Origin of the sequence: Pollutimonas bauzanensis (genome assembly GCF_040393045.1) — a bacterium.
GTDB lineage: Bacteria > Pseudomonadota > Gammaproteobacteria > Burkholderiales > Burkholderiaceae_B > Pollutimonas > Pollutimonas bauzanensis_A.
This window is the reverse complement of record NZ_JBEBUX010000002.1, coordinates 1-57,671: the sequence shown is the minus strand read 5'-3', so window position 1 is coordinate 57,671 and position 57,671 is coordinate 1. Positions and strand designations below refer to the sequence as shown.

The following is a 57,671-nucleotide window of genomic DNA, read 5'->3' as shown; positions in this document are numbered from 1 at the left end:
CACTGCCTATGTCGATCGCAGCGATTAAAGTCCAGGACCTTCTGCACAAGACAATAGATGATCTCGTCGCGTGTGGTGCCTGGCCGTGCTCGGTTCCTGCGCACGCCTAACTTAAGACCGCCCCGTACTCCCAAACCCGCCATCGCCCCTCGAGCTATCTTCGAACTCATCCACAATCTCGAACTCGATCTGCTGAACCGGCACCACAACCAGCTGGGCCAAACGTTCCATAGGCTGCAACACAAAATCTTCCTGGCTGCGATTCCAGGCCGAAATCATCAACGGGCCTTGATAGTCCGAATCGATAAGCCCGACCAGATTGCCCAAGACGATTCCGTGTTTATGTCCCAGTCCAGATCGAGGCAGGATAACCGCCGCATAGGCAGGGTCTGCGATATGTATGGACAGACCCGTCGGTATTAATTCTGTCGACCCCGCGGTCAGCGTCACAGGCTTATCTATGCATGCTCGCAGGTCGAGCCCGGCAGATCCGCCTGTGGCGTAAGCGGGAAGATAGTCGTTCATGCGGGGGTCAAGGATTTTAAGAGCGATTTTTCTCATGATTTTTTGTCGTATTTGAAGATAGAGGGGAGGGCCGGGTAGCCTGAAAGTGTGTACTGATCCGTTCCGGACGCGCTTCAACCAGGCATACGTTGTGCAATTGCCTTGATCAACTGCCGTGCAGCATTTATTTTTGGCTGGGCAGGCAGGGTCTTGTGCCCGGTCTCGTCGAATAACACCAGTTCAGTCGATTCGGCGTTCATCGCTTGTTGAGCCAGGTTCCCGACCAGCAAAGGCACTCCCTTGCGCTTGCGCTTGGCTTCGGCATATTCCAGCAGATTTTCTGTTTCGGCGGCAAAGCCCACGCACCATGGGCCCGAGGGCAGTTTGGCAACGTCGGCCAGAATGTCCGGGTTCTGCGCGAACTCAAGCTCAGGGGCCTGTCCGGAAGCTGTTTTCTTCAGTTTGTTGTTACTGACATTGACTACGCGCCAGTCGGCGACAGCGGCCACGGAGATGAAAATGTCGGCACCAGATGCTTCGGCCATGACGGCGGCATGCATATCCAAGGCGCTCTCTGCATTCAAGCGAAGCACGCCATACGGTGCCGGTAAGGCCGTGGCGCCGGAAATCAGGGTGACTTGCGCGCCGGCTTCGCGGGCGGCCTGGGCAATGGCATAACCCATTTTTCCGGATGACCGGTTGGTAATCACACGAACTGGATCGATTTTTTCTGACGTCGGACCCGCGGTGATAAGCACGCGCTTGCCTGCCAGCACTTTGGGCTGGAAAAAAGCAACGAGCTCGGCAAGCAGTTCGTTAGGTTCAAGCATGCGACCGCTACCGACCTCGCCGCAGGCTTGATCGCCTTCGGCAGGCCCAAGAATGGCAACGCCATCGGCCTTAATTTGGGCGACATTGCGTTGGGTTGCCGGGTGCAGCCACATTTCCCGATTCATGGCGGGAGCCACCAGCAGTGGGCAGTTGCCTTTGGCCACGCACAGGGTAGAGAGCAGGTCGTCAGCAAGACCATGAGCCAGTTTTGCGATGAAGTCAGTGCTGGCTGGCGCAATGAAAATGGCGTCGGCGCCTCGGGTCAGGTTGATATGCGCCATATTGTTGGGCACGCGGTTATCCCAGGCATCAAGGAATACCGGGCGTCCCGACAATGCCTGCATCGTCACCGGAGTAATGAAGTGGGTAGCCGCCTCGGTCATGACCACGTCGATCACGGCGCCCAAGTCTTGGGCACGGCGAACGAATTCGGCTATTTTGTAGCAGGCAATGCCCCCGGTCAGGCCCAGGACAATGCGTTTCTGTGCGAGTTCTAGCATGAGGGCGTTCGCCTTATGTTATGAGGTCAGGCTGGTTCTTCGGGTTTGCGCTTGTGGCGACGCATGCGCAACAATTCGTCCAGTACGAGCAGAATTGCGCCGCAAGTGATGGCAATGTCGGCCACATTAAAAGCCGGAAAATACCAGTTGTTCCAGTAGAACAATAGAAAATCAATCACATGGCCGTGCTGCACGCGGTCAATGACATTCCCTACGGCCCCGCCCAGAATGCACATGAGCGATGCGCAGAACAAGGTTTGTGTGGGGCTGCGCCGCAGCAAGTAAACAATAAGGCCAGTGGCTCCGAGCGCGATGGCGGTGAAAAACCAGCGTTGCCATCCTTGGCTATCGGCCAGAAAGCTGAAGGCGGCGCCCGGGTTATAGAGCAAGGTGAAGTCGAAGAAAGGCAGTACATGCCAGCGCTCGCCGTACTGCAAATTCCCTTCGAAATAGATTTTGGTGATCTGGTCGAGCACGATGATCAGGAATGCACCCGCTATCCAGCTCCAAAAGCGTACTGCTTTTGGAGACTGGGTAAGCGTGCCGGTTTGGGGCTTAGGCATAGTGACGCAGTTCACCCAGGCCAAACAGGTTGGTGGTGCAACGCCCACAAATAGCGGGGTGTTCCGGATCGGCGCCGACATCGTCGCGATGATGCCAGCAGCGTTCACACTTCTGATGTGTGGTTGGGCTGACTGTGATGCGCAAGGCGCCTTCGCCAGCATGCAGGCTGGCGCGCGATACGATCAGGACGAAGCGCAAGTCGTCTCCCAGACTTGCAAGCAATGTGTGGTCGTCGCCCGTGGCGTAGATATCCAGTTCGGCGGCAAGCGACGAACCGATATCGCCCGCCGTGCGGACTTCTTCGATCTTGCGCATCACATCGGCGCGAATTTCACGCAGACGATCCCATTTGTTACGCAGCAATTGCGCATCGACTTGATCGGGCAAGGCGTGGAAGAGCTCGGTAAAGATACTGGGCATGTCGCGGCCCGTATGCAAGTCATTCCAGGCCTCTTCTGCCGTAAACGACACGATTGGCGCCAGCAGCTTGATCAGGGCGTGCGTGATGTGATGTATTGCCGTTTGGGCGGAACGGCGCGCCACGCTGTCTTTGCCCGCGGTGTACAGACGGTCTTTCAGGACGTCCAGGTAGAACGCGCCAAGGTCTTCGGAGCAGAAAATTTGCAGGCGAGACACAATTGGGTGGAACTCGTAGCGCTTGTAATTGGCCAAGGTGTCGGCTTGCATCGCCGCCGTCATGGCCAAAGCATAGCGGTCTATCTCGAACATATGTTCAAGTTCGACTGCGTCGCTGGCTACATTGAAGTCTTGCAGGTTGCCCAACAGGAACTTGAGTGTGTTGCGGATGCGTCGATAGCCCTCGACCACACGTTTAAGAATTTCGTCCGAAATGGACAGTTCACCTGAATAATCGGTGGAAGCGGTCCATAGGCGCAGAATTTCGGCGCCTAGCGAATCGGAAATCTTTTGAGGCCCAATGACGTTGCCTACCGATTTGCTCATTTTCCGGCCTTGACCATCGACCACGAAGCCGTGTGTCAGCAAGGCTTTGTAGGGCGGACGGCCATACAGCATGCAACTGGTCAACAGCGACGAGTGGAACCAGCCCCGGTGCTGGTCTGAGCCTTCCAGATACAGGTCGGCCGGCCATGACAGCACATCGGCGTGGGAGCCTTTTACGCTGTGGTCCTGGCCGCCCAGCACCGTGGCGTGCGTGGTGCCCGAGTCGAACCATACATCAAGGGTATCGCGGTTCTTTTCGTACTGGCTTGCTTCGTCGCCTAGCAGCTCGGCGGGATCCAGCGACTGCCACGCTTCGATACCGTGTTGTTCGATGCGCTGGGCAATTTGCTCCATCAGCTCGACAGTGCGTGGATGAACTTCGCCTGTTTCCTTGTGCACGAAGAAGGCCATGGGTACACCCCACTGGCGTTGCCGGGACAAGGTCCAGTCTGGACGATTGGCTATCATGGCATGCAGGCGGGCTCGGCCCCATGCGGGGAAGAACTCGGTATTATCGATGCCTTCCAGCGCCGTTTCGCGCAAGGTTTTGCCTGCGACAGGCTTGCGATCCATGCCGGCAAACCATTGGCTGGTAGCGCGATAAATGATAGGTGTCTTGTGGCGCCAACAGTGCATGTAGCTGTGCACATATTGTTCGGTATGCAACAGGCTGCCAGCATCTTGCAGCGCTTGGACAATAAGAGGATTGGCCTTCCAGATCATTAGCCCGCCAAATAGCGGCAGGCTTTGAACGTAGTGGCCGTCACCCATGACTGGGCTGATGATTTGGTCGTCGGCAAGGCCGTGTGTCTTGCATGACACAAAGTCTTCAATACCGTAAGCGGGGGCGGAGTGCACAACGCCTGTACCGGAGTCCAGCGTGACATAGTCGCCCAGATAGACGGGCGACATGCGCTGATAGCCTTCATGCGCGTCGTAGAGCGGGTGCTTGAACTCGAGGTTCGTCAGCGCATCGCCCTTGGCTGTAGCGATTACCTTGCCGCTGAGCTTCCATTCTTCCAGGCAGGACGCAACCAGGTCTTTTGCCAGCAGCAGCAACGAACCGGTACTGCGTGGCTGGTCAAGCTGAACCAGGGCATAGTCGATATCAGGATGGACATTCAGCGCCTGGTTGGCGGGCAGCGTCCAGGGCGTGGTGGTCCAGATGACGATTGCGCCATCGTCGACTTGTGTCAGCCCGAAAGCATGTGCCAGTTTGGTTTTGTCGCCGAACTTGAATGCGACGTGAACCGACGGGTCTTTGCGGTCGGCGTATTCAACTTCGGCTTCGGCCAATGCCGAACCACAATCAAAACACCAGTTGACCGGTTTCAGGCCCCGGAACACATAGCCTTTCTCAAAGATGCGGGCCAGCGAACGCAGCTCATCGGCTTCGTTGCTGAAGTTCATGGTCAGATAGGGGCGTTCCCAATCAGCCAGTACGCCCAGGCGTTTGAAGTCTTTGCGTTGACGATCGATTTGTTCATAAGCATAGGCACGTGCTTTGGACTGTACCTCGGCCACCGGCAAATGCTTGCCGTATTTTTTTTCGATCTGGATCTCGATAGGCATGCCATGGCAATCCCAGCCGGGCACATACACGGCATCGTAGCCCGCCATGGCGCGGCTCTTGACGATAATGTCTTTCAGCACTTTGTTGACTGCATGACCGATATGGATGTCGCCGTTGGCGTACGGCGGGCCATCGTGCAAGATGAATTTTGGTCGACCTTTGCTGGCATCGCGTATGGCGGCGTAAACCTTTTTCTCTTCCCATTGGGCAATCCAGCCGGGTTCGCGTTTAGCAAGGTCTCCCCGCATGGGGAAGGGGGTTTCGGGCAAGTTTAAGGTGTTTCTATAGTCCATGGAAGGCAAAATAGTCGCGAGCGCTTTGTACATCTTGGTCGATGGCAGCGATCATTGTGGGAAGGTCGGGAAATTTTTCTTCGTCCCGCAGGTACTGTAGGAATTCAATACCTGCGAGTTTACCGTATGCGTCCACCTGGCAGTCCAGCAGATGCGCTTCGAGCATCAGGCGGCCTCCGTGCGAGATGGTTGGCCGCACCCCCAGGCTGGCAACACCGTTGATGGGATGGGCCGCCAGGCCGTGCGCCCGCACCACATACACGCCCGAGCGGGCGGCGCATTGCAGCGGTACTTTTACATTCAGCGTGGGGTAGCCTATCGTGCGCCCGAGTTTTTGGCCATGGATGACATGGCCGGTGATCCGGTAGCTGCGGCCAAGCAGGTGTTCAGCCCGTTCCAGGTTGCCAACGGCCAACGCAGTGCGGACTTCAGAACTGGATATACGATGGCCGTGCTCGTCCGCGATATCCGCTATGGTTTCGACGTCGAATCCGTATTGCTTGCCTGCGCGGCGCAACAAGTCTATGTCGCCGCTACGCTTGTGGCCATACCGGAAGTCTTCGCCCACCAGTAGCCAGCGCGTATTCAGGCCGCGCACCAGCAACTGTTCTATAAAGTCTTCTGCCGACATATCAGCCAGCGCCTGGTTAAAGCGTTCCAGCACTAGCTGGTTGACCTGATGCGCCTGTAAGGCTTGGACCTTGTCGCGCAGACTGCTGATCTGGGTTGGAATCAGTTCGGGCCGTTGACCACGTCGTGCAAAATAGGCGCGTGGATGGGGCTCGAAAGTCATCACGGTAGAGGCCAGGCCTCGCTCTTGCGCTGATTCGTGCACGCGCGCAAGGATAGCCTGGTGCCCGCGATGGACGCCGTCGAAGTTGCCGATAGTTACCGCGCTGGGTTGCTGGGTATCGTAGCGGGGAAGGGTGCGATAAATTCTGGAAGATGCTTTCACACCCGAGAGTTTACAATTTTGCGTCAACTTACTCAGGAATTATTGTGTTGGGTGCATCTTCTACCACTGGTTGCCGTCTCGTCGTGCTGATTTCCGGCCGCGGCACCAATATGCAGGCTATCGTCAACGCAGTGCGTAATCAGGCGCTGCCGGCTGCCATTTGCGCTGTTATCTCCAACAAGGCTGATGCCGGCGGTATCGCCTGGGCGCGCGAGCAAGGCATCGTGACTGCTGTGGTGCCCCATCGGGACTATTCATCTCGGGATGAGTTCGATACCGCGCTGGCGGATGCGATTGATGCTTATCGACCTGATTATGTGTTGCTGGCTGGCTTCATGCGGGTACTGACGCCGGCATTCGTCGAGCGCTACAATGGCAAGTTGATTAATATCCATCCTTCGTTGCTGCCAGCTTTTCCGGGGTTGCATACGCATCAGCAGGCGCTGGCCATGGGCGTGCAGTGGCACGGCAGTACCGTGCATTTTGTGACGCCGGTATTGGATCACGGGCCTATTATCGCCCAGGGCGTCGTACCGGTATTGTCCGGCGATACTCCCGATAACCTGGCCGGTCGTGTGCTGCAAATCGAACACCATTTATATGCGAACGTGGTACGCTGGCTGGCCGAAGGGCTCATTTCGCTCGATGCCATGCAGCGCGTTCAAGTGCGCGGCGTCGCCAGCCGCTCCTTCGTCCTGACGCCACAAGGCGTCGAGCCATCACAAAGGTAAACATGAATAGTACAGACAAGCCTCGGCGCGCGCAGGGCAAAAAAGCTGCGCCTGGCAGGCAAGAGCATGAAAGGGGCGGCGCCCGCTCCGGCCATCAGCGTGACCGTTACACCCCAGTCAGGGACGCCGCAGCGCCCACTCGGCAAGGCGAGGGCGGCACCTATGTGCCCCGGCCTTATGTCATGGCTGCTGTCCGCATCGATCAGGTACGGTCGGTGCTGGGTGAAATACTCCAGTGGAAATTCCCCGCTGATGCGGTGCTGTCCCGGTGGTTGCGGGCCAATCCTAAATTGGGTGCACGTGATCGTGGCGAAGTAGCTGAAGCGGTGTTCGATGTGCTGCGCCACCTGCGCCGCTATCGTCAATTTGCGGAAAGTGGCAGTGGCCCAGCGGCACGCCGCTTGGCCGTGTTGGGCCTTGCGTCGGTATTCGACAAGGCAGTCCTGGATCTTGGCTTGTCCGAGACCGAGCAGCAATGGCTCGAACATGTCCAGCGTATTGACGTCAATAGCTTGTCGCGCGCTGTGCGCGATAGCTTGCCAGACTGGCTGGATGAGCGTTTGTCAACGCTGGACGATGCGGATTCCCTAATACAGGCGCTGAACAAATCTGCGCCTTTGGATCTGCGTATCAATCCGCTCAAGGCGGATCGCGATGAAATGCTCGCGTTGTTGCGCAGTGGCGCTGGCTTGCGCTTTGATCCCGTGCCGACGCCTTATTCTCCGTGGGGCATACGCATGCAGGGAAGGCCGCCTATCAACAGGTGGCCGATGTTCGAAAAAGGCGAAATCGAAGTCCAGGACGAAGGCAGCCAGATCCTGGCAGCGCTGGTGGCCCCCAAGCGGGGCGAAATGATTATTGACTATTGCGCGGGGGCGGGCGGGAAAACGCTGTTATTGGGCGCGCTGATGCGATCCACTGGCCGCTTGTACGCCTTTGATGTGTCCGCCGCGCGGTTGGCCAAGGCCAAGCCGCGCTTTGCCCGTAGCGGTTTGTCCAATATTGTTCCGGTGGTCATCAATCCAGATAACGATCAACGTGTGAAACGATTGCGTGGCAAGGCACACCGGGTTCTGGTGGATGCGCCTTGCAGCGGCTTGGGTACCCTAAGGCGCAATCCCGATCTTAAATGGCGCATGCATCCCGAGTCCCTGCAAGAACTGTGTGCCATGCAGGCCAGTATTCTGCGTCAGGCTTCTCGTTGCGTGGCGCCGGGCGGGCGGTTGGTATATGCCACGTGCAGCATCTTGCCGGAAGAGAATCAAGACCAAATTGAGGGGTTTTTAGCCGAAAATCCTGAATTTACGCTTCTTGATGCCAGCAATATCGTGACGGATCGTTGCAAAAATCTGACACTTCAAGGGCCGTTTTTAGTCATGCGGCCGGATATTCACGGCACCGATGGCTTCTTTGCCGCTGTGCTCGAACGAAGCAAGCCTGTTGTTGCTGAAAAAGTCTTACAGCAAGCTGTCGAGACTCCAATTCAGGAATTAGAGGCTTCCATTAGCGTTCAGGATGACGCAGAAGGCGATTTAGGCCTCGGCGAGCTCAATGAGCCTGAAAGCAAGTAGTGCGTTCTGACGGGTTTTTTACCCGCCAGACGTAACCCGGATCAGGTGTTGTTAGCGAACTTGATCAGGCTTGAAAAACCCTCACAGTAGTGGGGTAAGCTATTGTTTATATTTGATTTGCCTCAAAACTAAATTGAAATTTAGCTGTCATACGGCTTACAAGTGGGCTACACTTTTCAATGTCTTCACATGAGGCCTTAACTGGTTTATGGACTATATACTTAATTTTTTATCGGGCGGTTTGCTACAGTTTTCCTGGTGGCAGGTCGTGCTGGTTACCCTGGTGCTTACGCACATTACTATTGTCGGAGTTACGGTATTTCTGCACCGTAGCCAAGCCCATCGAGGGTTGGACTTGCATCCGGCAGTCATGCACTTCTTCCGTTTCTGGATGTGGTTGACTACAGGTATGGTCACCAAAGAATGGGTGGCTATTCACCGCAAGCACCATGCTAAGGTCGAACGCGAAGGCGATCCCCACTCCCCGGTTGTATTTGGGCTGGGCAAGGTGTTTTTCCGTGGCGCCGAACTCTATCGTCAGGAAGCCAACAACGAAGAAACGCTGAAGCGTTTTGGACACGGCACGCCCGACGACTGGATTGAACGCAATCTCTATACCCGCCATAGCTTGATGGGCATATTGATCATGCTCGGTATCGACTTGGCGCTGTTTGGCGTGCTTGGCCTAACCGTGTGGGCTATTCAAATGGCCTGGATCCCTTTTTGGGCAGCCGGTGTCGTCAATGGCATTGGCCATGCATGGGGCTATCGCAATTACGCCAGCCCGGATACCAGCACTAATGTTTCGCCATGGGGCATTATTATTGGCGGCGAAGAGCTGCACAATAATCACCACGCTTATGGCACATCGGCCAAGTTTTCGACCAAGTGGTACGAGTTCGATCTTGGCTGGGCTTATATTCAAATCTTGCGGTTTTTCGGCTTGGCGCAAGTCAAGAAGCTTGCTCCCAAGCTCAAACTTGAACCGGCAAAGGCCTTGGTCGATGCCAGTACATTGCAAGGGGTCATTACCCACCGCTACGAAATTCTGGCGCGCTACACCGATTTGGTGAAAAAGGCCGCTAGCGACGAGCTGGCCAAGCTTAAACCTTCCCGCAAGGAAGGCAGCCCCGATTGCCGCTGGGCTTTGCTTAGCCGTAGTAAAGATTGGCTTGCCCGTAGCGACGATTCCCTGGAACCGGCCCAGCGCGCGGAACTGCAAACTGTCCTGGCTGATAATCAATCTTTGTCTACCTTGGTGCAAATGCGTAGTGAACTGACCCGCCTCTGGGAAAGCTCCAGCGCCAGCAGCGAACAATTGCTCGCCGATTTGCAGGCTTGGTGCCAACGCGCCCAGCAAAGTGGTATCGAAAGCCTGGAACAGTTTGCCAACCGGTTGCGCCGCTACGCGGCATGATCTCCAGTCTTAATCCGGAACAGCAAGCCGCAGTAACTCTCCCTCCCCGACACGCGCTGGTTCTGGCCGGCGCGGGGAGCGGCAAAACCCGAGTCCTGACGACACGCATGGCCTGGCTGATTCAAACCAGTCAGGCCAGTCCGTTTGGGCTTGTGGCGGTTACGTTCACCAATAAATCGGCGCGCGAAATGCTGACGCGCTTGTCCGCTTTGCTGCCCATTAACACGCGTGGCATGTGGGTAGGCACCTTTCACGGGCTGTGCAATCGTCTTTTGCGCGCCCATCATCGCGATGCCGGTCTGATTCAAACCTTCCAGATTCTGGACAGCGCCGATCAGCTGGCCGCGATCAAGCGGATGATCAAGGGCGCCGGCATAGACGACGAAAAATTTCCCCCCAGGGATGTTCAGCGTTTTATCAATGGCGCCAAGGAAGACGGGCAGCGGCCCCACGATGTGGTAGTCAACGACCCGCATCGTCGTCGCCTGGTCGAAATCTATCAGCTATATCAAGACCAGTGCGAACGCGAAGGTGTTGTCGATTTCGCCGAATTACTATTGCGTGCATACGAACTATTGCAGCGCAATGCGCCGATACGTGAGCACTACCAACGCCGTTTCCAGCACATTTTGGTTGATGAGTTCCAGGATACCAATACCCTGCAGTACCGCTGGTTGACCTTGCTGGCAGGCGGCGGTGCGTCCATCTTCGCTGTAGGCGACGACGATCAATCGATTTACGCTTTCCGTGGCGCCAATGTTGGCAATATGGCTGATTTCGAGCGCGATTACGCCCATGGGAATGTGATTCGGCTAGAGCAGAACTACCGCTCTTACGGGCATATTCTGGATTCGGCCAACGCCCTGATTGCGCACAATACGGGCAGACTCGGCAAGAATCTGTGGACTGAGCAAGGCGTAGGTGAGCCTGTTCGTGTCGTAGAGCAGGCATCCGATTTGCTTGAGGCGCGCTGGATCATTGATGAAATCAAGGCCTTGATCGATGATGGCCGTTTACGCCGGGAAATTGCCATTCTGTATCGCAGCAATGCCCAATCGCGAATTATTGAGCATGCCCTGTTTTCGTCGGCGATTCCCTACAAGGTCTACGGCGGGCTGCGCTTTTTCGAACGTCAGGAAGTCAAGCACGCCTTGGCTTACTTGCGTCTTATGGATAATCCCCACGACGATACGTCGTGGCTGCGAGTGGTCAATTTTCCGACGCGCGGCATAGGGGCGCGGACACTCGAGCAATTGTCCGATATGGCTCGTGAAAACAATACCAGTCTGTTTCGCGCTGTACCGTATATGTCGGGTAAAGGCGGCACCAATCTTGCCCGGTTTGCGGAGCTCATTCAGCAAATGGCGCACGAGGCACAAATCCTCTCGCTGCCCGAACTTGTCGAGCACGTGGTCCATCATAGTGGGTTGCTGGCGCATTATCAGAACGATAGGGAAGGCGCCGATCGCCTGGAAAACCTCCAGGAATTGGTGAACGCGGCTGCGGCTTTCGTTGCCGAAGAAAATTTTGACAGCCTGCCTGCAGGACGAGTCGCTGACGACCGCGAACCCACTACGGCTGATGGGCTGGATGTCGCCGCGACGATGTCGCCGCTGGCCGCATTTCTTACTCATGCGTCGCTGGAAGCAGGTGAGAACCAGGCCGAGGCCGGGCAGGATGCCGTACAACTCATGACGGTGCATGCCGCCAAAGGGCTGGAATTCGATTCCGTATTTATTACCGGGGTCGAAGAGGGCTTGTTTCCCCACGAGAACAGTTTGCTGGAAGCCGCTGGCGTGGAAGAAGAGCGGCGTCTGATGTATGTTGCCATCACGCGGGCGCGGGAGCGTCTGTACCTGACTCTGGCGCAAAGCCGCATGTTGCACGGCCAAACCCGCTATGCGATGCGCTCGCGCTTTCTGGAAGAAATACCCGAGGAACACTTGAAGTGGCTTACGCCGAAAGAAGGCCGGGCACCTGTACGCGAAGACACTTGGAGCGGGGCTTTCAGGCGCGGTGAATCCTTTAATCGCAAGGATGGCGGTATGGTGGCGCCCCGTGTGGCCCGTAGTCTGACGACGGGTGTCACGGTTGGCGATCAGCATTTCCGTATCGGTTCTGGTGTGCGCCACGGCAAGTTCGGCGAAGGCACGGTAATAGGTTTGAGCGGCCTGGGCCAGGACGCTCAGGCGCAAATTCAGTTTCGCGAGGCTGGAACCAAAACGCTGGCGCTGGGTGTGGCCAAGCTGGAAATTATTGCTGGTTGAACGGGGGTACGCCGTGGAAAATTCGACAACCGCCTATGTTATTGCGCATATAACGGTGAAAGACCCCGTTAAATGGGCAGAGTATTGCAGCAAGGTGCCAGCCACGGTCGCCCCGTGGGGCGCAGAGGTGGTATTCAGAGGGCACGGCGCCAAGGTTCTGGCCGGCGCGCATGGCTTTACCGACACCGTAGTCATTCGGTTTCCGAATCGTGCCGCCATAGACGGGTGGCACGATTCAGCTGCCTACCAGGCTGTCGTCCCTCTGCGTTTGCAGGCAGCCGATGTCGTGATTATCAGCTACGACGAGCAGTCGTAGCCAGGCCTTCGATTATTGCCGGTCAGTCAGCAGCAATGGCTTCCAGTTCTTCATGGAGTTCCAGCCATTCTTCTTCCAGCTGTCCATGCCTTTTGCTGAGTTCCCCGTGTTCTTCAAGCACTTTTAAACGCTCTTGACGACGAGCGTCTGAATAGAAGTCGGGGTCGGCGATCAGGGCATCCAGGACCAAAAGGCGTTCACTGGCTTTTTCCATTTCGTTTTCGACTTTTTTCAGCTTGCTATCCAGCGGTTTGCGCAAGATAGCCAGGCGTTGCCGCTCTTCGGCTTCCTGTCGGCGTTGGGCCTTGCGGTCAATGCCCGCGGCTTCAGTATTGCCGCCTTGGGTGTCGTTACGCGCATCTGCTCTTGCGGAAGCTGCACGGGCGGTCAACCAGTCCCGATAATCCTCCAGATCGCCATCGAATTCGTGCACCTGACCGTCGGCGACAATCCAAAAGTTATCGACCGTGGTTCGCAGCAGGTGGCGGTCGTGCGATACCAGCAAGACGCTGCCAGCGAATTCGGCCAGCGCGGTTGCAAGGGCCTCCCGGGTATCAACGTCAAGGTGGTTGCTGGGCTCATCCAGCAATAACAAATTGGGCTTTTGCCAGACGATCAACGATAGTGCTAGTCTGGCTTTTTCGCCGCCTGACATGGGAGAGACTTTGCTATTGACAGTGTCGCCGCTGAAACCGAATCCGCCCAGGTAGTTGCGTAGCTCTTGCTCGCGTGTTTGCGGGGCAAGACGCATCAGATGTTGTAGCGGCGTGGATTCCAGATCCAGCATGTCCAGTTGGTGTTGGGCGAAATACCCAATTTCCAGTCCCTTGGAAGCACGGCGTTCGCCGGCCAGCGTCGGCAGCTCTTCAGCCAGGGTTTTGATCAGGGTGCTTTTACCCGCGCCGTTTACGCCGAGCACGCCGATGCGGTCGCCACCGCGCACCATCAGTTGCACATTGCTTAGGACTGTCCTGGCATTGCCTTCGGCATCTTTGTAGCCGGTGGATACTTTGTCCAGTACCAGCAGTGGGTCGGGCATGCTGGTAGGGGTAGGAATACGTATGTCGATTCCAGATTCCGCCTGCAAAGGGGCCAGCACTTCCATGCGAGCCAGCGCTTTGACACGGCTTTGAGCTTGCTTGGCTTTCGTGGCTTTGGCCTTGAAACGATCTATGAAGCTTTGCAGCCTGGCCGTTTCGCGGTTTTGGCGGTCCAGGGCGATATGGCTTAGTCGCATGCGTTCCGCCCGCTGCGTCAGGAAGTCTTCGTAGCCGCCGCGGTACCGTACGAGTTTGCCTTGGTCGAAATGCAAAATGGTTTTCGCGACGGCATCCAGGAATTCAGTGTCGTGCGAAATCAGCAGGACGGTGCCTTCGTAGGCGCCGAGCCAGCGTTCCAGCCACAACATGGCGTCCAGGTCCAGATGGTTCGTGGGCTCGTCCAGCAACAGTAGTTCGGACGGAGCCATCAGGGCGCGCGCCAGCGCGAGACGCATTTGCCAGCCGCCTGAAAAGCTGTTGACGGGACTGAGCCATTGGCTGGGAGAAAAACCTAGCCCCGCAAGCAATTGCTCGGCGCGCGACGGCGCGCTCCATGCGTCGGCCTCGACCAGTGCGGCTTCGAGTTCGGCAATGCGGTGGCCATTGCTGTCGGGGGTAGCAGCGCGCTCGGTTTGTATGGCGCGTAGATGCGTATCGCCATCGATGACGAATTCGCGGGCTGGCTGATCGTTGTGGCTGATTTCCTGCTCGACGCTGGCAATGCGCCAGCCAGTGGGAAGAAATACAGTGCCGGCGTCTGCATCAAGCCGCCCTTGCAGCAAGGCAAAGAGGGTTGATTTGCCAGCGCCGTTTTTGCCGACCATGCCGACCCGTTCTCCCGGGTTGACGACAAAATCGGTATTTTCCAGCAGTACCTTGGGTCCGCGGCGTAACGTTAAACCTGTAGCGCGGATCACGAGGCCAGTTGCTCCCGTGTCAGCAGTAGTATCTGGTCTTCCGTGTTTTCAGTGCTTAACCACACTGGTTCGAGGTCAGGAAACGCCGAAATGAAATTTTCGTACTCGTTGCCGATTTCAAGCACCAGCACGCCTTCGGGCGCCATGAAGTCTGGTGCGGCGGTCAGCAGGCGTCGTATCAGATCCATGCCGTCCTCGCCGCCAGCCAGGGCCATAGTGGGTTCGTGCCGGTATTCTGCTGGCAAGGCCTCCATGGAATGGTTGTTGACGTACGGTGGGTTGCAAATGATGAGCTGGTATTCGCACTGCGGAAGCTGGTCGAACAAGTCGCTGCGATGCGTGGTGATACGCCCATCCAGTCCTGAAAGTTCGATGTTTTCGTCAGCCACTTCCAATGCGTGTTCAGAAAGGTCAACAGCATCGACCTGGGCATTTTCAAAAGCCAACGCCGCCAAAACGGCCAGACAGCCGGAACCTGTGCACAGGTCAAGGACAAAATCTACGTCTGCAGGGTCCGCGACCCAAGGGCTTAGCCCTTCGGACAGCAATTCGGCAATTGGCGAACGGGGCACAATGACGCGCTGGTCCACTACAAAGCGATGGCCTTGCAACCATGCCTCGCCCGTCAGGTAGGCGGCCGGTACGCGCTCTTCCAGACGGCGCTCTACCAAGGCGAGGAAGCGTTCGCGCTCTTGGGGCAGCACCCTGGCATCGAGAAAGGGTTCCAGTGTGTCTAACGGAAGATGGAGGGTATGCAGCAGCAGGTAGGCGGCTTCGTCCCAGGCGTTGTCGCTGCCATGGCCAAATGACAGTTTGGATGCATTGAACTGGCTTACTGCATAGCGCAAAAGATCGCGCAGGGTAAAGAGTTCTTGGTGGGCAGTATTGTGCATGCTGGCTCCAGTCAGGCCGTATTAAGCAAAAGGTGCTCGAGAGTGCGGCGATAAATGTTTTTCAGGGGCTCGAGCGTGTCTAGCCGGATATGTTCGTTGATTTGGTGGATAGTGGCATTGATGGGGCCAAACTCTATGACTTGCGGACAGATCGCTGCAATAAAGCGGCCATCCGATGTACCGCCGGTGGTAGAGAGTTCGGTGGCAATGCCGGCTTCATCCTGGATGGCTTGAGCCAGCGCTGTGCTGAGTTCGCCTTTTGGGGTAAGAAACGGCTTGCCGCCCAACGTCCAGTCCAGATCATAGTCCAGCTTGTGTGCGTCCAGTATCAAGCCTACTCGTTCCTTAAGTGAATCGGGCGTGCTCGCGGTCGAAAAGCGGAAATTGAAATCCAGAATGGCGGTACCGGGCACGACATTTGTGGCCCCTGTGCCGGAGTGCAGGTTAGATACCTGGAAAGTAGTGGCAGGGAAATATTCGTTGCCGTCGTCCCACTGTTGGGCGACCAGGTCTGCCAACGCGGGCGCCAGCAAATGTATGGGGTTGCGTGCCAGATGTGGGTAGGCGACATGGCCTTGCTTACCCTTGACGACAAGTTTGCCCGATAAGGATCCGCGACGTCCATTCTTTACCGTGTCGCCCAGCGCGTCCACAGAGGTCGGTTCGCCGACTATGCAATAGTCGAGCTGCTCGCCGCGGCGGGCCAGTTCATTGCACACCATGACTGTCCCATTTACGGATGGGCCTTCCTCGTCGGCGGTGATCAATAAACCAATGGAGCCTTGATGGTCCGGGTTACGAGAGACGAACTCTTCCACCGCCACGACAAAGGCCGCAATTGAGCTTTTCATGTCAGCCGTGCCGCGGCCATATAGCTTCCCATCACGCTCGGTCGGGGTAAAGGGAGCGCTGTTCCATTGGTCTAGCGGACCGGTTGGTACGACATCAGTGTGGCCGGCAAACACCAGCAACGGTTGCGCCGTGCCACGCCGTGCCCATAGGTTGGCGACGTCTCCGAAAACCAGGCTTTCGCAATGGAAGCCAACCGCTTGCAGGCGTTGAGTGAGGACTTGCTGGCAGCCAGCATCCTCGGGTGTTACCGACGGCCTGGAAATCAGGTCCTTGGTCAGTTGGAGAACGGCGGATTCTGACATCAGGCTCTCAATAATTCGTTGATGCTGGTCTTGGATCGTGTCTGGGCGTCGACCCGCTTGACGATGACTGCGCATGCCAGGCTATGCGAACCGTCGGCGCTGGGCAAGGAACCAGGGACGACGACAGATCCCGAAGGAACGCGTCCGTACATGATCTCGCCGGTGGCCCGGTCGTAGATTTTGGTGCTTTGGGAAAGGAAAACGCCCATTGCCAGTACCGAGTTCTCTTCGACGATAACGCCTTCGACGACTTCAGAGCGCGCACCGATAAAGCAATTGTCTTCGATGATGGTGGGGTTGCCCTGTAAGGGTTCCAGCACGCCGCCTATGCCAACGCCGCCCGACAAATGGACGTTCTTTCCAATTTGCGCACAAGATCCTACGGTGGCCCAGGTGTCCACCATGGTGCCTTCGTCGATATAGGCGCCGATGTTGACGTATGAAGGCATCAGCACGACATTCTTGCCTATGAAGGCGCCTTTGCGGGCCATGGCGGGTGGTACTACCCGGAAGCCGCCTTCGGCGAAGGTCTGGGCGTTGTAGTTTTCGAACTTGCTTTGTACTTTATCGTAGAACTGCAGGGCGCCTTGCCCCATTGTCACGTTATCTTCAAGCCTGAAGGAAAGTAGCACTGCCTTTTTGATCCACTGATGCACCACCCAGTCATTGTCGATTTTCTCGGCAACACGTAGTCCGCCGGTGTCCAGAGCCGCGAGTGTGGCATGTACTGCCTCACGCACGTCAGGATGTCCCGAGGAGGGTGAAAGTTCGGCGCGGTTTTCCCAGGCCAGTTCTATGGTGCGTTGCAGATCTATAGTCATAGGCGTTTTACTTCTTTGTAAGATAAAAGGCGGGTTGAAAAATGGGTGACAGCTATGAGTTGCCGCGTACAAAGTCGGCGATACGTTCGGCGGCTTCAGTGCATTGTTGTATAGGGGCGACCAACGCAAGACGTATGCGCCCGGTCCCAGGGTTGGTGCCGTGCGCTTCGCGCGCGAGGTAACTGCCGGGTAGGGCGGTCACGCCGGTTGCGCCGTAAAGGTCGCGTACGAAGTCGGTATCAGCATAAGGCGTTACCGCCCATAAATAAAATGCAGCATCTGGCCAATCAGTTTGTAGCACGGAGCCGAGTATAGGCAATACGGCTTCAAATTTTTCCCGATAGAGCCGGCGGTTTTCCACGACATGGGCTTCGTCATTCCAGGCTGCGATACTGGCCTGCGATACGACGGGACTGATGGCGCTGCCGTGATAAGTTCGATAAAGCAGGAACTGGCTGATTAGCTGCGCATCGCCGGCGACAAAGCCCGAACGAAGGCCTGGTACGTTGGAGCGCTTGGACAGGCTGGAAAAACAAACCAAATTGCGATAGTCGTGACGAGCCAGCAAACAAGCCGCTTGCATGCTGCCAAGCGGCTTGTTGTCTTCGTCGAAATAGATCTCGGAATAGCATTCGTCGGCGGCAATGACAAAGCCATACTCATCGGATAGGGAAAACAGCGTTTTCCATTCGTCCAGCGACATGACGTTCCCGGCGGGATTGCCGGGCGAGCAAACAAACACCAATTGAGTCTTGCGCCAAACGTCAGCGGGTACTGAGCTCCAGTCGTATCCGAAATTCAGGCTGGCCTGGGCGTTGATGTAATAGGGTTGAGCGCCTGCCAATAAGGCGGCGCCTTCGTAAATCTGGTAGAACGGATTCGGACAGATAACCAGTGCACCGGCATCTGGATCGACTATGGTTTGAGCGAAAGCGAATAAAGCTTCACGCGAGCCTAGGGCCGGCAGCACCTGGGTGTCTGGATCTGGCCGGTTAATGTCATAGCGGCGGGCTATCCAGTCGGCGATAGCCGTCCGTAAACCCACATCGCCCTTAGTGGGCGGATACACAGACAGGCCACCCATCGCGGATTGCATGGCTTGCACGATAAGTGGCGGCGTGGCGTGCTTGGGTTCGCCGATAGACAGATTGATGGGAGTCAGATTGGCAGGAGGCGTGTCGGCCTGGGCCAGCAAGCGGCGAAGCTTTTCGAAAGGGTATGGATGAAGCGCGCTTAATCGGGGATTCATGGCAGCTGCTGCTTAAGGGGTAAGCTGGCGATTTTAACAGGCCGTTTTGCCGAGCGCTTGATGTTTTCTTGTATTTGCACCACCCAGTTTGCGAGGATGTAAACGCACGTTCGAATCCTTAGCCGCCGGGTATAACTAGCCGTTGTACCGCCTTGTCCATGTCCTGAGTCCAGAAAGCCGCGTCGGCCGCCTTGATGCGCGTGGCCGCACTTTCCATATGATGCAGGGCCGCCGCGCGCGCCGCGGCAGGATCCTTGCGCGAGATCGCATCCATGATGGCGGCATGTTCGTTGTGGACCTGACGGCTGAAATCTTCGCGCTGCGCCTCGTTAGTTCGTGTCACGTGAATTGCTGTGCGCAGATACTGGCTCAGGAAAGACAGCAGCGAGGTGAACAGCGGGTTTCCACAGGCTTGCGAGATCGCGGTATGAAATGCAACGTCTTCATCGACCCCGTCCTGACCGGCACGTTCGGCCTTCTTGATATTGTTGAAAGCCTTTTTTATGCGCGCATGCTGCGCTTCGGTACGCCGTTCGGCGGCCAGAGCGGCCATTTCGGCCTCGACCCCGCGACGCAGCTCGATAACTCGGAGCACCGCCTGGACGGAATCCTGGAGGTTTATATCCAGCCGGAATGGGGTGGCAATATTGGGCTCGAGCACGCTGGTGCCGCTGCCTTGGCGCGTTCCGACAAGCCCTTCGGACTTCAGGCGCGACACTGCTTCGCGGATGACGGTACGGCTTACACCGAAGCGCCGCGCCATCTCGGCTTCAGAGGGCAGACGCGAGTGCACAGGAAATTTGTTCCCCTTGATTTCGTGCAGCAATACGTCAGTGACCTGGTCCGCAAGCGTGCCGGATGCGCGCCGCTTTTGAATCCCGGTTTGGGTGACATTACCCATAATGTGCCTTTTTGTCTCGTTTTGGAAGAAGGGCTAAAAGGCAGTTTTCATGTAGGCCAAATTGGCGATTTCCCACACGAATATTCGGCCTTTTATCATGTTGACATGATACAGATTAATCCATAAACTGATAAGCAATTTGTATGACAACCTTTAGGGAACAAGCAGATGCATATCGCCATCACGGGCGCAGCGGGTTTTTTGGGCAGCAAGCTGGCCCGACACTTACTGGACGCCGGCAGCCTTATCGGGCGCAGCGGCCAGCCTGAAGAAATCACCCGCATCACCCTGGTGGATGTCGTAGCGCCAGTGGGTTTTTCGGATCCCCGCGTCGACATTATCGTAGGGGACATTTCCGACGCGAAAACCATCGAAGCAATGATCGTCCCCACGACGGACAGCATCTTCCACCTCGCCGCCGTGGTCAGTGGCCATGCCGAAGTCGATTTCGACCTGGGGATGAAAATCAATTTCGATGCAACGCGTCATATCCTTGAAAGGGCGCGAGCCCTGGGCACCCAGCCGCGCGTGGTATTCACGAGCTCCGTTGCCGTGTTTGGCGGCGATTTGCCGGCCAAAGTGCCCGACACCATGGGGCTGATGCCGCAAAGCTCTTATGGCGCTCAAAAAGCCATGGGAGAGCTGCTCGTCAACGACTACAGCCGCAAGGGTTTCATTGACGGCCGCGTTCTGCGCATGCCCACGATTTCCGTGCGTCCGGGCGTTCCCAACAAGGCGGCATCCAGTTTTGCCAGCGGCATTCTGCGCGAACCGCTGAACGGCCAGGCCGCCATTTGTCCAGTCAGCGGCGATACCCGCATGTGGTTGATGTCGCCGCGCCAGGCCGTCCAAAACCTCGTCTATGGACACAACCTGGATGCGGCGCAATTCACGTTCACGCGCATCGTAAGCCTGCCGGGTTTGTCAGTGACCGTACGTGAAATGGTTGATGCGCTTGAAAGCGTGGCGGGCGCCGAAGTCGCGCAGCGCATTCAGTGGCAGGAAGACGACGTGGTCAAGCGTATCGTCAATTCCTGGCCGGGCGATTTCGAGGCCGCACGCGCCAAAGCCATGGGTTTCACAGCCGACGCGGATTTCGCCAGCGTCATTCGTGCCCACATTCAGGACGAGCTTGCACCATGAGCGTGATGCTCGGATGCATTGCCGACGATTTTACCGGCGCGACAGATTTGGCCGGCATGCTGGTGCAAGCCGGCATGCGCACCGTTCAAATGATTGGTGTGCCTGCGCATCCCTTGCCCAACGATGTGGATGCGGTGGTCATTGCGCTCAAGTCCCGCACAAATCCGGCCGACGAGGCTGTTGCCGACTCGCTGGCTGCGCTGCAATGGCTGCGCGACGCAGGTTGCCGGCAAATCTACTTCAAATACTGCTCCACGTTCGACTCGACCGACCAGGGCAATATCGGCCCGGTGACCGACGCACTCATGAGCGCGCTGGACACGTCATTTACCATCGCTTGCCCCGCATTTCCTGAAAACAAACGCACCGTATTCAAGGGGCATTTGTTCGTCGGCGACACGCTGTTATCGGAAAGCGGGATGCGTGATCATCCGCTGACCCCGATGACAGACTCGAACCTGGTGCAGGTTCTGCAACGTCAAACGAAGAACAGGGTCGGATTGATACAGCATAGTACGGTTGCCGCCGGCGCGCAGGCGATTCGTGATTGCATCGCTCAACTGCAAGCCGAAGGCACTCGTGTTGCCGTGGTCGATGCCATTTCCAACGATGACTTGCTCCAGATCGGTGCGGCATGCGCCGATCTGCCGCTGGTTACCGCCGGTTCAGGTATTGCGCTTGGCCTGCCCCAGAACTTTCGGGCGCAAGGCCTGTTGGCGCAGCAGGATGCCACGCAAAACCTGCCGTCGGCTCCTGGGCTGCGCGCCATTGTTTGCGGCAGTTGTTCACAGGCCACTCAAGCCCAGTTGGCCGATCTTATTTCGCGCGGCACGCCCGCTTACGCGATCGATCCGTTGCGGCTGGCCGCAGGCGACGACGTGGTGGCTGACGCGCTGGCCTGGGCTGCGCCGCGACTGCAAAATGGTCCCGTGGCGGTGTATGCCACAGCAGATGCCAACCGGGTCAAATCGATTCAGGAAAAGCTGGGGGTCGGGCAGGCCGGCGCACTGGTCGAAGATGCCCTGGCCCGTATCGCGCAAGGCTTTGTTGCCTTGGGGGTACGCCAATTGATCGTGGCCGGCGGCGAGACTTCCGGCGCGGTAGTAACCGCACTGAACGTTCGCGGCTTACGCATCGGGCCGCAGATCGACCCAGGCGTGCCCTGGACGGTCAGCTTGGGCGATACTCCCATCGCTCTGGCCTTGAAGTCCGGCAACTTCGGCAGCGTGGACTTCTTCAGCAAAGCCTGGGATCTCCTGCCATGAGCGAAACTCGACTGCGTGAAGAAATCTGCCGTTTTGGCGCGTCCCTGCATCAGCGCGGCTTGACGGCCGGCAGCAGCGGCAATATCAGTGTGCGCACCGACGATGGCTGGCTCTTGACGCCAACCAACAGCTCCTTGGGATCGCTGGATCCCGCGCGCCTGTCCAAGATGGACTGGAACGGGACGCTGCTGGCCGGCGACCCTCCTTCCAAAGAGGCATTTCTGCATCGGGCCATGTACGATGAACGCAGCGGGGCAGGGGCGATCGTACATCTGCATTCAACCCATTCGGCAGCGGTTTCCTGCATGTCGGGGCTCGATCACCACAGCTGCATACCGCCCCTGACACCCTATTTCGTCATGAAGATAGGGCAGCTCCCTCTTGTGCCTTATCACCGTCCCGGCGACCCGAATCTGGGCGATGCCATTCGCGGGCTGGCCGCCAAGCACAGCGCTGTCTTGCTGGCCAATCATGGGCCCGTCGTGTCGGGCAAAACGCTGGAGTCGGCTGTATACGCAATCGAAGAGCTGGAAGAAACCGCCAAGCTGTTTTTGTTGCTGCAGGGCCATAACCCGCGGGTGCTGACTGAAGCGCAAATCGCCGAGCTTAAAACCGTATTCAAACTCTGAAGTCCTAAACAATGCCAAAACTTGCAGCAAACATCAGCTTGATGTTCACCGAGCTACCCTTTCTGGATCGCATTCAGGCGGCTGCCCATGCCGGCTTCGGCGCCGTCGAATTCCTGTTCCCCTACGAACACACGGCGCAAGAAATCGCGGTGCAATTGGACACCTACAAAATAAAGAATGTTCTATTCAACATGCCGCCTGGGGATTGGGCGTCGGGCGAGCGTGGCATGGCGGCATTGCCCGGCCGCAGCGATGAGTTTCGTGCTGGTGTAGCAACCGCCATAGCCTATGCCAGGGCGCTTGGTACACCCAATGTACACGCCATGGCGGGCCTGGTGCCCGCGGGCTCGGATCTTGCAGAGTGTCGCGCCACGTTCATACAGAACCTGAAATACGCCGCCGCCGAATGCGCGGTACACGGCATCAACGTATTGATCGAGCCGATCAATAGCCGCGACATGCCGGGGTATTTCCTGAACCGCCAGGATCAGGCGCATGCCATCCGCGAAGAGGTTGGAGCACCCAACCTGAAAGTGCAGATGGACTTCTATCATGTCCAGATCATGGAAGGCGACATTGCCATGACCTTCAAGAAATACCAGCCCCATATCGGCCATATTCAGATCGCAGGTGTACCAGAACGGCACGAACCCGATACGGGTGAAGTCAATTACGCCTATCTGTTCAACTTGCTGGACGAGCTGGGCTATGACGGCTGGGTTGGCTGCGAGTACCGGCCGGCCAAAGGTACGGTAGAAGGGTTGGGTTGGATGAGCGCAATGACGTTGTAAACGCGCTGGCATAGCCCAATGTTGAATAGGGCCTTATGCCAAGCGTGCAAACGGTCTTCTTGATTTACTACTTGTGATACACCACATCCCGCAAGAACAGCGATATCGACGGGAAGTAGGTGATGATCATGACGCAGCTCATTACCACCAGCACGAAGGGCAGCAGCTTGGGGATAATCTCATCCAATGAGATCTTGGCTACGGCGCAGGCGGCGAACAGGTTCACACCAAAGGGCGGCGTAATCATGCCCATGGCCAGGTTGACCACCATGATCAAGCCGAAGTGGACTGGATCCACGCCAAAAAGCATGGCTACCGGGGCCAGGATAGGGGCCAGCACGATGATGGATGCCGAGGTCTCGATGAACATCCCGATCACAAAAAGCGCGGCATTTACGCCCAGCAGGAAAAGGGCAGGGCTGGTCAGATGCTCGGCTAGAAATCTGCCGATCATATCCGGTATGCCGGCGCGGGTAAGCATGAAGCTGAACAGGCCTGCGTTGGCAATGATGAACATGATCACTGCCGAGGACAGCACTGACTTTTTCAGGATCAATTTCAGTTTCGGCAGATTGATTTCACGGTAAACAAAAAAGCCGACAATCAAGGCATAGAACACGGCCACCACTGAGGCTTCGGTTGGGGTGAAAATACCGCCGTATATTCCGCCAAGAATGATAACTGGCATCAACAAGGCAAGTCCGGCATGTTTGGTCGCTGCCCAGACAGCCATTTTGCCTACACCATCGTTCTTGCCATAGCCGTAAATGCGCGCATAGATCAGGGTGAAGATCATCAGTGCCACGCCGATCAGGATGCCGGGTCCAATGCCGGCAATGAACAATTCGCCGATAGATACTTCGGCCGATACGCCGTAAAGGATGAGGGGAATAGAAGGGGGAATGATACCGCCCAGTTCGGCCGAAGTCGCTTGCAATGCTGCGGAATAACCCACCGGGTAACCATGCTTGACCAAGGCGGGAATCAATATGGCGCCAATGGCAAACGTGGTCGCAACCGACGAGCCCGAAACCGCTGCAAAAATCATGCAAGTCAGCACACAAGTCGCCGACAGCCCGCCTTGCACTCCGCCCACCAGGGATTTGGCGAACTCCACCAGACGGCGGGAAATGCCGCCCGTTTCCATTAGGTTGCCGGCCAGAATGAAGAACGGAATGGCGGCTAGCGGAAACTTGTTGATGGAGTTGAAGATTTCCTTGACCACCAGCAACATATTGGCTTCGGCCACCACAACGCCGACTACGCTGGCCAGCCCGATGGATACCGCTATGGAGACCGAGATCGCGAAACACGCGATCATCGTGAAAAGCATGACTGTGGACATGATAGTTCTGTAGTTAGACGCTTATGGGAAGGCTATTGAGCGGTGGCCAGTTCTTCGTGTCGAGGATCCAGGAAATTGCCGATCACCCCGATCATGGCGCATACGGCGCCGACGGGGAGGGCCAGAAATGCCCAGAACATCGAAAAATACTCAAGACCGATAATGGTTTGTACGCTTCCACGCTGTGCATAGTCCCAGCCATACCAGGCAATGATGGCCAGAAGAATCAAGGACAGGATCGCAATGACGCCTTCCAGAAAACGCTGGAATTTTGGCGGCGAGAGCCGATGCATCAAGTCGACCGAGATCATCGAGCCAAAGCGGAAGGCAGCTGGGATACCCAAGAACACCATCCATATCAATGAGATGCGCACGATGACTTCGCTCCATTCGGAAGGAAGCTCGAACACAAAGCGCATCAGTACTTGCAGCATGCCCATGCAGGCGGCGATGACCATCATCAGGCAGGCAAGTCCCAAGGACAATGAGGTCAAGCGGCGCTCAAAACTTAAGAAAGCAGATTTCACGTTTTTTTTGTAGAAGGTGGTGGGCTTACATCGCAAGGCGTAGCTTGCTTGCCGTTCTCCAGATAAGAAAACGCCCCGGGGTGGGGGCATTTTCTTAACGGGTTTTTAGTTCACGGCGCGGATGGCGTCCATATTGTCTTTGCCGAATTGCTTTTCAAAGCTAGTCATGACCGGGGCCAAAGCCGCCTGGAACTGGGCTTTGTCGATTGTTTCGACGACTTCCATGCCCTTGCCGCGCAGATCGGCAACTGCATTTTTCTCATCGGAATCGATGCGGTCGCGGTTGGCTTGAACACCTACCTTGGCTGCCTGAATAAACGCCTTCTTGTCGGCATCGGACAATTTATCAAAAGACGCTTTGCTCATTAGGTAGACGCCTGGCGAATACACATGACCGGTGAGCGTCAAGTGCTTTTGAACTTGATCGAACTTGGACGCTGTGATTACCGAAATGGGGTTTTCTTGTCCATCGACTGTGCCTTGCTGCAAAGCGGTAAATACTTCGCTGAAAGCCATGGGTGTGGGATTGATGCCAAACGCCTTGTATGCCTGGATGTGTACGGGATTTTCCACGGTGCGCATCTTCAGGCCGTTCATGTCGGCGGGCACCTTGATTGGATGTTTATTGTTCGTCATGTGACGGAAACCGTTTTCACCCCAAGCCAGAGCCTTGAAGCCTTTAGCATCGAATTTCTTCAGCAGATCATCACCGATGGGGCCGTCCAGTACGGCGCGCGCGTGCGGGTAATCGCGGAACAAAAACGGTACGTCCAGAATTTTGACTTCAGGCACGAAATTGGGGACCGGACCGCTTGATGTCCAGGTCAGTTCTTGCGTACCCATCTGAACCGACTCCATCGCTTCGCGCTCGGCACCCAGCGAACTGGCGTAGAAAGTCTTGATGACGTAGCGGCCATCGGTAAGCTTTTCGACTTCCTTGGCGAAGGTGTCGATAGCGACGCCCTGGTGCGAGTTTTGCGGTGACGAAATGCTGATACGCATGACAGTTTGTGCTGAAGCAGTGCTTATCGCAAAGCCCATCGTCAATGCAGACAAGGCAATTGCCATAGAGTGGCGGTGAAACGATTTCATAATTGTCCCCTGGGAAACCCGGAATTTATTCGTAGAATGCTTATCCAAATTAAGCTGTATTACAACATATGTATTACAACTTTTGCAAACAAATTGAAGGCCTCAATTATGCGGGTAAACCCTTGTGATTCTTCAGTTTTTTGAGTTTTAAAAGCTACCGAAAATAGGGGGTGGCTTATTGGAATTCAGCGAGCGCTGACAATGATGCCGGAATCGGTGCGCGGCCCAGGAGCAGGGCAATAACTTCCCAACACCCTCTCTTTTGTGTTGAGTTGATTTCTAAGTTAAAGGCTATGAAAGGGTGTTCAGAAAACAAAAAAAACCGTTGATTTTAAAGGATTTTGATCCAGTAAAATCAACGGTTTTCAATATATGGTGCGAACGGAGAGACTCGAACTCTCACACCTCTCGGCGCCAGAACCTAAATCTGGTGCGTCTACCAATTCCGCCACGTTCGCATGTAAGGAAGCCAAGCAGTATAACTGGGGATTTTTTTTTATGCAAATAAGAATGTCGAGTAGGGCATTTGCCCCTCGTTGTCTGGTTTAAATTATTCCCCGTTGTTTCCAGTTTTCCTGGGTCGCAGCATCAATGCCTAACGCACTTAGTACAGCTTCGGTGTCTTGCCCGAGCCGCGGGGCTTTGCGGCGAACTTCTCCGGGCGTGTCGCTGAGCTTGGGCACGATGCCCGGCAGTTTGACTGGCGTGCCGTCATCGAGCTGGCTGTCCAGAATCATGTCGCGTGCTTGGTAATGCGGGTCGGCACAGATGTCGGCAATGTCATAGATGCGCCCGGCTGGTATGCGGGCGTCGTGCAGCGCGGCCAGCACCTCATCCAGGGTATGGGTCTTGGTCCAGATTCCGATGGCCGTGTCTATGGCCTGTGCGTGTTGTGCACGTCCATTGTTATGTGCGTACTCGGCATTTTCTGCCATATCAAGACGCCCGATTACCGTCATGAGACGCTTGAAAATACTATCGCCGTTCCCGGCAATCAACGCGTATTTGCCATCGGCACATAAATAGGCGTTGCTGGGGGTAATGCCGGGCAGGGCGCTGCCGGAAGGCTGGCGTACCGCATTGAATACAGAATATTCGGGCAGCAGACTTTCCATCATGTTGAAAACGGATTCATACAGGGCAACGTCTATGGTCTGGCCCTGGCCGCCGTTTTGTTCGCGATGACGCAAGGCCAGCAGCACGCCGATAACGCCATGTAGCGCTGAAAGGGAATCGCCAATTGACACGCCTACTCGCACTGGCGGGCGGCCGGGCTCGCCGCTAAGGTGGCGCAAGCCCCCCATGGCTTCCCCGACTACACCGAAGCCAGGCCTGTCGCGATAAGGGCCAGTTTGGCCATAGCCTGATACTTGCAGCATGATCAGGCCAGGGTTGATGGCGCGCAGTGTATCCCACCCAAGGCCCCAGCCCTCCAGGGTTCCAGGGCGGAAATTCTCTATCAGAACATCAGCGGTCTTCACCAGTTTTCGTATTACATCCTGGCCTTCGGCTTGCCGCAGATCCAGGGTTACGGATTGCTTGTTGCGCGACTGTACTTCCCACCAGACTGACGTGTCGTCATGAAGCAACCGCCATTTGCGCAACGGATCTCCGGTTTTTGGTGGTTCTATCTTGATCACCTCTGCGCCGAATTCTCCAAGCATTTTTGCGGCGAAGGGGCCGGCAATCAGCTGTCCAAGTTCAAGTACGCGTATTCCACTAAGCGGTTTGAGCATGAGAAATAGTCCGTAATTTTAGTAAATCGGTGCTTCGCCTGGCGGGCGGCGCTTGAAACGGCGATGCACCCAATAATACTGGTCGGGAATCAGCCGGATCTGCGCTTCCAGGAATTGATTGATGCGCAGAGCATCGTCCGTGGGATCTCCGCACGGGAAGTTTTCCAATGGCTCGAATATGGTCAGCTTATAACCGCTGTAGTCCGGCTTGACTGTCGTCACAAAGGGCACGACTCGCGCTCGACTTAGTTTGGCCAAACGCGACACTGCGGTCAGGGTGCAGGCCTGAACCCCAAAAAATGGGACAAATACGGAGTCGCGCAGGCCGAAGTCCATGTCCGCTGCGAGCATAATTGGTTTGCCTGATTTGAGTACTTTCAGTATCTCGCGCCCGCTGCCGTTGCGAGGTATCATTTCCGTGCCAAAGCGAGCCCGCTGCGTACGGGAAATATTGTCGGTAACCTCGTCAGACATGGGTGTATATATAGACGCTACTGGATGGAGTATCGAATAATACATACAACCTGCTTCTATGGCCGCAAAATGAAAGCCAAGAAAAATGGTAGGTTGCTCATAGCTGTCTTGCAATTCGATGGCGCTTTCCAGTTCGACCAGGCTCTTCAGTTCTTGGGCGCTGCCGTACCATTGAACACCGCGTTCCAGATAGCTGCGTATGACATGGCGAAATGTCGAACGCGCCAATGCCTCGCGCTGTGCCTCGGTTTGCTCAGGAAAGCATAGGCGCAGATTTGTTTGCAGGATACGTTTGCGTTTGCTAGGTATAAGATAGAGCAGTGCACCCAACGCTTGGCCAATGCGGGCAACGAGCCCGTAAGGAAGCGCGGCTAGTACGCGAAGCAAGCCAGACGTAAACGTGGTTTGTATATTGATTTTCATTAGTAGGGGCGCTGTTTGCCAGCGCCCATGGGTGTGGTGGTCGTAGTTATGGCACGTATTTGGCTTTTTTCCATGCTAACACGCTAGTGTGTCGTGGCCGGAATTTGGCGGTTTAACGGTGCGAATGCGCTTGCTCGCCAAATCGGGCTATAGTTCAAAACAGGAGCCGTTACATGGACACCGTGAGTTTCCGGTAAAATGTCGTGTTCATTTGTTCAATTACTCATTTAAATAGGTCCCTAATGCAGCCTGTGGTTGAAATATTGTCCGGCCTGGAGCGCCGTGTTGATCTGGTCGTGTCGATCGCCGACGTCGAAAAAGAAGTCCAGGCTCAACTCAAGCGCGTCGCACGCACCGCCAAAGTCCAAGGCTTTCGTCCTGGGAAAGCGCCGCTATCCCTGATCGAACGCAGTCACGGGCCTGGTATTCGCTACGACGTAATTAATACCGAAGTGGGTCGTTCGCTTGATAAAGTCATCGGCGAATCCAAATTGCGGGTTGCCGGTACGCCCAATCTGGAACCCAAGACAGAAGGCGTGGAAGAGGGCGTCATGGCTTTCTCGGCTACCTTCGAAGTCTATCCCGAGGTGGCTGTGCCTGACCTTAGCGCCTTGCAAGTCAAGCGCGCCAACGTTCAAATTGGCGACGCCGAAGTGCAGCGCACTATCGACATCTTGCGTAAGCAGCGTGCCAACTACGAAGCCAGTGAAGGCCGCGAAGCCCAAGACGACGACCGCGTAACGCTGGACTTTGCCGGCACCATCGACGGTGTTGCCTTTGACGGCGGCACTGCTGAAAAATTCCCCTTCGTTTTGGGCCAAGGCCGCATGTTGCCCGAGTTCGAAACGGCCGTGCGCGGTATGAAAGCAGGTGAATCCAAGACATTTCCCCTGGAATTCCCCGAGGAATACGGCAGTAAGGAAGTCGCTGGTAAAACAGCCGAATTCAATATCACCGTAACCGAAGTCGCTCAGCCAGTGCTTCCAGAGATGGACGCCGAATTCGCCAAGTCGCTAGGTCAGCCAGAAGGCGACGTCGAAAAGCTGCTGGCCGACGTACGCGCCAATATCGAACGCGAGGTCAAATCCCGCGCCCAGGCACGCACCAAGGGTAGCGTCATGGACGCGCTTGTAGCCGCGTGCTCGTTCGACGTGCCCAAGTCGCTGGTCGATAACGATGCGCAAGGTCGTGTTGCCGCGGCTCGCGAAGAACTCAAGCAGCGTGGCGTGCCTAACGCCGATTCCATGCCTATCCCGGCCGAAGCGTTTACCGCTGAATCCGAACGCCGCGTGCGTCTGGGTCTGCTGGTTTCCGAACTTGTTCAAAGTGCCGACCTTCAAGCCAAGCCAGAACAAGTCCGTACTCGCATCGAAGAATTCGCCCAAAACTACGAGCAGCCTGCTCAAGTCGTAGCCTATTATCTTTCCGATCGCCAGCGCCGTGCTGAAATCGAAGCCATCGTGCTTGAAGACAATGTCGTGGAACACGTGTTGTCCAAAGCCCAGGTTTCCGACGAAGACGTAGCATTCGACGAACTTATGGGGACCAACTAAATGTCACGATTTACCGATTTTTACGCCTCGATGTATGGTGGTGACTCGGTGACCCCTACAGGGTTGGGCTACGTGCCTATCGTGATAGAGCAGTCGGGCCGTGGCGAGCGGTCCTATGACATCTATTCGCGCTTGCTGCGCGAGCGCATTATCTTCTTTGTCGGGCCGGTCAATGACCAGTCCGCCAATCTGGTGGTGGCGCAACTGTTGTTCCTCGAATCCGAAAACCCCGATAAAGATATCTCGCTGTATATCAATTCGCCGGGTGGTTCGGTATATGCAGGGTTGGCTATCTACGACACTATGCAGTTCGTCAAGCCCGATGTCTCTACGTTATGCACGGGCATTGCGGCCAGCATGGGTGCGTTCTTGCTGGCAGCCGGCACTAAGGGCAAGCGCTACACTTTGCCTAATTCCCGCATCATGATTCACCAGCCGTCGGGCGGGGCGCAGGGGCAGGCTTCCGATATTCAAATTCAGGCTCGCGAAATTCTCAGCCTGCGTGAACGTCTGAATAGGATCCTGGCCGAGAGCACAGGCCAACCCGTAGAGCGCATTGCCGAAGACACCGAACGTGATAATTTCATGTCGGCCGAAGATGCGGTATCGTATGGTTTGGTAGATAAATTACTGGTCTCTCGCACCGATAAGGCGTAAGAAAGGCCAGCCGGTCGGTGGACGCGTCACGCGTTCACCGGTTATTTCTCGACGGGGTGAAATCCCCTGTCCACTGAACTGAACGAAGAGTTTTATGCCCGAAAAAAAAGGATCGGCGGACGATAAGGCATTGCAGTGCTCGTTTTGCAATAAAAACCAGCATGAAGTTCGCAAGCTTATCGCCGGACCCTCAGTTTTTATTTGCGATGAATGTATCGATCTTTGCAACGATATCATTCTTGAGGAAACGCAGGAAGCGGCACGCGATGCGATCCGCAACGAACTGCCCACGCCTCATGAAATCAAAAGCTTTCTCGATGGCTATGTAATTGGGCAGGACACTCCCAAGCGCACACTTGCCGTGGCTGTTTACAACCACTACAAGCGTATCCGCTATGGCGATGTCAAGGGCGACGACGTAGAGCTTTCCAAAAGCAATATCTTGCTGATCGGGCCTACCGGTTCGGGCAAGACGCTGCTGGCCCAAACCTTGGCTCGCATGCTGGATGTCCCGTTCGTCATGGCCGATGCCACGACATTGACCGAGGCCGGTTATGTGGGCGAGGACGTCGAAAACATCGTCCAGAAGCTATTGCAGAACTGCAACTACGATGTCGAAAAAGCGCAGCGCGCCATTATCTACATCGACGAAATTGACAAAATCTCGCGCAAGTCAGATAACCCTTCCATTACACGCGACGTGTCTGGCGAAGGCGTGCAACAGGCGCTGCTCAAGCTAATCGAAGGCACTGTGGCGTCCGTGCCTCCGCAGGGCGGCCGTAAGCACCCCAACCAGGACTTCGTCCAGGTCGACACCACGAATGTGCTTTTCATCGTGGGCGGCGCTTTCGATGGCCTGGAAAAGGTCATTCGCGACCGTACAGAACGCTCTGGAATAGGTTTTTCGGCATCTGTCCAGGCCAAGTCCGAGCGTGGCGTTGGTGAATTGTTCTCCGAAGTCGAGCCCGAAGATTTGATCAAGTTCGGTTTGATTCCCGAACTGGTCGGGCGCCTGCCGGTCGTGGCGACGCTGGAAGAGCTCCAGGAAGATACGCTGATCCGTATTCTTACTGAACCCAAGAATTCCCTGCTCAAACAGTTCCAGAAGCTTTTCGAAATGGAAGAGGTCGAGCTCGATGTACGGCCCGAAGCGCTTGCCGCTGTTGCCAAGCGGGCGATCAAACGCCGTACGGGTGCACGGGGCTTGCGTTCCATCGTCGAGCAGGCATTGCTGGGAACGATGTATGAACTTCCCTCGCAAAAGAACGTCAAACGCGTGGTGGTTGATGAAAATGCAGTTACCGGCAAGGGTGTGCCGCTGTTGATTTATCAGGATGACATTGATTCCGACCCAGAAAGCCGTCAAGATGCTCCCAAGAAGCTAAAGGATGCCGCCGCGTAAGGATTCCTGCAGAATTACCCCTATGAAAAATAGGTATTTGGGGTTACTGACTTGAAAATCTGGCCATCGTCACTACATACTTCTTATAGGTAGTACTACAAAAGGGAGGCCTTAGCTTCCCTTTTGTATCTAGAGGTCAATTTTAAGGAAATTACTATGTCTGCGAGCCAGATTCTTTCTTCAGAACCCACGGACTTGCCGCTGTTGCCCTTACGCGACGTGGTGGTATTTCCGCACATGGTGATTCCTCTGTTTGTTGGACGTCCTCGTTCCATCAAGGCGCTTGAGCTGGCCATGGAAGCAGGCAACAACATTATGCTGGTCGCCCAGAAGTCGGCTGGCAAAGACGATCCCACCCCAGAAGACCTATACGAAATCGGTTGTGCTGCGAGCATATTGCAAATGCTCAAATTGCCTGACGGTACCGTCAAGGTCTTGGTCGAAGGTTTACAGCGCGCCCGCATCCAGCAAGTAAGCGATGCCGAAACGCATTTCATGGCGCTTGTCGTCGCTGTCGAGGCCGAGCCCTCTGAAAGTGCCGAGTCCGAAGCGCTGCGCCGTGCCGTGGTCGCTCAGTTCGAACAATACGTCAAGCTGAACAAAAAGATCCCCCAAGAAATCCTTACCTCTCTAACAGGTATCGAGGACGCGGGCAGGCTTGCCGACACCATTGCCGCGCATTTGCCGCTCAAGCTCGAGCAGAAGCAACAAATGCTCGAAGTCACTGGCACTTCTCAGCGTCTGGAAAATCTCTTGTCTCAGCTTGAATCCGAGATCGATATTCTCCAGGTCGAGAAGCGCATCCGCGGCCGAGTCAAAAAGCAGATGGAAAAGAGTCAGCGCGACTACTATCTGAATGAACAGGTCAAGGCGATCCAAAAAGAGCTCGGCGAAGGCGAAGAGGGTGCCGACATTGAAGAGCTCGAGAAGAAGATCACTGCTGCGCAGTTGCCTAAAGAAGCGCAAAAGAAGGCCGATTCCGAGCTTAAAAAGCTTAAGCTAATGTCGCCCATGTCGGCAGAAGCGACCGTGGTCCGCAATTACATCGATACGCTTATCGCCTTGCCGTGGCGCAAGAAGAACCGTATCAATAATTCGATTCCGAACGCCGAAGGCGTGCTGGATGCCGATCATTACGGGCTGGAAAAGGTCAAAGAACGCATTATTGAATACCTGGCAGTACAGCAGCGGGTCGACAAGCTGAAAGCGCCTATTTTGTGCCTGGTGGGGCCACCCGGGGTCGGTAAAACCTCGTTGGGCCAATCCATTGCCCGTGCTACCAACCGCAAGTTCGTGCGGATGGCGTTGGGTGGTGTGCGCGACGAAGCCGAAATTCGTGGACACCGTCGTACATATATTGGGTCCATGCCCGGCAAAATCTTGCAGAACATGAGCAAGGTCGCTGTACGCAACCCCTTGTTCTTGCTCGACGAGATCGACAAAATGGGTGCCGATTTCCGTGGCGATCCATCGTCGGCATTGCTGGAAGTGCTGGATCCAGAACAAAACCACACTTTCCAGGACCATTACATTGAAGTCGATTTCGACTTGTCTGATGTCATGTTCGTGGCAACCAGCAATACCTTGAATATTCCGCCTGCGCTGCTTGATCGCATGGAAGTCATACGCCTGTCGGGTTACACCGAAGACGAAAAAGTGCATATTGCTTTCGATCACCTGTTGCCCAAGCTGATGAAAAACAACGGTGTGCAGGAAGGCGAAGTGACGATAGACGAGTCGGCCATTCGCGATATCGTGCGCTACTACACTCGCGAAGCGGGCGTGCGTGCGCTTGAAAGGGAAATCAGCAAAATCTGCCGCAAGGTAGTGAAAAAGATGCTGACCACCAATCCTGTCGTACGTTCGCGCGCTAAAAAACCCGAAGGGCCTGCACATGCTATCGAGCAAGTGTTTGTCACCTCCGAGAATCTAAGCGACTTCCTGGGTGTTCGGCGTTTCAGTTTCGGCATGGCCGAAAAAGAAAACAAGGTGGGCCAAGTCACTGGCCTGGCCTGGACAGAAGTGGGCGGCGATTTGCTTACCATTGAAGTAGCCGATATGCCGGGCAAGGGTGCTGTGCTGCGCACCGGTTCGTTGGGCGACGTGATGAAGGAATCCGTAGAAGCGGCGCGTACCGTGGTTCGTGCTCGCGCCCAGAAATGGGGTATTCCGAACACAGCGTTCGAAAAGCGTGATTTGCACGTGCACTTTCCTGAAGGCGCTACGCCCAAGGACGGACCATCGGCGGGTATTGCCATTACAACGGCTATGGTGTCGGCGCTAACGGGTATTCCGGTGCGCGCCGATGTGGCCATGACGGGCGAAATCACGTTGCGTGGAGAAGTCCTGGGTATTGGCGGCTTGAAAGAAAAGCTGCTGGCAGCCCATCGCGGCGGTATCAAGCTGGTCATGATTCCCGAGGAAAACGTGAAGGACTTGGCCGAGATTCCGGACAATGTCAAGAATCACCTCGAAATCATTCCCGTGCGCTGGATTGATCGGGTGCTGGAAGTCGCGTTGCAGCATATGCCTACGCCATTGTCCGACGAGGAAGTCGCTCGTCTGGCAGCGGAATCCGTGGCAAATGCCAAACGTTCCGAGGACAGCTCCGGCGGCTTGATGAAGCACTAAGTAGTACGGTCACCTGTTTGTTCGGGTGGCATGACAAAAACAGGCGCACTTGAAGTGCGCCTGTTTTTGTTTAGAGCTACTACTGTGATTTGGGTCGGGTAGAGCGCGACCAGGGGCTTAATGCAACGCCGTGGTGCGAATCAGGCCTACGGCAATGCCTTCAAGGGAGAATTCGTCGTCCGGGGTAACGATGATGGGTTCGAAGTCGGGATTTTCAGGCAGAAGTTCGATGCGGTTGCCTGACCTGGACAGACGCTTGACGGTGACTTCTTCGCCGAGGCGGGCAACGACTATTTGACCATTGCGAGCATCGGGTGTTTTTTTGACCGCCAGCAGATCGCCGTCGAGAATGCCTGCATCCCGCATGCTGAGCCCGCGCACGCGCAGGAGATAGTCAGGTGTTTGGGTGAACAGGGACGGCTCGATACCTATTTCGCGTTCGACATGTTCAGCGGCCAGAATAGGGCTGCCTGCAGCCACACGGCCCACCAGTGGCACCAGGAGCTGCGTAAGGGCATGTCCGGCACGTTCCAGGGTGTTGGTGACTGCATTGCCGCTATGGGCGTCGGTAAGGCGTATGCCGCGCGAGGCGCCGGCAGTGAGTTCTATGGCGCCCTTTTTAGCGAGGGCTTTTAGATGGTCTTCAGCAGCGTTGGCCGATTTGAAACCCAGCGACCGCGCGATTTCGGCGCGTGTAGGCGGAAAGCCTGTACGCGCGATTTCGCTACGGATGAGGTCGAGAATTTGTTGCTGACGCTCGGTGAGCTTAACGGCCATGACAATCCAGACTGTGTTTATATACAGTCTGGATTCTGCAGCATTTCCGTGAAAAGATCAAGCCTTATGCCAGGACTTTGGCAATCGATTCGGCAACATAGTCGATATTGCCGCTATTGAGAGCCGCGACGCAGATGCGCCCACTGCCGACAGCGTAGACGCCGAACTCGTCGCGCAGGCGGTCGACTTGCTGGGAGGTAAGGCCGGAATACGAGAACATGCCACGTTGCTGAAGCACAAAATCGAAGTCTTGCTTGACGCCGTGTTCTTTCAGTTTTGCAACCAATTGAGTGCGCATGTCGCGGATACGGTCGCGCATGCCCGCCAATTCGTCAACCCACAGTGTGTAGAGTTCCGGCGTATTCAGTACGGTGGACACCACGGTGCCGCCATGCGTGGGTGGGTTGGAGTAGTTGGTGCGGATAACCCGTTTGAGCTGGCTAAGCACGCGGGTGCTTTCGTCTTTACTGGAAGACACCAGAGTCAGGGCGCCGACGCGCTCGCCGTAAAGCGAGAACGACTTCGAGAAGGATGAGCTGATCAGCATGGTCAGGTCGTGTTCTGCGAACAAGCGGACTACCGATGCGTCTTCTTCGAGGCCGTCACCAAAGCCTTGATAGGCAATGTCCAGGAACGGAACCAGGTCCTTGTCTTTTACAACCTGAACGATTTGTTGCCATTGTTCAAAGCTGGGGTCGACGCCGGTGGGGTTGTGGCAGCATGCGTGCAGAACAACAATGGTTTGAGCGGGGAGGGCTTGAAGGCCGGCCAGCATGCCAGCGAAATCCAGGCCATGGTTTTGCGCGTCGTAGTACGGGTAGGTGTCGACGGTGAAACCGGCGCGCTCGAACAGGGCACGGTGGTTTTCCCAGCTGGGATTGCTGATTACGACTTTGGCTTGCGGCAACAGTTGCTTCAGAAAGTCAGCGCCAAGTTTGAGTGCGCCGGTGCCGCCCAGAGCCTGTGCGGTCAGGACGCGGCCCGATGCGATAAGTGCCGAGCCTTCACCGAATAATAGCGTCTGCGCCCCTTTGTTGTACCCGGGGATGCCTTCAATAGGCAGGTAGCCGCGCGCCGCAGCAGCTTCTATACGCGCAATTTCCGCTAGGCGCACGGCTTGCAGTAAAGGCAGGCGGCCCTTGTCATCGTAGTAAACCCCAACGCCCAGGTTGACCTTGCCGGCGCGGGTATCTGCGTTATATTGTTCATTCAGGCCAAGAATAGGGTCGCGCGGAGCGAGTTCGACGGATTCGAATAATGAGTTCATTTTGAATGAGAAGGGGCTGTGAAGGATGGATAGGAAATGAGAAACAATAGTGTGATAATAAGGGGTTTACCCTAAATGTGTCTAGTATGAACGCTCCTGCGCCCGGTTTCATCGAGTACGCGAACAGCCCGTTTCAGCTTTATCAGCCGTATCCGCCAGCGGGGGATCAGCCTGCTGCTATCGACGCGCTTGTCGAAGGCCTGGACGATGGCCTTATGTTCCAGACATTGCTGGGGGTCACTGGGTCGGGTAAAACCTTCACCATGGCCAACGTTATCGCCCGGACGGGGCGGCCAGCGATTGTCCTGGCGCCGAACAAAACACTGGCAGCTCAGCTTTACGCCGAAATGCGTGATTTCTTCCCGAATAACGCCGTTGAATATTTTGTGTCGTATTACGACTATTACCAGCCTGAGGCCTATGTGGCTGCAAGGGATTTGTTCATAGAAAAGGATTCGTCCATCAATGAACACATCGAGCAGATGCGGCTATCCGCAACGAAAAGCCTGCTGGAACGGCGCGACACCATTATTGTTGGCACTGTTTCCTGTATCTACGGTATAGGTAATCCAGGCGACTACCATGCGATGGTGCTTATGCTGCGGTCTGGCGATCGCATCGGGCGCCAGGAATTGCTGGGCCGCCTGGTCGCCATGCAGTACGAACGCAACGATGTTGAGTTCGTACGGGGCACTTTTCGGGCCCGCGGTGAAATTATCGACGTGTTTCCGGCAGAGCATGCCGAACTGGCGCTGCGTATCACTTTGTTCGACGACGAAGTCGAGTCGCTGGAAATGTTTGATCCGCTTACGGGCAAGATCCGCCAAAAGATACCGCGTTTCACCGTATTCCCCAGCTCTCACTACGTTACGCCGCGCGACACCGTCTTGCGGGCGATCGAAACCATCAAAGTCGAACTGCGCGAGCGGGTGGCTTTTCTGGTGTCCGACGGCAAACTGGTCGAGGCCCAACGCCTAGAACAGCGCACTCGCTTCGACCTTGAAATGCTGCAGGAATTGGGATTTTGCAAAGGCATCGAAAACTATTCCCGCCATTTATCGGGTGCGGCGCCGGGCGAACCGCCCCCCACGCTCATTGACTACCTGCCAGCAGACGCCTTGATGTTCATTGATGAAAGCCACGTTACGCTAGGGCAGCTTAGCGGCATGTACCTGGGCGACCGTTCGCGTAAGTCTACTTTGGTACAGTTTGGTTTTCGCCTGCCGTCGGCTATCGATAACCGACCCTTGAAGCTAGAAGAATTCGAGCAGCGCATGCGCCAATGTGTATTCGTATCGGCCACGCCCTCGAACTACGAGAAAGAGCACGCCGATAACGTGGTCGAGCAGGTTGTTCGGCCTACGGGGCTGGTGGATCCGGAAGTCGAGGTGCGCCCCGCAACGACGCAGGTAGATGATTTGTTGGGCGAGATCAAAAAGCGCGTAGCCATTCAGGAGCGTGTACTGGTCACGACGCTTACCAAGCGCATGTCGGAAGACCTTACCGACTATCTTAATGAAAGCGGCCTGAAGGTGCGTTACTTGCATTCTGATATCGATACCGTGGAACGGGTCGAGATCATCCGCGACCTGAGGCTGGGTGTTTTTGATGTTCTGGTGGGCATTAACTTGCTGCGCGAAGGGCTGGATATCCCCGAGGTATCCCTTGTTGCTATCCTGGACGCGGACAAGGAAGGTTTCTTGCGTTCAGAGCGTAGCCTGATTCAGACGATGGGCAGAGCGGCGCGCAATCTTAATGGACGCGCCATTCTGTATGCAGACCGGATTACCGATTCCATGTATCGCGCTATGGGCGAGACGGAAAGGCGTCGGAACAAGCAGTTGGAATTCAACAGGGTAAATGGCATTACGGCGCGCGGGGTAAGCAAAGCCGTGAGGGAAATGATCGATGGCGTTCTTGTTACACCGATAGAGAAATCCGCAGCGGACGATATTTCACCTGATGTCTTGCATGACGATAAGTCCTTGGCCAAAGAAATCCGCCGTCTTGAAAAGCTGATGATGGATCACGCCAAGAACTTGGAATTCGAACAGGCAGCCGCTGCACGCGACGCTTTGAATCGTTTGAAGCAAAAAGCCTTGTTTTCTTAATTGTGGCTGCTTGCCATAACGAAGTTAATTTTTGATTAATCGTGCTTAAAATGTTGGAAAATTCCAACAATAACGGATTTCTCCCGGCAACAGATGGTATCTGAGGGCAGTTTACCTAGGTTGCGGGACATGGTCGGAGCTTGAACTCACTTCCTTCGTCATGCGCATTTCCGGCTCAGCGGTGACAGGATGTTGCACTGCATGAATATTGGTTCTTCGGAAGCTTGGACGGCGCTTTTTCGAGTGGCGGCAGCGATCAAAAGTCATCGGTAAGGTCTTGTCGTGCTTGAATTTTTATTTTTGTCAATGCATGTATTGGCATAGGTGGGCTTCGCAAAAACTCTTGCCTTATTGCGGGTTTTCCCTCACACTCTTGCCTATGATGACTAAGGTACTTTTCGTTTGCATGGGTAATATCTGCCGCTCACCCAGCGCAGAGGGTGTTTTCCGCCGTCTAATAGACGAAGCGGGGCTCTCTGAGGTTGTGGGCGTCGATTCGGCTGGCACCCACAGCTTTCATATTGGCGAGGCCCCCGATGCCCGTGCCCAGACGGCTGCGCGTAAACGCGGCTACGAATTGGCTCATTGCGTGGCGCGGCAAATTACTGCCGACGACTTCCGGGAGTTCGATCTTATCCTGGCCATGGATTGGGAAAACCTGTCGGCATTGCAACAGCAATGTCCTAAAGTATACCAGCACAAATTAATGCTTTTAATGCGCTTCGCGAACGAATTCGAAGAAGCCACGGTGCCCGATCCCTACTACGGTGGGCCAGAAGGCTTTGGCAAAGTGCTCGACTACCTGGAAGACGCCTGTCAGGGCGTGATGGAAATGGTTCGCAAACGGGCCACCCAATACCAGGCTGCATAAACCGCCGCGCTGACTCTATAACTTGAACCGTGCGCACAGCACGGTTTTTTTTGAATTGCCGGGTCTGCCTGTGATGTTGAGTACGTTATGGCCTGGACACGGTGTAGTACCGCACTAAATTAGTCGGGAATTTGCTATACTTGACTTAATTGGTCGGATATAAAGTCACCGATTATTATCATTTCTACTGTGTTTCAGGCTTTGGCAAGGAAATCACCATGCGTTTAACGACTAAAGGGCGTTTTGCGGTGACAGCCATGATTGATCTGGCGTTGCGGCAACAAAGCGGTCCTGTCACTCTGGCAGCCATCAGTGATCGCCAGAATATTTCGCTGTCTTACCTCGAGCAATTGTTCGGTAAGCTGCGCCGCCATGAATTGGTTGATAGCGTTCGCGGCCCTGGCGGTGGTTATTCGCTGGCGCGCCTGGCGCGAAACATTACGGTGGCAGATATTATTTTCGCGGTCGACGAACCGCTAGATGCCACCAGTTGCGGCGGCAAGGAAGATTGCAATATTGGCCGCAACGGCACCACCGGAAAATGCATGACACACGAATTATGGTCGACGCTTAATCGTAAAATGGTCGATTACCTGGATTCGGTGTCGCTGCAAGACTTGGTCGACCAGCAACGTATGCGCTTGCTTCACGAGGCCACTCAGGCGCAGGCGGCGCTACGGTCAAACCGCTCGCCCGACGTAGTCATTAAGTCAGTAGCGCCGGTATAAAAGATTTTAGGAGCTTTTTTTGATGTCATTACGTCCTGTATATTTCGATTACTCCGCTACAACGCCTGTTGATCCCCGGGTAGTTGAAAAAATGGTTCCCTGGTTGTACGAACAGTTCGGTAACCCGGCATCGCGTAGCCATGCTTATGGCTGGGATGCGGAAGAAGCGGTCGAGTTGGCCCGGGCTGAAGTCGCCAAGCTGGTGAATGCCGATCCACGCGAAATTGTATGGACTTCAGGTGCGACCGAATCCAACAACCTTGCGTTGAAAGGGGCCGCTAGTTTTTACTCGGGGCGCGGCAAGCATATTGTGACGGTAAAAACCGAGCACAAGGCGGTGCTTGACACCTGTCGCGAACTCGAACGTCAGGGCTTTGAAGTTACCTATCTTGATGTACTGGACACTGGACTGCTTGATATCGACGCATTCAAGGCGGCATTGCGCGAAGACACCGTGTTGGCGTCGGTAATGTTCGTCAATAACGAAATTGGCGTCATTCAAGATATTGCCGCGATCGGCGAAATCTGCCGCGAGAAGGGCATTATTTTTCATGTCGATGCGGCTCAGGCTACAGGCAAGGTCGTCATCGACTTGCAGGCGCTCAAAGTCGACCTGATGTCGTTTTCCGCGCATAAAACCTACGGCCCCAAAGGGGTAGGCGCTTTATATGTGCGCCGCAAGCCACGTATACGGCTTGAAGCCCAAATGCACGGCGGCGGGCACGAACGCGGTTTTCGTTCGGGTACGTTGGCCACTCATCAAATCGTTGGCATGGGCGAGGCTTTCCGCCTGGCGCGTCTTGAAATGCAGTCAGAAAACGACCGCATACGCATGTTGCGCGACCGCCTTTGGGATGGCCTTTCCACAATGGAAGAAGTCTATCTGAATGGCGATGTCGGCCAGCGCGTGGCGCATAACTTGAATGTCAGCTTCAACTACGTCGAAGGCGAGTCGTTGATCATGGCCATCAAAGAACTAGCAGTTTCCAGCGGTTCGGCTTGCACATCGGCCAGCCTCGAACCATCGTATGTATTGCGTGCTCTGGGCCGTAACGACGAACTCGCGCATAGCTCGATTCGTTTTACGCTGGGCCGCTTTACAACCCAGGAAGATGTCGACTTTGCCATTAACTTGCTTAGCCAGCGCGTAGCCAAGCTGCGCGATATGTCGCCTTTGTGGGAGATGGCCCAGGAAGGCATCGATTTGAACTCGGTTCAATGGGCCGCACATTAAAGTAAAGGATCACCACTATGGCTTATAGCGATAAAGTACTCGACCACTACGAAAACCCGCGCAATGTCGGCGCGTTCGATAAATCCGACACCAGCGTAGGTACTGGCATGGTCGGGGCGCCCGCCTGTGGCGATGTCATGAAACTGCAGATCAAGGTCAATGAATCGGGTATCATCGAAGATGCACGGTTCAAGACTTATGGCTGTGGTTCGGCCATTGCGTCAAGCTCGCTGGTTACCGAATGGGTCAAGGGCAAGACGCTGGATCAGGCCATGGACATTCGCAATACGCAAATTGCCGAAGAACTCGCTTTGCCACCAGTAAAGATTCACTGTTCCATTCTGGCTGAAGACGCCATCAAGGCGGCAGTCCAGAATTACAAGGAAAAGCACCAGGACTAATCATGGGAATTACGCTTACACAACAAGCGGCTGACCATATCAGCCGTTACATCGAGAAACGCGGCAAAGGTTTGGGGCTGCGTCTGGGCGTTCGCACGACGGGTTGCTCGGGCATGGCTTACAAGCTGGAATATGTCGACGAGCCCGCCGCCGAAGACCAGGTGTTCGAGCAAATGGGCGTTAAGGTATTTATCGACCCCAAAAGCTTGCCCTATCTAGAGGGTACGCAGCTGGACTACGGTCGTGAAGGGCTGAACGAGGGGTTCAAGTTTACCAACCCCAACGAAAAGGCTACTTGCGGCTGCGGCGAGTCTTTCACGGTGTAATGTGGCGGGCGAAAACTATTTCGAACTATTCGGCCTGCCGTCCCAATACGCCCTGGATCAAGCGTCGCTAGACCAAACTTGGCGTGCGCTTGCCGCCAAGGTGCACCCTGATCGCTACGTCAACGCTACGCCGGCTGAAAAGCGGGTAGTCATGCAATGGGCCTCGACGATCAACGAGGCCTATCGTGTGCTTAAAACACCCTTAAGCAGGGCTCGCTACCTATGCGAACAGGCTGGGTGCGATGTCCAGTCCGAAAGCAATACCCGCATGGACACCGCTTTCCTTATGCGGCAAATGGAATGGCGCGAGCAGCTGGACGAAGCACGCGATGCGTTGTCATCAAATGCGCTTACGTCTCTTGAAACCCACATCCGTCAGGCGCATGCTGCAATGCACGGCGTCATGCTGGCGCTGATCGATCAGCAAGGCGACTACGAAGCCGCTGCCGCCAAGGTGCGCGAGTGGATGTTTATCGACAAGCTTGCCCACGAAGTTCAGGGCGCCCGTCACGATCTTACCGACCGTCAAAATTAACATGGCATTACTGCAAATTTCCGAGCCAGGCGAATCGCCGGCTCCTCATCAACGCAAGCTTGCCGTGGGCATCGATCTTGGCACTACGCATTCGCTGGTGGCATCGGTGCGCAGCGGTGTGCCTGAAATTCTGCTCGATGATGCTGGCCGCGGCCTGTTGCCATCGGTGGTGCGCTATCTGGATTCCGGGGCGGTCCAGCTCGGTTACGCCGCCATCGAGCATCAAGCCGATGATTCCGCCAACACCATTGCTTCGGTCAAGCGTTTCATGGGGCGTTCGCTGGAAGAAGCGCGCAGTACCGGCGCTTCCTATCATTTTTCCAGTGAACCGGGGATGGTCAAGCTGCAAACTGTGCAGGGCGAGTTTAGTCCCGTTGAAATTTCCAGCCTGGTCCTCAACGCTTTGCGCACGCGTGCAGAGGGCGTGCTGGGCGGAGAGCTGGTAGGCGCTGTCGTAACCGTGCCGGCGTATTTCGACGACGCACAGCGCCAGGCTACCCGTGATGCAGCGCGTCTTGCCGGCTTGAATGTATTGCGCCTGCTTAACGAACCCACCGCCGCCGCAATCGCTTACGGACTGGATCACGGGTCCGAAGGCATTTATGCGGTCTATGATTTGGGTGGTGGTACTTTCGATATTTCCATCTTGCGACTGATGCAAGGCGTATTCGAAGTGGTTGCCACAGGTGGGGATACCAGCCTGGGCGGTGATGATTTCGACGATATCATTGTGGCGCAAGTGTTGGCCTTGACCGGGGTAACAGCCGCCGCAAAAAGCGATAGCCGTGCAATGTTGGTTGCTGCCCGACAAGCCCGTGAGGCGTTGACGGATGCTGAGCAGGCCCATTTCACGGTAACGCTGTCCGATGCGAAAATCGTCGATACAGTCATTACGCGCGATCAATTCGAAGCATGGGCTCAGCCCTTGATTAAGCGTACGCTGGACCGCGCCAATAGCGCTTTGCGTGATGCAGGGCTTGGCCCGGATCAGGTGAAGGGGGTCGTCATGGTGGGCGGGGCCACCCGCATGCCCATCGTTCAGCGCGAAGTAGGGCGCTTGTTCGGCTCCGAGCCTCTTACCGATCTTGACCCCGACCAAGTGGTTGCACTAGGCGCCGCGCTACAGGCCAATATGCTGGCCGGTAATCGCTTGCCTGGCGAAGATTGGCTTTTGCTGGACGTGACCCCTTTGTCATTAGGCCTGGAAACGATGGGCGGTATTGTCGAGCGGGTTATCCCGCGCAATAGCACCATACCCGTGGCCCGGGCACAAGAGTTCACCACGTTCAAGGACGGGCAGTCCGCCATGAGCATACATGTGCTGCAGGGCGAGCGCGAGCTGGTCTCCGACTGCCGTTCGCTTGCGCGCTTCGAGTTGCGCGGCATACCACCCATGGTTGCAGGCGCGGCGCGCATCAAAGTCACTTTTCAGGTCGATGCCGATGGCCTGTTGAATGTGTCGGCGCGAGAAGAAAGCACTGGCGTCGAAGCCTCCGTATCCGTCAAGCCTTCCTATGGCTTGTCCGATGACGAAGTCGCGCAGATGCTGTCTGATGGCATGAGCCACGCCGACACCGACGCCAAGGCGCGCGCGCTACGCGAGCAGCAGGTAGAGATGACACAATTGACTGAATCGGTGAATGCGGCGCTGGCCTCTGATGCCGATCTGTTAAGCGCGCAAGAGCTGGTCGACATCCAGTGCTGCCTGGCCCACGCTTCCGACTCGAATACGTGCGGCGATATCGACGTATTGCGCAAAGCCATAAAGGCATTAAGCAAGGCAACCGAATCCTTTGCGGCTCGCCGCATGGATCGCAGCATACGCGCCGCGTTATCCGGCCGTTCCGTAAGCGAAGTCTAGCTCACGCCGACGGGGCCGCCCGCGTTCATCATCTTATTTACTGTTTAGCCATGCCAAAAATCACTGTCCTGCCTCATCCCGACGTTTGCCCTGAAGGCGCTGTTATCGATAGCGCTCCGGTTGGGGTGTCTATTTGCCGGGTCCTGCTGGATAACAACATCGATATCGAACATGCCTGTGAGCTATCGTGCGCCTGCACGACTTGCCACGTCATTATTCGCGATGGTTTCGATGCGCTGGAAGAGGCGACCGATAACGAAGAAGACTACCTGGACCGGGCCTGGGGCCTGGCGCCGACTTCGCGTCTATCGTGCCAGGCACTGGTCGCCGACACGGATTTGACTGTCGAGATTCCCAAATACACGGTCAATCACGCTAAAGAAAGCCACTAATTCCAGGCTGTGCCGTCATATCGGCGGCACTTGGCTCGGGTATAGTGTTTGAACCTACCACTTTCGTTTCATAAGCATGTCACACTCTACTTTACGCTTTGGCTTGGCCGCGAACCGTCTGCATCACGAAACCTATGGCGCGGCGGTATTCAAATGGCTGGAACAGTCTGCCCGGGGCATACGGGAACTGGGAATAGAGCTGCACACGGTAGGGCGCACTTACGATGCGATCGAGCGCTCAGGTTTGCTGGAAGGCCATGCAGGGTTGATTCGCTATCCCTATGGCCGGGAAGGCGGGCTAATGAAGCTGGTGGCGCGCGTCACGGAAGGGCGCGACGGTGCGACGCCTTTTGACGGCGCCATCTACCTGATAGACCCGGTCGACCCATCGTCTATTTTCCCTGAAGCGCTGGCGTTGAAGCGTCAATGTATTACGCATGGGCGGCCTTTTGTGTCGACCTTGATGGGAGCAATTGAATGGATCGAGGTCGAGCGGCTCTGCGCAGGCCTGACGCCAGATGCATCCTTACAGTCCATGTTTGATTTTCCGCAGCAAACGCTGGCATTGATAGCCCATGATGCGCTGAAAGACGACATGGTGGCGTTTGCCGACAAGCATTTCGATCTGCTTTCACGTTTCGCTTCACGGGTTGGTACTGGAACGACCAGTGGACGTTTGAATGAGCTGGCGTGGTCTAAAGGCTGGCCGCGCGACCAAGCGTGGGCGCAGGCTTATTTAAGCGGCCCACTGGGCGGCGATGCGCAAATTGCCGAGCTTGTGCTTGAACAGCGTTGCCAGCGTGTCATCTTTTTCGAAGATCCCCACGTTGCCCGCCAGCATGAGGCGGATATCCAGTTGCTGGAGCGGGCGGTGCGTGTGGTAACCGATAAGGCCAGTTGCATAGCATCGCCGGCTGTGGCGCAGAAGTGGGGGTCTGCAATGGCCCGTTTGATGTAGCTTATGGGCGATCATGGTTTTTTGGGGTTGTCGTTTTTCTCGGTACGAATATGAATGACTGTCCCATTCACATTGGTTTCAGCAATTTCAAGTTCCCATTGCAACTGTTCGCACATCAGCGTGACAATGTATAAGCCCAGCCCGCCTAGCGGCGACCTTTCTTGATTTAATCGTTTGCTACCCCCCAATATTGCCTGTTGCTCCAGCGTTAATCCAGCGCCCTGGTCAACGATCTGTATCAGTCCGGGGCTTAACCGGATTTGAATGTCATGGGTGGTATGCTGCAATGCATTCTGAATCAGGTTGCGCAGCAACATTTGAACCATGATCGGGTCGGCGGATATGTCTATGGCCGCTGGGGCGCTCAACGTTACCCTTTGCTTTGCATCGTAAAGCGCGTCAAGGTCCTCAAGGGTTTGTTCGGTTAGTGCAATCAGCGAGCTAGTGCTTGTTTGGGCGCGAGTGCCACTGTGTCGTGCCAGATTCAGCAACATGTTGATATTGACGCCCATTTCATTGGCAGCCCGCCGAATGCGCGAGATGGTTGCCCGGTCGGCCTCAGTTAACTGGTCGCGACGTTCCACAATGTCGAGCGCGCCGGAAATGACGGCAATCGGCGTGCGTAGTTCGTGGCTGGCAAGGTTAAGCAGCGACTGCTCGCGTTTAACAAAAGACTCCAGCTCACCAAGAAAACGATTGAACGTTTCGGCAACGGTATGGAGTTCAACATCCTGATAGTTCAGGGCAAGGCGGGGCATGTTCTGGCCTACCGGCACACCGCTTATCTCGTCAGCCAGTCGGCGCAATGGATTGACGATGCGTCGGCTGCTGAATACCGCCAACAATAGCGTCAGCAACATCATGCCGATAATGATCACTCCCAAAGCAGTCATGAATAAGGATTCACGGTCTTCAAAGTGGGTAATGTTTTTTGCAATATAAAGACGGCCTTGTTCAGTAGGCCCTATGGCAACAAGAAAGGTTTCCGCACCGCGCGTAATTTCGCCGCTAAAGTCGGGCGCCAAGTCGTTGAACACGGCCGGCAAGGTGGCAGGCAGCGGTGCTTGGGCAGGGACATAGACGATCGTCAGGTTGGCCGTTTCCCACGTTACGGGGACATTCTCCTCGTTGCGCCCCAAAAAGAAATTGCGCTCTTCGGCAAATTCAACTTGAAGCATGGTCTGTTCAAGATCTTCGTTGACGATGAGGATGGTCAGCACCATGACGCAAACACTGATCAGGCTGACTGCAAAAATAGCGCGGTGGATGCGTTTCGCGATTGATTTCATCAATTAACTTTGAGTCGGCGGAATCAGGCGATATCCACGCCCGTGCAGTGTTTTTATCAATGGCATTCCAAAGCCGTCTTGTAATTGTTTACGCAAGGCATAGACATGGGTACGTAAGGTATTCATGTCGGCCTCGCGTTCTCCCCAGACATTATCGCGCAACTGCTCGTATGAAATGAAGTCAGGGTAGGCCTTGATCAATGCTTCAAAAATTCGGGCAGCCGTGCCTGAAAGCGCCAGCCCTTGACCGTCTCCGGTATGCACCTCTAGTGTTCCGGGATCGAAACTTAGGCCGGGGGCCAGTAAAAGCGGCGTTCTGGGATGGGTCTGGCGGCGGTGCAGGGCTTCGACCCTTAACTGGAGTTCTCGCAAGTCGAAAGGCTTGATCAGATAATCGTCTGCGCCTTGGCCGAAGCCGGTGACTTTGTCTGTGATCTGGTCTTTGGCTGTCATCATGATGACGGGCGTCATGCAGTGTATGTCGTCTCTAATGCGTCGACACACTTCAAAACCCGAAAGACCCGGCAACATGATGTCCAGGATGATGACATCGTAATGGTTGGTCGAGATCAGATGCAGGGCTGTCAGACCGTCGGATGCAAAATCGAGCACGTAGCGTTTGTCGCCAAAAAATTCAAACAAATTTTCAGCAAGCGATACATGATCTTCGACAATCAATAAGCGGATACGATCTGGCTGCGTCATTGCAAGACAGCCTCGGTTGCGGGCGTCGGCAAGGTATGCTGGGCTGCCGCCAGGTGCTGTTGTGGCGGAACGAAGAACAGCACATATCGTCGGTCTTGGTAGGCTTTCTGTATGGGGTTGGGCAGACCTTTGCTTACGTCTTCAACCAAGTCCTTGGGTACCGCCAAGTAGAATCCAGCCGATCCGGTCAGCAATTGCGGGATTTGATTAGGCGACACATGGTCTGCCGTGCCTCGAGAGTAGAAGCGCGCTGAAAAAGGTTGTTTATCCACGAAAAGCAGTCGCTCCTGATTTTGCATATTATTCTTAGCATAATACACAAGCCCCTGCTCTGTTTTAACCAGGTTCGGCTGTATGACCACTGCCAGGGTTAACAGTACGGCTGTAATAGGCGCAATGCCTGCGGGCCAAAGCGCTCTGGTCTCGATAGGTTTGTGGCTGTCCATCCATTTTTGCAGGGCAATAGCCAGCAAGATGCTGAACGGCGCCAGTGCCGGCAGTAGGTATGTCCATAAAATATTACCTGCTAGCGTGAAAAACACGGGTGTAAATAGCGTCCAGGCCAGCAGATAACAGACTTCGGGCTTGCGTAGCGCCGATGAAAGGGCGGGGCGGAGGCGGGGGCTGGACATAGCACGCAGCAACATCGCGATTGCAATCAGCCCCCAGGGAAAGCTGGCTTGTATCCAGTAATACCAGATGGTGCCGTGCGGGCGGGTGTGAGGGTTTCCATAGAGATCGCCTGCCCACCCTGAATCGACAAAGCGCAAGAAGTGCTCGCCTACGATAAAGTAATTCAGGAAACCGGGTGTTTTGAGTTCCGCGGCCACATACCATGGCAGGCTAAGTACCGTAGTTAAAAGCAGGCCGCGTGCCCATGGCAGCGCTTTGAGCGTGGTTCGTGCTGACTTGTGCAGACAAAGCCATGGCGCCATGCCGCCGCCGACTAACACTAGCGCCAACGGTCCTTTTGCCAATAGCCCGATGGAAAGACCCACAAAAAAGCTATAACGCCAGAGTATTGTCGGCTTTTTCTCAGCCATAGCCAGCCCGGTCATGGCCATGGTGGTTCCCAATGCCAGGAAGGGATCAGTCAGGACGGCGGCCGACGAGATATAGACCAGCGCACAAGAACCGTAAATAATAGCGGCCAGTTTGGCTGTGCGCTCGCCAAAATTTGCACGAGTGTAGCTGACCAGTAGCCCGATCGCTGCCAATGTGGCCAGCCAGGATGGGAGTCTTGCGGCAAATTCGGTGACACCAAATAGCTTGAATGACAGCGCCTCGGCCCAAAACGAAAGAGGGGGTTTACCCCAAAACGGGATGCCGGGTTCGAACCAGGGCGTAATCCAGTCGCCGCTTTGCGCCATGACACGCGCAATTTCGGCATAACGGGGCTCCGACGTATCGGCCAGGGGAAATACCGCCATGCTGAATAGCGGCAAACATAGAATGGCGCATAGCAACCACCATAAATCAACGCGACGCGACATGAAACTGGCTCTTCTCTGGTGATGACTCGTGACGCAAGGCGCGGTTGTGCACCACGTCGCGGATTAGATACACAGGACGCTGCTTGGCCTCGAAATAGGCTTTGCCAACGTATTCGCCGAGCAGACCGATGGAGATCAGTTGAACGCCGCCAAGAACGGTCATGATGGAAATCAATGACGGGTAGCCTTGAACCGGGTTGCCCAGGATCAGCGTTTTCACTGCGATCCAGAGGCCGAACACAATACCGGCCAATGCGGTGATCACGCCTGCGCCCATGCTCAGGCGTAACGGCGCAATCGAAAACGAGGTAATGCCCTCGAACGCGAGCGTCAACAGCCCAAGAAAGTCCCACTTGCTGGCGCCGGCGGCGCGAGGGGCTCGGTCGTACTCAATGAAATGGGTGGGCAGGCCTACCCAGGCGAAAAGGCCTTTCATGTAGCGATTGCGCTCGGGTAATTGGTTGATGGCATCGACGGCCTGGCGGCTCATCAGGCGAAAGTCGCCCGTGTCTGCGGGGATGTCGACATCGCTGATGCGGTTAAGCAGGCGATAGAAAAGATGAGCGCTGAGTTTTTTGAATGCGGTTTCACCAGCCCGACTGCGGCGGCGCATGCATACGACATCGGCGCCGGCCCGCCAGGCTTGCAGCATGTCGGGAATGAGTTCGGGCGGATCCTGCAGGTCAGCGTCCAGAACAATGACCGCCTCGCCTTCGGCTTGGGCGAGGCCTGCGGTCAAGGCCGCTTCTTTGCCGAAATTGCGGCTAAGACGCACCGCTTTAACTGATGAGGCTGCCGTCGCAAGATCCACAAGATATTGTCCGCTCCCATCTCGGCTTCCGTCGTCAACCATGACCAGTTCGTAAGCGATTTGAAGCGGGTCCAGAACACGGCGCAACCGTTCGTAAAGAATGGGAAGAACCGGGCGTTCGTTATAAACCGGTATAACGACAGACAGCACAATGGGGTCGGGAATTTGAATACTGGCGAGCCACTTGGATGAAACGGCGTTCATAAAACACCACCTTTTTGTAAAGACATTCGAAGTAAATAACTGCGGCGTCCTTACAACCTGGTGTGCTCATTGATCGCCGCCCATACAAGATAAGGGGCGGCACAACAAACAAATCTCAAAATAACATCAAGAAAATATCAAATCGCTTGTTCAATCAGCGCGTTCAGCACGTGTTGTGTGGTCGGTTCAATTTGACCGATGCGGTGGGCTATACCCAGTTGCCGCCACAGGGGGGGATGCAAAGGGAGCATGGTGACCCGTGCATCTGGAGTAGGGGCATCTGCTTCGTGCGGCAACAGGGCTGCGCCATATCCGGCGGCGACCAGACTTTTGATTGCATCGTTATAGTTAAGCAGGATGCGTGCTTGCGGCTGTAATCCGGCAGCGGCGAACCATTCGGTCGTTACACGTGACAATTGTGTGTTGGCATCATTCAGAATCAGCGAGCGATTCGCCAGCCAGGCTGGGGTGACACGGTCAGGTTGTTCCCACGCCGATGGAAGGAAGGCCATGATCGGATCGCGCCGCCATGGGAGCAGTTTTAGCCCGTTCAGAGGCGCTTGCGGTAGCGCGACCAGGCCTATATCTAACGTGCCAGCCATGAGTCGCGACAGCGATTCCTGGGACGTCAGCACCATTACCTGCACATCGATGTCGGGGTGGCGGGTGGCTAAGATGTCCAGTGCCTGGGGTAGCAAGTACGCAATGGCGCCGGTCGAAGCACCCAGGCGCACCCGGCCAGCCAGGCCCTGAGCCTGGCGTATTACGTCGTCCAGGGCCTGGTCCGCGTCGGCCAAAAGACGGCGAGCACGTTCCAGCAAGGTTTCACCGATGGCGGTGGGATAAATCTGGCCGCGTTTGCGTGACAGCAGTGGGGCGCCGACGCGTGCTTCAAGGTCTTTGACGTGCAGGCTTACTGTGGGCGGCGCCAGGTTCAAGGCGCGTGCCGCCTTGGCGAAAGATCCCAGCTCGGCGATTACTAACAAAGTACGCAGGCGGTCCAGATTGATTTCGCGCATTGATAGCCAGATTCAGAATTTATGAATTAGATGGTCATTATATTCAACTTTTCTTTTCTATCGACATGGCCGAAGATGAATGCTTCAACACCTTCTTCATACGAGATAGCCATGAATCAGCCCATTGTCTTTATCGACGGAGATCAAGGTACGACCGGTCTGCAAATCCATGCTCGGCTAAGCGGACGGACCGACTTGCGTCTTCTTACATTGCCTGATGTTGATCGCAAGGATACTCAGCGCCGTGCCGAGGCAATTAATGCTGCCGATATCGCGATCTTGTGTCTGCCAGACGAACCAGCTCGCGAGGCCGTACGTACAATCAAAAATCCATCGGTGCGTGTCATTGATGCAAGCTCTGCCCATCGTACGCAAGCGGGGTGGGTTTATGGCTTGCCGGAACTCGACGTGGGTCAAGCCGAGCGCATTGCGCACGCCAAGAGGGTGAGTAATCCGGGCTGCTATCCTACCGGCGCCATTGCGCTGCTGTGGCCTCTGGTCAAAGCAGGACTGGTTCCAGCGGACTATCCTGTTGCTGTGCACGCCGTGTCGGGCTATTCGGGGGGCGGGCGTGCGGGCGTCGATCTGTATGAGAAACCAGGTTCGGTTGCAGGGCCAGCATTTCAGGTTTATGGCCTTGGGTTGTCTCATAAGCATACGCCAGAGATCCAGCACCATGCGGGATTGTCGCAGCGCCCCACCTTTGTTCCTTCGTACGGTGCTTTTCGCCAAGGCATAGTGTTGACGATTCCGCTGCAATTGCGCCTGATGCCTTCCGGGGTGACTGCCAAACTTCTGCATGAGCGCTTGCAGCACCATTACGATGGGTCAACTCATGTGCAGGTTATGTCGCCCGACTGGGCCGCTGCAACTACGCAGCTGGATCCCGAGGCGCTGAATGGCAGCAATGACCTTCGTCTGGCCGTGTTTTCAAATGAAGAGCATGGCCAGGTATTGCTGACGGCAGTATTTGACAACCTTGGTAAAGGCGCTTCCGGCGCAGCAATGCAAAATTTGGATCTGATGCTGCAGACCATTTGATCTGCAGCTTGCCGCGCCGGAAAGCCTTAGTCTTCCTTGCGCAAATGCGGGAAAAGGATGACGTCGCGGATACTGGCGCTGTCGGTCAACAGCATGACCAGGCGGTCAATGCCTATCCCGCAGCCGCCTGTGGGGGGCATGCCGTATTCCAACGCCCGGATGTAATCGGCGTCATAGAACATGGCTTCTTCATCGCCGGCATCCTTGGCTTCGACTTGCGCCAGGAAACGTGCTGCCTGGTCTTCGGGGTCGTTCAATTCAGAAAACCCATTGGCGATCTCGCGACCTGTCATGAACAGCTCAAAGCGCTCGGTAATGCCTTCCTGCGTGTCGGATGCGCGTGCCAGCGGCGACACTTCGATTGGGTAATCAATAATATAAGTAGGATTCCACAGTTTGGCTTCGGCGGTTTCCTCGAACAGGGCCAATTGCAGGGCGCCGATGCCCGCACGAGCCAATACCGGCCCATTGACATCTGCGCCAACGCGCTTGAGTTCACCGCGCAAAAAGCTTTCGTCGCGCAATTGGTCTTCGACATAGCCTGGGGCATATTTCATGATGGCCTGGACGATGGTCAGACGATCGAAAGCTTGGCTCAGGTCCAGCGTTTTTTCCTGATAGGTCAGTACAGCGCTGCCGGTGGCGGCAATGGCCGCTTCGCGGATCAACGATTCGGTAAAGTCCATCAGCCAGCGGTAATCGGTGTAGGCCGCGTAGAACTCCATCATGGTGAATTCAGGGTTGTGACGCGGGCTTACGCCTTCATTGCGGAAATTGCGGTTGACTTCGAATACGCGATCGAAGCCGCCGACGACCAGGCGCTTCAGATAAAGCTCAGGCGCGATGCGCAAGAACATTTCCATGTCCAAGGCATTGTGGTGAGTGACAAAAGGCTTGGCTGCCGCGCCGCCAGGGATGGGGTGCAGCATGGGTGTTTCGACCTCAAGGAAGCCGGCGTTGAGCATGAACTGACGGATGCTGCCCATTGCCTTACTACGTGCGACGAAAGTACGGCGAGTTTCCTCGGTCATGATGAGGTCGACGTAACGTTGGCGGTAACGCAATTCCTGGTCAGCCACACCGTGAAACTTGTCGGGCAGGGGGCGCAGTGATTTCGTCAGTAAGCGTACTGTGGAGGCATGTACCGAAAGCTCGCCCTTGTTGGTCTTGAATACCGTGCCTTCCACGCCAATGATGTCGCCGATATCCCAGGTTTTGAAATCGGCGTACAGGTCTTCGCCGATTTGGTTCTTGTCCAGGAAAATCTGTATGCGGCCTGTGCTGTCTTGCAACGTGGCGAAACTGGCTTTTCCCATGACGCGTTTAAGCATCATCCGGCCCGCGACGACAACGTGCTTGGCCACTTCGGCCAGCGCTTCTTTGTCAAGATCGTCGTAGTCGTTGTGCAGGACGGCTGCCACGCTGTCGGGGCGAAAGTCGTTAGGGTAGGCGCTGCCTGCGGCGCGCAGTTTTGCCAGCTTGCCACGGCGTTCGGCTATCAGGTGATTTTCGTCGAGGGCAGGCGTAGGTGGCGTAGGTTGGTTCATGATCTATAGTAATTAAGCGTAATTTCGGATGTCGTCGAGCACAGTGGCGCCGAAGTCGTCGTGGGCGATGTAGCGCAGTATCTTTTCAGCAACGGCCTCGGGTGAGGACAATTGCCCTTGCTCGTGCATCTGTGCAAAGCGTTCTACGTTGGGAAAGCTATTGGCATCGCTGCCGCGTATTTTTTCCTGCATGCCGGTATCGATGACGCCGGGGGCAAGCGAAGCAACGCGCACGCCGTGGTTTTCAGCGTGCAACACTTGCGTGTAGTGATCCAGCGCGGCTTTGGTTGCGCAGTAGACCCCCCAGCCAGGCATGGGATTGCGCCCGGCGCCAGAAGATATGTTCAGGATGCGCCGGTCGGCAGCGCCTTGCGTGGCCTGCAGAAATGCTGAAATAAGCAGCATGACGCTGGTCACATTCAGGTTGAAGGCGGTGGCGATGGCGGCCGCATCGGTCAGGTCGTGCGCCTGGTTTATGGGTTCGACCGTTCCCGCGTTATTGATCAGCAGGTAGCGTTGGGCGTCGCGGGGCAGGGCGGCCATGACTTGCTTGGCGCTTTCCGCCGCGGCCGATGGGTCGGCCAAGTCGGCTTGCACTTGTTGCAGCAGTACGCCCGATTTGGCCGCTTGCGTAGTCAATGCCGCATTGTGGCTGCGGGCCAGGGTAATAAGCTGCGTGCCCGGCTTTAGCAAGCCCAGTGCCAGGGCTTGGCCCAGGCCCCGGGAAGCGCCCGTAACGATGGCAACGGTCGATAATTCCATATTTATACCCCTTGCTTCAGGCTTGCCTGAATGAATGGATCCAGATCGCCGTCCAACACTTTCTGGGTGTTGGAGATTTCGACGTTCGTGCGCAGGTCTTTGATGCGGCTTTGATCCAGTACATAGGATCGAATCTGGTGACCCCAGCCTACATCGGTTTTGGAGTCTTCCATTTTTTGCTGCTCAGCCATGCGGTTGCGCATTTCCAGTTCGTACAGGCGCGATTTCAGCATTTGCATGGCTTCGGCCCGGTTACGGTGCTGGGAGCGGTCGTTTTGGCACTGCACCACAATGCCGGTCGGAATGTGCGTCAGGCGCACGGCTGAGTCGGTCTTGTTAATGTGCTGACCACCGGCCCCGCTGGCGCGGTAGGTGTCTACGCGCAAATCAGCCGGGTTGACTTCGATTTCGACCGAGTCGTCGACTTCGGGGTAGACGAAGACGCTGGCGAAAGAGGTGTGACGGCCATTGGCGGAGTCGAACGGGCTTTTGCGCACCAGGCGGTGTACGCCGGTTTCGGTGCGCAAATAGCCGAAAGCGTATTCGCCCTGGATCTTGATGGTGGCCGACTTGATGCCCGCGACGTCGCCATCGGACTCTTCCAGCACTTCGGCCTTGAAGTCTTTGCGTTCGCAATAGCGCAAGTACTGGCGCAGCAAAATAGAAGCCCAGTCTTGTGCTTCGGTGCCGCCTGCGCCGGCCTGGATATCCATGAAGCAGTTGAGCGGGTCGGCGGGGTTGGAGAACATGCGCCGGAATTCGAGCTCTTCCAGGCGTGCGCCCAGGGCATCGGTATCGCGTTCGACGGCAGCCAGCGTGGCATCATCGTCGTCATCTGCGGCAAGTTCAAAAAGTTCTTGGGCGTCGGTCAGGCCAATACCGATTTCGGTAAGGGTATGAACCGTGGTTTCGAGGCTTTTTTTCTCGCGGCCGAGTTCTTGTGCGTGTTTGGGGTCGTTCCAGACCTCTGCGCTTTCGAGTTCGGCGTTTACGACTTGCAGGCGTTCAGATTTGGCATCATAGTCAAAGATACCTCCGCAACGCCAACTGGCGATCCGCGTAGTCTTCAAGGCGGGCGGCGAGTTGGTTTTGGCGTTCGGCTTCCATAAGTATTCCTGAATAGGTTGAGCACGCGTAATTCGCGGTTCTTAAGTTTAACCAAGCATTTTAACCCGGTCGGGGCGTAGAATGCGGTTTACCTACTACGACAGGCCAAATTACGTTGAAAATAATGGGTTCTTTTATATCGTGTCACGATTCGCATGGCGCTTCGGCCGTGCCTTCCGGTTCAGCAACGCCCCTGGGCGGGCTGGCGGGCATGTCCCCGGCGAATTTTGGCATGGTGATGGCCACTGGCATCGTGTCGCTGACGGCAAATCTGTTGGGACATACCGCTATTGCTTACGGCTTGTTCATGGTTAACCTGGGCTTATACAGCGTGTTATGCCTGTTGACGGTGCTGCGTGCCTTACGCTATCCGCGTCGTTTTTTTGGCGATATGGTGGATCATTTGCGGGGGCCCGGCTTTTTCACGAAGGTTGCTGCTACCGGTATTCTGGCTTGCCAGTTCATGGTGCTGGATGGCGATACGCATATCGGCCTGGGGTTATGGGCGATCGCTGTCGCGCTGTGGTTGGGCCTGATCTACACGATATTTCTGGCGCTTACGGTAAAGCGGGACAAGCCTACACTGGATCGAGGCATTAACGGCGGTTGGCTCTTGGCGGTAGTGGCTACCCAATCAATCGCTGTGTCCAGCGCGTTGCTGGCTGCTTCTAGCCACCAACCCTATCGGCTGGAACTGAATTTCCTGGCTTTGTCGATGTGGTTGTGGGGCGGCATGCTCTACATATGGATGATGTCTCTGATTTTCTACCGCTACACCTATTTCCGCTTATCGCCCGACGACCTGACCCCGCCTTATTGGATCAATATGGGGGCGATGGCAATTTCCGCGCTGGCCGGATCTTTGCTGATCGTAAATGCGACGGATGCCCCATATTTAGTGTCATTGTTGCCTTTCTTGAAGGGATTCACGATTTTCTATTGGGCGACAGGAACATGGTGGATTCCGATGCTCTTATTGCTGGGCGTGTGGCGGTACGTATATAAGCGCTTTCCCTTGCGCTACGACCCTTTATATTGGGGGGCAGTTTTCCCCTTGGGGATGTACGCCGCCAGCACCTGGGAGATGAACGAGGCCATGGGTTT

General features: G+C 55.7%; 52 protein-coding genes and 1 tRNA gene (1 of these 53 running past the window's edge). 26 read left to right on the top strand and 27 right to left on the bottom strand.

The genetic code is table 11. The features are described 5' to 3' along the window. On the top strand, positions 1–110 hold the 3' end of the coding sequence (locus ABWO67_RS00650; RefSeq protein WP_353146257.1) for a LysR substrate-binding domain-containing protein. Its footprint begins 850 nt before the window's first position; the window shows 110 of its 960 coding nt (coding positions 851–960); its start codon lies off the left edge, out of view; the stop codon is at positions 108–110. Position 111: 1 nt separating this feature from the next. Here ABWO67_RS00650 and dut read toward each other — a convergent pair whose 3' ends face one another. The 5 genes from dut to ABWO67_RS00625 form a co-directional block, all read right to left on the bottom strand. After that, positions 112–561 (bottom strand): dUTP diphosphatase, encoded by a 450-nt coding sequence (gene dut / locus ABWO67_RS00645; RefSeq protein ID WP_353146255.1) that lies wholly within the window; start codon positions 559–561, stop codon positions 112–114. A 77-nt stretch (positions 562–638) separates the two neighbouring features. Then, positions 639–1,835 carry a bifunctional phosphopantothenoylcysteine decarboxylase/phosphopantothenate--cysteine ligase CoaBC gene (gene coaBC / locus ABWO67_RS00640; RefSeq protein WP_353146253.1) on the bottom strand — a complete coding sequence of 399 codons (1,197 nt, stop codon included), beginning with the start codon at positions 1,833–1,835 and terminating at the stop codon, positions 639–641. A gap of 26 nt (positions 1,836–1,861) precedes the next feature. After that, positions 1,862–2,398, bottom strand: a complete 537-nt coding sequence (lspA, locus tag ABWO67_RS00635) for a signal peptidase II (RefSeq protein ID WP_353146251.1) — start codon at positions 2,396–2,398, stop codon at positions 1,862–1,864. After that, complete coding sequence (gene ileS, locus ABWO67_RS00630; protein WP_353146249.1) at positions 2,391–5,228, bottom strand: isoleucine--tRNA ligase; 2,838 nt, start codon at positions 5,226–5,228, stop codon at positions 2,391–2,393. The genes lspA and ileS overlap by 8 nt, the downstream gene beginning before the upstream one ends. Beyond that, positions 5,218–6,183, bottom strand: a complete 966-nt coding sequence (locus tag ABWO67_RS00625; RefSeq protein ID WP_353146247.1) for a bifunctional riboflavin kinase/FAD synthetase — start codon at positions 6,181–6,183, stop codon at positions 5,218–5,220. Before ABWO67_RS00625 ends, ileS begins: the two co-directional genes overlap by 11 nt. A gap of 47 nt (positions 6,184–6,230) precedes the next feature. Here ABWO67_RS00625 and purN point away from each other — a divergent pair, with 47 nt between their 5' ends. The 5 genes from purN to ABWO67_RS00600 all read left to right on the top strand — a co-directional run bounded on the left by purN (position 6,231) and on the right by ABWO67_RS00600 (position 12,485). Continuing rightward, complete coding sequence (gene purN / locus ABWO67_RS00620) at positions 6,231–6,914, top strand: phosphoribosylglycinamide formyltransferase (RefSeq protein WP_353146289.1); 684 nt, start codon at positions 6,231–6,233, stop codon at positions 6,912–6,914. A 215-nt stretch (positions 6,915–7,129) separates the two neighbouring features. After that, positions 7,130–8,485: an RsmB/NOP family class I SAM-dependent RNA methyltransferase gene (locus tag ABWO67_RS00615; RefSeq protein ID WP_502929940.1), complete on the top strand. Its 1,356-nt coding sequence runs from the start codon at positions 7,130–7,132 to the stop codon at positions 8,483–8,485. 208 nt (positions 8,486–8,693) lie between these two features. After that, the gene (locus ABWO67_RS00610; RefSeq protein WP_353146243.1) at positions 8,694–9,902 is read left to right on the top strand and encodes a DesA family fatty acid desaturase; all 1,209 of its coding nucleotides are present in this window, start codon (positions 8,694–8,696) and stop codon (positions 9,900–9,902) included. Then, complete coding sequence (locus tag ABWO67_RS00605; RefSeq protein ID WP_353146241.1) at positions 9,899–12,169, top strand: UvrD-helicase domain-containing protein; 2,271 nt, start codon at positions 9,899–9,901, stop codon at positions 12,167–12,169. The genes ABWO67_RS00610 and ABWO67_RS00605 overlap by 4 nt, the downstream gene beginning before the upstream one ends. 13 nt (positions 12,170–12,182) lie before the next feature. After that, positions 12,183–12,485: a DUF1330 domain-containing protein gene (locus ABWO67_RS00600; RefSeq protein WP_353146239.1), complete on the top strand. Its 303-nt coding sequence runs from the start codon at positions 12,183–12,185 to the stop codon at positions 12,483–12,485. 22 nt (positions 12,486–12,507) lie between these two features. On the opposite strand, the gene ABWO67_RS00595 is transcribed toward ABWO67_RS00600, so the two are convergent. The 6 genes from ABWO67_RS00595 to ABWO67_RS00570 form a co-directional block, all read right to left on the bottom strand. Continuing rightward, the gene (locus ABWO67_RS00595; protein ID WP_353146237.1) at positions 12,508–14,442 is read right to left on the bottom strand and encodes an ABC-F family ATP-binding cassette domain-containing protein; all 1,935 of its coding nucleotides are present in this window, start codon (positions 14,440–14,442) and stop codon (positions 12,508–12,510) included. Then, on the bottom strand, positions 14,439–15,335 hold the full coding sequence (prmB, locus tag ABWO67_RS00590) for a 50S ribosomal protein L3 N(5)-glutamine methyltransferase (protein ID WP_353146236.1): 897 nt from the start codon (positions 15,333–15,335) through the stop codon (positions 14,439–14,441). Before prmB ends, ABWO67_RS00595 begins: the two co-directional genes overlap by 4 nt. An 11-nt stretch (positions 15,336–15,346) precedes the next feature. Further along, on the bottom strand, positions 15,347–16,489 hold the full coding sequence (gene dapE / locus ABWO67_RS00585) for a succinyl-diaminopimelate desuccinylase (protein WP_353146234.1): 1,143 nt from the start codon (positions 16,487–16,489) through the stop codon (positions 15,347–15,349). Further along, positions 16,489–17,310 (bottom strand): 2,3,4,5-tetrahydropyridine-2,6-dicarboxylate N-succinyltransferase, encoded by an 822-nt coding sequence (gene dapD, locus ABWO67_RS00580; RefSeq protein WP_353146232.1) that lies wholly within the window; start codon positions 17,308–17,310, stop codon positions 16,489–16,491. The genes dapE and dapD overlap by 1 nt, the downstream gene beginning before the upstream one ends. Before the next feature lie 52 nt (positions 17,311–17,362). Next, positions 17,363–18,559 carry a succinyldiaminopimelate transaminase gene (dapC, locus tag ABWO67_RS00575; protein ID WP_353146230.1) on the bottom strand — a complete coding sequence of 399 codons (1,197 nt, stop codon included), beginning with the start codon at positions 18,557–18,559 and terminating at the stop codon, positions 17,363–17,365. Positions 18,560–18,677: 118 nt separating this feature from the next. Continuing rightward, entirely contained in the window at positions 18,678–19,460 is a 783-nt protein-coding gene (locus ABWO67_RS00570) for a FadR/GntR family transcriptional regulator (protein ID WP_353146228.1), read from the bottom strand. Positions 19,461–19,628: 168 nt separating this feature from the next. Here ABWO67_RS00570 and denD point away from each other — a divergent pair, with 168 nt between their 5' ends. Genes denD through otnI form a run of 4 tightly spaced genes read left to right on the top strand, consistent with a single transcriptional unit; the run spans position 19,629 to position 23,288 of the window. Next, positions 19,629–20,603: a D-erythronate dehydrogenase gene (gene denD, locus ABWO67_RS00565; protein ID WP_353146226.1), complete on the top strand. Its 975-nt coding sequence runs from the start codon at positions 19,629–19,631 to the stop codon at positions 20,601–20,603. Next, positions 20,600–21,868, top strand: coding sequence for a 3-oxo-tetronate kinase (gene otnK / locus ABWO67_RS00560; protein WP_353146224.1), 1,269 nt, complete (start codon positions 20,600–20,602; stop codon positions 21,866–21,868). Before denD ends, otnK begins: the two co-directional genes overlap by 4 nt. Beyond that, positions 21,865–22,497, top strand: coding sequence for a 3-oxo-tetronate 4-phosphate decarboxylase (gene otnC / locus ABWO67_RS00555; protein ID WP_353146222.1), 633 nt, complete (start codon positions 21,865–21,867; stop codon positions 22,495–22,497). Before otnK ends, otnC begins: the two co-directional genes overlap by 4 nt. Positions 22,498–22,508: 11 nt before the next feature. Continuing rightward, a complete protein-coding gene (gene otnI / locus ABWO67_RS00550; RefSeq protein WP_353146220.1) occupies positions 22,509–23,288 on the top strand; it encodes a 2-oxo-tetronate isomerase in 780 nt (259 codons plus the stop codon). Positions 23,289–23,355: 67 nt separating this feature from the next. Here otnI and ABWO67_RS00545 read toward each other — a convergent pair whose 3' ends face one another. The 6 genes from ABWO67_RS00545 to ABWO67_RS00520 form a co-directional block, all read right to left on the bottom strand. Beyond that, positions 23,356–24,633, bottom strand: coding sequence for a TRAP transporter large permease (locus tag ABWO67_RS00545; protein ID WP_353146218.1), 1,278 nt, complete (start codon positions 24,631–24,633; stop codon positions 23,356–23,358). A 32-nt stretch (positions 24,634–24,665) separates the two neighbouring features. Beyond that, on the bottom strand, positions 24,666–25,160 hold the full coding sequence (locus ABWO67_RS00540) for a TRAP transporter small permease (RefSeq protein ID WP_353146216.1): 495 nt from the start codon (positions 25,158–25,160) through the stop codon (positions 24,666–24,668). Between the two features lie 105 nt (positions 25,161–25,265). Next, entirely contained in the window at positions 25,266–26,228 is a 963-nt protein-coding gene (locus ABWO67_RS00535) for a TRAP transporter substrate-binding protein (RefSeq protein ID WP_502929939.1), read from the bottom strand. A 397-nt stretch (positions 26,229–26,625) separates the two neighbouring features. Continuing rightward, positions 26,626–26,710, bottom strand: a tRNA-Leu gene (locus tag ABWO67_RS00530). A gap of 87 nt (positions 26,711–26,797) precedes the next feature. Continuing rightward, positions 26,798–27,988 (bottom strand): CaiB/BaiF CoA transferase family protein, encoded by a 1,191-nt coding sequence (locus ABWO67_RS00525; protein ID WP_353146212.1) that lies wholly within the window; start codon positions 27,986–27,988, stop codon positions 26,798–26,800. Between the two features lie 18 nt (positions 27,989–28,006). Continuing rightward, a complete protein-coding gene (locus ABWO67_RS00520; protein WP_353146210.1) occupies positions 28,007–28,885 on the bottom strand; it encodes a lipid A biosynthesis lauroyl acyltransferase in 879 nt (292 codons plus the stop codon). A 242-nt stretch (positions 28,886–29,127) separates the two neighbouring features. On the opposite strand from ABWO67_RS00520, the gene tig reads away from it, so the two are divergent. From tig to lon, 4 genes are all read left to right on the top strand, one after another. Continuing rightward, positions 29,128–30,438, top strand: coding sequence for a trigger factor (gene tig / locus ABWO67_RS00515; protein WP_353146208.1), 1,311 nt, complete (start codon positions 29,128–29,130; stop codon positions 30,436–30,438). Next, positions 30,439–31,095 carry an ATP-dependent Clp endopeptidase proteolytic subunit ClpP gene (gene clpP, locus ABWO67_RS00510; protein ID WP_353146206.1) on the top strand — a complete coding sequence of 219 codons (657 nt, stop codon included), beginning with the start codon at positions 30,439–30,441 and terminating at the stop codon, positions 31,093–31,095. 94 nt (positions 31,096–31,189) lie between these two features. Next, positions 31,190–32,497: an ATP-dependent Clp protease ATP-binding subunit ClpX gene (gene clpX / locus ABWO67_RS00505; RefSeq protein ID WP_353146204.1), complete on the top strand. Its 1,308-nt coding sequence runs from the start codon at positions 31,190–31,192 to the stop codon at positions 32,495–32,497. A 156-nt stretch (positions 32,498–32,653) separates the two neighbouring features. Next, positions 32,654–35,128 carry an endopeptidase La gene (gene lon, locus ABWO67_RS00500; RefSeq protein ID WP_353146203.1) on the top strand — a complete coding sequence of 825 codons (2,475 nt, stop codon included), beginning with the start codon at positions 32,654–32,656 and terminating at the stop codon, positions 35,126–35,128. 117 nt (positions 35,129–35,245) lie between these two features. Here lon and lexA read toward each other — a convergent pair whose 3' ends face one another. Together lexA and ABWO67_RS00490 are read right to left on the bottom strand one after the other, a co-directional pair. Further along, positions 35,246–35,905: a transcriptional repressor LexA gene (gene lexA, locus ABWO67_RS00495; RefSeq protein WP_353146201.1), complete on the bottom strand. Its 660-nt coding sequence runs from the start codon at positions 35,903–35,905 to the stop codon at positions 35,246–35,248. Positions 35,906–35,969: 64 nt separating this feature from the next. After that, entirely contained in the window at positions 35,970–37,172 is a 1,203-nt protein-coding gene (locus ABWO67_RS00490; protein WP_353146200.1) for an amino acid aminotransferase, read from the bottom strand. A gap of 86 nt (positions 37,173–37,258) precedes the next feature. On the opposite strand from ABWO67_RS00490, the gene uvrB reads away from it, so the two are divergent. From uvrB to ABWO67_RS00440, 10 genes are all read left to right on the top strand, one after another. Next, positions 37,259–39,283, top strand: coding sequence for an excinuclease ABC subunit UvrB (uvrB, locus tag ABWO67_RS00485; RefSeq protein ID WP_353146198.1), 2,025 nt, complete (start codon positions 37,259–37,261; stop codon positions 39,281–39,283). A gap of 379 nt (positions 39,284–39,662) precedes the next feature. Continuing rightward, complete coding sequence (locus tag ABWO67_RS00480) at positions 39,663–40,154, top strand: low molecular weight protein-tyrosine-phosphatase (protein ID WP_353146196.1); 492 nt, start codon at positions 39,663–39,665, stop codon at positions 40,152–40,154. 218 nt (positions 40,155–40,372) lie between these two features. Next, positions 40,373–40,882 carry a Fe-S cluster assembly transcriptional regulator IscR gene (gene iscR / locus ABWO67_RS00475; RefSeq protein WP_353146194.1) on the top strand — a complete coding sequence of 170 codons (510 nt, stop codon included), beginning with the start codon at positions 40,373–40,375 and terminating at the stop codon, positions 40,880–40,882. Between the two features lie 22 nt (positions 40,883–40,904). Then, positions 40,905–42,116, top strand: a complete 1,212-nt coding sequence (locus ABWO67_RS00470; protein WP_353146192.1) for an IscS subfamily cysteine desulfurase — start codon at positions 40,905–40,907, stop codon at positions 42,114–42,116. A gap of 17 nt (positions 42,117–42,133) precedes the next feature. After that, a complete protein-coding gene (gene iscU / locus ABWO67_RS00465) occupies positions 42,134–42,517 on the top strand; it encodes a Fe-S cluster assembly scaffold IscU (RefSeq protein WP_132640818.1) in 384 nt (127 codons plus the stop codon). A gap of 2 nt (positions 42,518–42,519) precedes the next feature. Next, positions 42,520–42,843, top strand: a complete 324-nt coding sequence (gene iscA, locus ABWO67_RS00460) for an iron-sulfur cluster assembly protein IscA (protein WP_353146190.1) — start codon at positions 42,520–42,522, stop codon at positions 42,841–42,843. Between the two features lies 1 nt (position 42,844). Then, positions 42,845–43,378, top strand: coding sequence for a Fe-S protein assembly co-chaperone HscB (hscB, locus tag ABWO67_RS00455; RefSeq protein WP_353146188.1), 534 nt, complete (start codon positions 42,845–42,847; stop codon positions 43,376–43,378). Position 43,379: 1 nt separating this feature from the next. Beyond that, entirely contained in the window at positions 43,380–45,239 is a 1,860-nt protein-coding gene (gene hscA / locus ABWO67_RS00450) for a Fe-S protein assembly chaperone HscA (protein WP_353146186.1), read from the top strand. Positions 45,240–45,289: 50 nt separating this feature from the next. Continuing rightward, positions 45,290–45,631: an ISC system 2Fe-2S type ferredoxin gene (gene fdx, locus ABWO67_RS00445; protein ID WP_353146184.1), complete on the top strand. Its 342-nt coding sequence runs from the start codon at positions 45,290–45,292 to the stop codon at positions 45,629–45,631. Positions 45,632–45,707: 76 nt separating this feature from the next. After that, on the top strand, positions 45,708–46,589 hold the full coding sequence (locus ABWO67_RS00440) for a methylglyoxal synthase (protein WP_353146182.1): 882 nt from the start codon (positions 45,708–45,710) through the stop codon (positions 46,587–46,589). Between the two features lie 11 nt (positions 46,590–46,600). Here the strand turns inward: ABWO67_RS00440 and ABWO67_RS00435 are convergent, their stop codons facing one another. From ABWO67_RS00435 to ABWO67_RS00415, 5 genes are all read right to left on the bottom strand, one after another. Next, on the bottom strand, positions 46,601–47,878 hold the full coding sequence (locus tag ABWO67_RS00435) for a HAMP domain-containing sensor histidine kinase (RefSeq protein WP_353146180.1): 1,278 nt from the start codon (positions 47,876–47,878) through the stop codon (positions 46,601–46,603). 3 nt (positions 47,879–47,881) lie between these two features. Further along, positions 47,882–48,583, bottom strand: coding sequence for a response regulator transcription factor (locus tag ABWO67_RS00430; protein WP_353146178.1), 702 nt, complete (start codon positions 48,581–48,583; stop codon positions 47,882–47,884). Then, positions 48,580–50,076: an ArnT family glycosyltransferase gene (locus tag ABWO67_RS00425; protein WP_353146176.1), complete on the bottom strand. Its 1,497-nt coding sequence runs from the start codon at positions 50,074–50,076 to the stop codon at positions 48,580–48,582. Before ABWO67_RS00425 ends, ABWO67_RS00430 begins: the two co-directional genes overlap by 4 nt. Then, positions 50,060–51,091 carry a glycosyltransferase family 2 protein gene (locus tag ABWO67_RS00420; RefSeq protein ID WP_353146174.1) on the bottom strand — a complete coding sequence of 344 codons (1,032 nt, stop codon included), beginning with the start codon at positions 51,089–51,091 and terminating at the stop codon, positions 50,060–50,062. The genes ABWO67_RS00425 and ABWO67_RS00420 overlap by 17 nt, the downstream gene beginning before the upstream one ends. 137 nt (positions 51,092–51,228) lie before the next feature. Next, positions 51,229–52,110 carry a LysR family transcriptional regulator gene (locus ABWO67_RS00415; protein WP_353146172.1) on the bottom strand — a complete coding sequence of 294 codons (882 nt, stop codon included), beginning with the start codon at positions 52,108–52,110 and terminating at the stop codon, positions 51,229–51,231. A 111-nt stretch (positions 52,111–52,221) separates the two neighbouring features. Between ABWO67_RS00415 and argC the strand changes: the two genes are divergently transcribed. Beyond that, positions 52,222–53,151, top strand: coding sequence for an N-acetyl-gamma-glutamyl-phosphate reductase (gene argC, locus ABWO67_RS00410; RefSeq protein WP_353146170.1), 930 nt, complete (start codon positions 52,222–52,224; stop codon positions 53,149–53,151). Positions 53,152–53,177: 26 nt separating this feature from the next. Here argC and lysS read toward each other — a convergent pair whose 3' ends face one another. The 3 genes from lysS to prfB form a co-directional block, all read right to left on the bottom strand. Next, complete coding sequence (gene lysS / locus ABWO67_RS00405) at positions 53,178–54,698, bottom strand: lysine--tRNA ligase (protein WP_353146168.1); 1,521 nt, start codon at positions 54,696–54,698, stop codon at positions 53,178–53,180. 12 nt (positions 54,699–54,710) lie between these two features. Then, entirely contained in the window at positions 54,711–55,460 is a 750-nt protein-coding gene (locus tag ABWO67_RS00400) for an SDR family oxidoreductase (RefSeq protein ID WP_353146166.1), read from the bottom strand. 2 nt (positions 55,461–55,462) lie between these two features. Next, positions 55,463–56,567, bottom strand: a protein-coding gene (gene prfB, locus ABWO67_RS00395) for a peptide chain release factor 2 (protein WP_353146165.1) whose coding sequence is annotated in 2 segments (ribosomal slippage) — positions 55,463–56,485 and positions 56,487–56,567 — 1,104 coding nt in all. Because the reading frame shifts where the segments join, the coding sequence is not laid out codon by codon here. Between the two features lie 124 nt (positions 56,568–56,691). On the opposite strand from prfB, the gene ABWO67_RS00390 reads away from it, so the two are divergent. After that, the coding region (locus tag ABWO67_RS00390; RefSeq protein WP_502929937.1) for a tellurite resistance/C4-dicarboxylate transporter family protein at positions 56,692–57,671 on the top strand (980 nt) is incomplete at its 3' end.

Coding starts and splice junctions, on each gene's coding strand:
- iscU (WP_132640818.1), top strand. CDS start 42,134: ATGGCTTATAGCGATAAAGTACTCGACCACTACGAAAACCCGCGCAAT.
- otnK (WP_353146224.1), top strand. CDS start 20,600: ATGAGCGTGATGCTCGGATGCATTGCCGACGATTTTACCGGCGCGACA.
- dapC (WP_353146230.1), bottom strand. CDS start 18,559: ATGAATCCCCGATTAAGCGCGCTTCATCCATACCCTTTCGAAAAGCTT.
- ABWO67_RS00480 (WP_353146196.1), top strand. CDS start 39,663: ATGATGACTAAGGTACTTTTCGTTTGCATGGGTAATATCTGCCGCTCA.
- ABWO67_RS00415 (WP_353146172.1), bottom strand. CDS start 52,110: ATGCGCGAAATCAATCTGGACCGCCTGCGTACTTTGTTAGTAATCGCC.
- tig (WP_353146208.1), top strand. CDS start 29,128: ATGCAGCCTGTGGTTGAAATATTGTCCGGCCTGGAGCGCCGTGTTGAT.
- dapD (WP_353146232.1), bottom strand. CDS start 17,310: ATGACTATAGATCTGCAACGCACCATAGAACTGGCCTGGGAAAACCGC.
- fdx (WP_353146184.1), top strand. CDS start 45,290: ATGCCAAAAATCACTGTCCTGCCTCATCCCGACGTTTGCCCTGAAGGC.
- lysS (WP_353146168.1), bottom strand. CDS start 54,698: ATGAACCAACCTACGCCACCTACGCCTGCCCTCGACGAAAATCACCTG.
- ABWO67_RS00425 (WP_353146176.1), bottom strand. CDS start 50,076: ATGTCGCGTCGCGTTGATTTATGGTGGTTGCTATGCGCCATTCTATGT.
- ABWO67_RS00470 (WP_353146192.1), top strand. CDS start 40,905: ATGTCATTACGTCCTGTATATTTCGATTACTCCGCTACAACGCCTGTT.
- ABWO67_RS00420 (WP_353146174.1), bottom strand. CDS start 51,091: ATGAACGCCGTTTCATCCAAGTGGCTCGCCAGTATTCAAATTCCCGAC.
- lspA (WP_353146251.1), bottom strand. CDS start 2,398: ATGCCTAAGCCCCAAACCGGCACGCTTACCCAGTCTCCAAAAGCAGTA.
- iscA (WP_353146190.1), top strand. CDS start 42,520: ATGGGAATTACGCTTACACAACAAGCGGCTGACCATATCAGCCGTTAC.
- ABWO67_RS00605 (WP_353146241.1), top strand. CDS start 9,899: ATGATCTCCAGTCTTAATCCGGAACAGCAAGCCGCAGTAACTCTCCCT.
- hscA (WP_353146186.1), top strand. CDS start 43,380: ATGGCATTACTGCAAATTTCCGAGCCAGGCGAATCGCCGGCTCCTCAT.
- lon (WP_353146203.1), top strand. CDS start 32,654: ATGTCTGCGAGCCAGATTCTTTCTTCAGAACCCACGGACTTGCCGCTG.
- iscR (WP_353146194.1), top strand. CDS start 40,373: ATGCGTTTAACGACTAAAGGGCGTTTTGCGGTGACAGCCATGATTGAT.
- lexA (WP_353146201.1), bottom strand. CDS start 35,905: ATGGCCGTTAAGCTCACCGAGCGTCAGCAACAAATTCTCGACCTCATC.
- ABWO67_RS00525 (WP_353146212.1), bottom strand. CDS start 27,988: ATGCTCAAACCGCTTAGTGGAATACGCGTACTTGAACTTGGACAGCTG.
- clpX (WP_353146204.1), top strand. CDS start 31,190: ATGCCCGAAAAAAAAGGATCGGCGGACGATAAGGCATTGCAGTGCTCG.
- ABWO67_RS00430 (WP_353146178.1), bottom strand. CDS start 48,583: ATGACGCAGCCAGATCGTATCCGCTTATTGATTGTCGAAGATCATGTA.
- denD (WP_353146226.1), top strand. CDS start 19,629: ATGCATATCGCCATCACGGGCGCAGCGGGTTTTTTGGGCAGCAAGCTG.
- ABWO67_RS00520 (WP_353146210.1), bottom strand. CDS start 28,885: ATGAAAATCAATATACAAACCACGTTTACGTCTGGCTTGCTTCGCGTA.
- uvrB (WP_353146198.1), top strand. CDS start 37,259: ATGAACGCTCCTGCGCCCGGTTTCATCGAGTACGCGAACAGCCCGTTT.
- coaBC (WP_353146253.1), bottom strand. CDS start 1,835: ATGCTAGAACTCGCACAGAAACGCATTGTCCTGGGCCTGACCGGGGGC.
- ileS (WP_353146249.1), bottom strand. CDS start 5,228: ATGGACTATAGAAACACCTTAAACTTGCCCGAAACCCCCTTCCCCATG.
- ABWO67_RS00535 (WP_502929939.1), bottom strand. CDS start 26,228: ATGGCAATTGCCTTGTCTGCATTGACGATGGGCTTTGCGATAAGCACT.
- dapE (WP_353146234.1), bottom strand. CDS start 16,489: ATGTCAGAATCCGCCGTTCTCCAACTGACCAAGGACCTGATTTCCAGG.
- ABWO67_RS00610 (WP_353146243.1), top strand. CDS start 8,694: ATGGACTATATACTTAATTTTTTATCGGGCGGTTTGCTACAGTTTTCC.
- ABWO67_RS00400 (WP_353146166.1), bottom strand. CDS start 55,460: ATGGAATTATCGACCGTTGCCATCGTTACGGGCGCTTCCCGGGGCCTG.
- ABWO67_RS00490 (WP_353146200.1), bottom strand. CDS start 37,172: ATGAACTCATTATTCGAATCCGTCGAACTCGCTCCGCGCGACCCTATT.
- ABWO67_RS00435 (WP_353146180.1), bottom strand. CDS start 47,878: ATGAAATCAATCGCGAAACGCATCCACCGCGCTATTTTTGCAGTCAGC.
- otnI (WP_353146220.1), top strand. CDS start 22,509: ATGCCAAAACTTGCAGCAAACATCAGCTTGATGTTCACCGAGCTACCC.
- ABWO67_RS00545 (WP_353146218.1), bottom strand. CDS start 24,633: ATGTCCACAGTCATGCTTTTCACGATGATCGCGTGTTTCGCGATCTCG.
- argC (WP_353146170.1), top strand. CDS start 52,222: ATGAATCAGCCCATTGTCTTTATCGACGGAGATCAAGGTACGACCGGT.
- otnC (WP_353146222.1), top strand. CDS start 21,865: ATGAGCGAAACTCGACTGCGTGAAGAAATCTGCCGTTTTGGCGCGTCC.
- clpP (WP_353146206.1), top strand. CDS start 30,439: ATGTCACGATTTACCGATTTTTACGCCTCGATGTATGGTGGTGACTCG.
- ABWO67_RS00440 (WP_353146182.1), top strand. CDS start 45,708: ATGTCACACTCTACTTTACGCTTTGGCTTGGCCGCGAACCGTCTGCAT.
- ABWO67_RS00570 (WP_353146228.1), bottom strand. CDS start 19,460: ATGGGTAATGTCACCCAAACCGGGATTCAAAAGCGGCGCGCATCCGGC.
- dut (WP_353146255.1), bottom strand. CDS start 561: ATGAGAAAAATCGCTCTTAAAATCCTTGACCCCCGCATGAACGACTAT.
- prmB (WP_353146236.1), bottom strand. CDS start 15,335: ATGCACAATACTGCCCACCAAGAACTCTTTACCCTGCGCGATCTTTTG.